The organism is Paracoccus sp. DMF (genome assembly GCF_004407025.1).
Taxonomy (GTDB): domain Bacteria; phylum Pseudomonadota; class Alphaproteobacteria; order Rhodobacterales; family Rhodobacteraceae; genus Paracoccus; species Paracoccus aminovorans_B.
Genome location: NZ_SOKV02000011.1, coordinates 1 through 56,750, shown reverse-complemented (window position 1 = coordinate 56,750; position 56,750 = coordinate 1). Strand labels below are relative to the sequence as shown.

49 protein-coding genes (1 of these 49 running past the window's edge) are annotated in these 56,750 nt (G+C 67.8%); 29 read left to right on the top strand and 20 right to left on the bottom strand.

Annotated elements, in window-relative coordinates; translation table 11 throughout:
* The 5 genes from E3D03_RS08680 to E3D03_RS08660 form a co-directional block, all read left to right on the top strand.
* Positions 1 to 849 carry the 3' portion of a tellurium resistance protein gene (locus E3D03_RS08680; RefSeq protein WP_263566636.1) on the top strand. 123 nt of this gene lie to the left of the window's left edge, so only the last 849 of its 972 coding nucleotides appear in the window; its start codon lies off the left edge, out of view; it ends in the stop codon at positions 847 to 849.
* Between the two features lie 69 nt (positions 850 to 918).
* Complete coding sequence (gene guaB, locus E3D03_RS08675; protein ID WP_263566635.1) at positions 919 to 2,367, top strand: IMP dehydrogenase; 1,449 nt, start codon at positions 919 to 921, stop codon at positions 2,365 to 2,367.
* A gap of 133 nt (positions 2,368 to 2,500) precedes the next feature.
* Entirely contained in the window at positions 2,501 to 3,274 is a 774-nt protein-coding gene (locus E3D03_RS08670; RefSeq protein WP_263566634.1) for a hypothetical protein, read from the top strand.
* Positions 3,275 to 3,338: 64 nt separating this feature from the next.
* Positions 3,339 to 4,490: an RsmB/NOP family class I SAM-dependent RNA methyltransferase gene (locus tag E3D03_RS08665; RefSeq protein WP_263566633.1), complete on the top strand. Its 1,152-nt coding sequence runs from the start codon at positions 3,339 to 3,341 to the stop codon at positions 4,488 to 4,490.
* A gap of 58 nt (positions 4,491 to 4,548) precedes the next feature.
* A complete protein-coding gene (locus E3D03_RS08660) occupies positions 4,549 to 6,585 on the top strand; it encodes an ATP-binding protein (RefSeq protein WP_263566632.1) in 2,037 nt (678 codons plus the stop codon).
* 10 nt (positions 6,586 to 6,595) lie between these two features.
* Here E3D03_RS08660 and E3D03_RS08655 read toward each other — a convergent pair whose 3' ends face one another.
* Positions 6,596 to 7,180, bottom strand: a complete 585-nt coding sequence (locus E3D03_RS08655) for a sulfotransferase family protein (protein WP_263566631.1) — start codon at positions 7,178 to 7,180, stop codon at positions 6,596 to 6,598.
* Between the two features lie 230 nt (positions 7,181 to 7,410).
* Between E3D03_RS08655 and recA the strand changes: the two genes are divergently transcribed.
* The 4 genes from recA to E3D03_RS08635 all read left to right on the top strand — a co-directional run bounded on the left by recA (position 7,411) and on the right by E3D03_RS08635 (position 12,523).
* Complete coding sequence (gene recA, locus E3D03_RS08650) at positions 7,411 to 8,481, top strand: recombinase RecA (RefSeq protein WP_026155163.1); 1,071 nt, start codon at positions 7,411 to 7,413, stop codon at positions 8,479 to 8,481.
* A 235-nt stretch (positions 8,482 to 8,716) separates the two neighbouring features.
* Complete coding sequence (gene alaS / locus E3D03_RS08645) at positions 8,717 to 11,374, top strand: alanine--tRNA ligase (RefSeq protein ID WP_263566630.1); 2,658 nt, start codon at positions 8,717 to 8,719, stop codon at positions 11,372 to 11,374.
* Entirely contained in the window at positions 11,371 to 11,661 is a 291-nt protein-coding gene (locus E3D03_RS08640; RefSeq protein WP_062561974.1) for a DUF1330 domain-containing protein, read from the top strand. Before alaS ends, E3D03_RS08640 begins: the two co-directional genes overlap by 4 nt.
* A gap of 67 nt (positions 11,662 to 11,728) precedes the next feature.
* Positions 11,729 to 12,523: a class II glutamine amidotransferase gene (locus E3D03_RS08635; RefSeq protein ID WP_263566629.1), complete on the top strand. Its 795-nt coding sequence runs from the start codon at positions 11,729 to 11,731 to the stop codon at positions 12,521 to 12,523.
* 329 nt (positions 12,524 to 12,852) lie between these two features.
* Here the strand turns inward: E3D03_RS08635 and E3D03_RS08630 are convergent, their stop codons facing one another.
* The 3 genes from E3D03_RS08630 to E3D03_RS08620 form a co-directional block, all read right to left on the bottom strand.
* Positions 12,853 to 13,071: a hypothetical protein gene (locus tag E3D03_RS08630; protein ID WP_263566628.1), complete on the bottom strand. Its 219-nt coding sequence runs from the start codon at positions 13,069 to 13,071 to the stop codon at positions 12,853 to 12,855.
* 614 nt (positions 13,072 to 13,685) lie between these two features.
* Positions 13,686 to 14,084: a carboxymuconolactone decarboxylase family protein gene (locus E3D03_RS08625; RefSeq protein ID WP_062561977.1), complete on the bottom strand. Its 399-nt coding sequence runs from the start codon at positions 14,082 to 14,084 to the stop codon at positions 13,686 to 13,688.
* Complete coding sequence (locus tag E3D03_RS08620; protein WP_263566627.1) at positions 14,084 to 14,899, bottom strand: cyclase family protein; 816 nt, start codon at positions 14,897 to 14,899, stop codon at positions 14,084 to 14,086. Before E3D03_RS08620 ends, E3D03_RS08625 begins: the two co-directional genes overlap by 1 nt.
* A gap of 195 nt (positions 14,900 to 15,094) precedes the next feature.
* On the opposite strand from E3D03_RS08620, the gene E3D03_RS08615 reads away from it, so the two are divergent.
* From E3D03_RS08615 to E3D03_RS08605, 3 genes are read left to right on the top strand one after another with little or no spacing between them, the layout of a single operon-like run.
* Positions 15,095 to 16,387, top strand: coding sequence for an adenylosuccinate synthase (locus E3D03_RS08615; RefSeq protein ID WP_062561979.1), 1,293 nt, complete (start codon positions 15,095 to 15,097; stop codon positions 16,385 to 16,387).
* A gap of 1 nt (position 16,388) precedes the next feature.
* On the top strand, positions 16,389 to 16,601 hold the full coding sequence (locus E3D03_RS08610) for a DUF2842 domain-containing protein (RefSeq protein ID WP_062561980.1): 213 nt from the start codon (positions 16,389 to 16,391) through the stop codon (positions 16,599 to 16,601).
* Positions 16,598 to 17,239, top strand: coding sequence for a thiamine diphosphokinase (locus tag E3D03_RS08605; RefSeq protein WP_263566626.1), 642 nt, complete (start codon positions 16,598 to 16,600; stop codon positions 17,237 to 17,239). The genes E3D03_RS08610 and E3D03_RS08605 overlap by 4 nt, the downstream gene beginning before the upstream one ends.
* Before the next feature lie 37 nt (positions 17,240 to 17,276).
* Here E3D03_RS08605 and E3D03_RS08600 read toward each other — a convergent pair whose 3' ends face one another.
* The 4 genes from E3D03_RS08600 to E3D03_RS08585 all read right to left on the bottom strand — a co-directional run bounded on the left by E3D03_RS08600 (position 17,277) and on the right by E3D03_RS08585 (position 22,727).
* On the bottom strand, positions 17,277 to 18,248 hold the full coding sequence (locus tag E3D03_RS08600) for an ABC transporter permease (RefSeq protein WP_263566625.1): 972 nt from the start codon (positions 18,246 to 18,248) through the stop codon (positions 17,277 to 17,279).
* Positions 18,241 to 19,248 (bottom strand): ABC transporter permease, encoded by a 1,008-nt coding sequence (locus tag E3D03_RS08595; protein ID WP_263566624.1) that lies wholly within the window; start codon positions 19,246 to 19,248, stop codon positions 18,241 to 18,243. The genes E3D03_RS08600 and E3D03_RS08595 overlap by 8 nt, the downstream gene beginning before the upstream one ends.
* Before the next feature lie 16 nt (positions 19,249 to 19,264).
* The gene (locus E3D03_RS08590; RefSeq protein WP_263566623.1) at positions 19,265 to 20,947 is read right to left on the bottom strand and encodes a peptide ABC transporter substrate-binding protein; all 1,683 of its coding nucleotides are present in this window, start codon (positions 20,945 to 20,947) and stop codon (positions 19,265 to 19,267) included.
* 76 nt (positions 20,948 to 21,023) lie between these two features.
* Positions 21,024 to 22,727, bottom strand: a complete 1,704-nt coding sequence (locus tag E3D03_RS08585) for a peptide ABC transporter substrate-binding protein (RefSeq protein ID WP_263566622.1) — start codon at positions 22,725 to 22,727, stop codon at positions 21,024 to 21,026.
* Positions 22,728 to 22,903: 176 nt separating this feature from the next.
* Here E3D03_RS08585 and E3D03_RS08580 point away from each other — a divergent pair, with 176 nt between their 5' ends.
* From E3D03_RS08580 to E3D03_RS08570, 3 genes are all read left to right on the top strand, one after another.
* Positions 22,904 to 24,727 (top strand): ABC transporter ATP-binding protein, encoded by a 1,824-nt coding sequence (locus tag E3D03_RS08580; RefSeq protein WP_263566621.1) that lies wholly within the window; start codon positions 22,904 to 22,906, stop codon positions 24,725 to 24,727.
* Between the two features lie 147 nt (positions 24,728 to 24,874).
* On the top strand, positions 24,875 to 27,067 hold the full coding sequence (locus E3D03_RS08575; RefSeq protein WP_263566620.1) for a TonB-dependent siderophore receptor: 2,193 nt from the start codon (positions 24,875 to 24,877) through the stop codon (positions 27,065 to 27,067).
* Positions 27,068 to 27,256: 189 nt separating this feature from the next.
* Positions 27,257 to 28,426: a M20 aminoacylase family protein gene (locus tag E3D03_RS08570; RefSeq protein WP_263566619.1), complete on the top strand. Its 1,170-nt coding sequence runs from the start codon at positions 27,257 to 27,259 to the stop codon at positions 28,424 to 28,426.
* An 87-nt stretch (positions 28,427 to 28,513) separates the two neighbouring features.
* Here the strand turns inward: E3D03_RS08570 and lpdA are convergent, their stop codons facing one another.
* The 4 genes from lpdA to queA are packed head-to-tail and all read right to left on the bottom strand — an operon-like array spanning position 28,514 to position 32,892.
* Positions 28,514 to 29,905 carry a dihydrolipoyl dehydrogenase gene (lpdA, locus tag E3D03_RS08565; protein ID WP_263566618.1) on the bottom strand — a complete coding sequence of 464 codons (1,392 nt, stop codon included), beginning with the start codon at positions 29,903 to 29,905 and terminating at the stop codon, positions 28,514 to 28,516.
* A 45-nt stretch (positions 29,906 to 29,950) separates the two neighbouring features.
* Positions 29,951 to 30,532 carry a DUF924 family protein gene (locus E3D03_RS08560; protein WP_263566617.1) on the bottom strand — a complete coding sequence of 194 codons (582 nt, stop codon included), beginning with the start codon at positions 30,530 to 30,532 and terminating at the stop codon, positions 29,951 to 29,953.
* 57 nt (positions 30,533 to 30,589) lie between these two features.
* A complete protein-coding gene (locus E3D03_RS08555; protein ID WP_263566616.1) occupies positions 30,590 to 31,837 on the bottom strand; it encodes an MFS transporter in 1,248 nt (415 codons plus the stop codon).
* Positions 31,837 to 32,892, bottom strand: a complete 1,056-nt coding sequence (queA, locus tag E3D03_RS08550) for a tRNA preQ1(34) S-adenosylmethionine ribosyltransferase-isomerase QueA (protein WP_263566615.1) — start codon at positions 32,890 to 32,892, stop codon at positions 31,837 to 31,839. The genes E3D03_RS08555 and queA overlap by 1 nt, the downstream gene beginning before the upstream one ends.
* Before the next feature lie 129 nt (positions 32,893 to 33,021).
* On the opposite strand from queA, the gene E3D03_RS08545 reads away from it, so the two are divergent.
* Both E3D03_RS08545 and bfr read left to right on the top strand, forming a co-directional pair.
* A complete protein-coding gene (locus E3D03_RS08545) occupies positions 33,022 to 33,312 on the top strand; it encodes a bacterioferritin-associated ferredoxin (RefSeq protein ID WP_081614927.1) in 291 nt (96 codons plus the stop codon).
* A complete protein-coding gene (gene bfr / locus E3D03_RS08540; protein WP_017998519.1) occupies positions 33,260 to 33,745 on the top strand; it encodes a bacterioferritin in 486 nt (161 codons plus the stop codon). The genes E3D03_RS08545 and bfr overlap by 53 nt, the downstream gene beginning before the upstream one ends.
* 51 nt (positions 33,746 to 33,796) lie before the next feature.
* Here bfr and E3D03_RS08535 read toward each other — a convergent pair whose 3' ends face one another.
* Positions 33,797 to 34,471 carry an HAD-IA family hydrolase gene (locus E3D03_RS08535; protein WP_263566614.1) on the bottom strand — a complete coding sequence of 225 codons (675 nt, stop codon included), beginning with the start codon at positions 34,469 to 34,471 and terminating at the stop codon, positions 33,797 to 33,799.
* A 103-nt stretch (positions 34,472 to 34,574) separates the two neighbouring features.
* Here E3D03_RS08535 and glmU point away from each other — a divergent pair, with 103 nt between their 5' ends.
* Both glmU and glmS read left to right on the top strand, forming a co-directional pair.
* The gene (gene glmU / locus E3D03_RS08530) at positions 34,575 to 35,915 is read left to right on the top strand and encodes a bifunctional UDP-N-acetylglucosamine diphosphorylase/glucosamine-1-phosphate N-acetyltransferase GlmU (protein WP_263566613.1); all 1,341 of its coding nucleotides are present in this window, start codon (positions 34,575 to 34,577) and stop codon (positions 35,913 to 35,915) included.
* Positions 35,916 to 35,918: 3 nt separating this feature from the next.
* On the top strand, positions 35,919 to 37,736 hold the full coding sequence (gene glmS, locus E3D03_RS08525; RefSeq protein WP_263566612.1) for a glutamine--fructose-6-phosphate transaminase (isomerizing): 1,818 nt from the start codon (positions 35,919 to 35,921) through the stop codon (positions 37,734 to 37,736).
* 41 nt (positions 37,737 to 37,777) lie between these two features.
* Here the strand turns inward: glmS and E3D03_RS08520 are convergent, their stop codons facing one another.
* The 7 genes from E3D03_RS08520 to E3D03_RS08490 form a co-directional block, all read right to left on the bottom strand.
* On the bottom strand, positions 37,778 to 38,230 hold the full coding sequence (locus E3D03_RS08520; protein ID WP_263566611.1) for a hypothetical protein: 453 nt from the start codon (positions 38,228 to 38,230) through the stop codon (positions 37,778 to 37,780).
* A gap of 80 nt (positions 38,231 to 38,310) precedes the next feature.
* Positions 38,311 to 39,327, bottom strand: coding sequence for a GlxA family transcriptional regulator (locus E3D03_RS08515; RefSeq protein ID WP_263566610.1), 1,017 nt, complete (start codon positions 39,325 to 39,327; stop codon positions 38,311 to 38,313).
* Positions 39,328 to 39,396: 69 nt separating this feature from the next.
* Positions 39,397 to 40,725, bottom strand: coding sequence for an AI-2E family transporter (locus E3D03_RS08510; protein ID WP_263566609.1), 1,329 nt, complete (start codon positions 40,723 to 40,725; stop codon positions 39,397 to 39,399).
* Between the two features lie 107 nt (positions 40,726 to 40,832).
* The gene (locus E3D03_RS08505; protein ID WP_263566608.1) at positions 40,833 to 42,056 is read right to left on the bottom strand and encodes a saccharopine dehydrogenase family protein; all 1,224 of its coding nucleotides are present in this window, start codon (positions 42,054 to 42,056) and stop codon (positions 40,833 to 40,835) included.
* Between the two features lie 44 nt (positions 42,057 to 42,100).
* Positions 42,101 to 43,207, bottom strand: coding sequence for a carboxynorspermidine decarboxylase (locus E3D03_RS08500; RefSeq protein ID WP_263566607.1), 1,107 nt, complete (start codon positions 43,205 to 43,207; stop codon positions 42,101 to 42,103).
* 102 nt (positions 43,208 to 43,309) lie between these two features.
* Positions 43,310 to 44,332: a Gfo/Idh/MocA family protein gene (locus E3D03_RS08495; protein WP_263566606.1), complete on the bottom strand. Its 1,023-nt coding sequence runs from the start codon at positions 44,330 to 44,332 to the stop codon at positions 43,310 to 43,312.
* 3 nt (positions 44,333 to 44,335) lie between these two features.
* Positions 44,336 to 44,794, bottom strand: a complete 459-nt coding sequence (locus E3D03_RS08490) for an Rrf2 family transcriptional regulator (protein WP_062562077.1) — start codon at positions 44,792 to 44,794, stop codon at positions 44,336 to 44,338.
* Between the two features lie 73 nt (positions 44,795 to 44,867).
* Here E3D03_RS08490 and E3D03_RS08485 point away from each other — a divergent pair, with 73 nt between their 5' ends.
* From E3D03_RS08485 to E3D03_RS08440, 10 genes are all read left to right on the top strand, one after another.
* A complete protein-coding gene (locus E3D03_RS08485; RefSeq protein ID WP_411969810.1) occupies positions 44,868 to 45,620 on the top strand; it encodes an alpha/beta hydrolase in 753 nt (250 codons plus the stop codon).
* A 17-nt stretch (positions 45,621 to 45,637) separates the two neighbouring features.
* Positions 45,638 to 46,060, top strand: coding sequence for a hypothetical protein (locus E3D03_RS08480; protein WP_263566605.1), 423 nt, complete (start codon positions 45,638 to 45,640; stop codon positions 46,058 to 46,060).
* Positions 46,057 to 47,181: an HD domain-containing protein gene (locus E3D03_RS08475; RefSeq protein WP_263566604.1), complete on the top strand. Its 1,125-nt coding sequence runs from the start codon at positions 46,057 to 46,059 to the stop codon at positions 47,179 to 47,181. The genes E3D03_RS08480 and E3D03_RS08475 overlap by 4 nt, the downstream gene beginning before the upstream one ends.
* A 189-nt stretch (positions 47,182 to 47,370) precedes the next feature.
* A complete protein-coding gene (locus E3D03_RS08470) occupies positions 47,371 to 48,582 on the top strand; it encodes an NADP-dependent isocitrate dehydrogenase (protein ID WP_263566603.1) in 1,212 nt (403 codons plus the stop codon).
* 208 nt (positions 48,583 to 48,790) lie between these two features.
* Positions 48,791 to 49,459, top strand: a complete 669-nt coding sequence (gene purQ, locus E3D03_RS08465; RefSeq protein ID WP_263566602.1) for a phosphoribosylformylglycinamidine synthase subunit PurQ — start codon at positions 48,791 to 48,793, stop codon at positions 49,457 to 49,459.
* Between the two features lie 135 nt (positions 49,460 to 49,594).
* Positions 49,595 to 51,322, top strand: a complete 1,728-nt coding sequence (locus tag E3D03_RS08460) for an ATP-binding protein (protein WP_263566674.1) — start codon at positions 49,595 to 49,597, stop codon at positions 51,320 to 51,322.
* A 19-nt stretch (positions 51,323 to 51,341) separates the two neighbouring features.
* On the top strand, positions 51,342 to 52,667 hold the full coding sequence (locus E3D03_RS08455; protein ID WP_017998502.1) for a sigma-54-dependent transcriptional regulator: 1,326 nt from the start codon (positions 51,342 to 51,344) through the stop codon (positions 52,665 to 52,667).
* Between the two features lie 12 nt (positions 52,668 to 52,679).
* Positions 52,680 to 52,892 (top strand): hypothetical protein, encoded by a 213-nt coding sequence (locus tag E3D03_RS08450; protein ID WP_263566601.1) that lies wholly within the window; start codon positions 52,680 to 52,682, stop codon positions 52,890 to 52,892.
* Between the two features lie 436 nt (positions 52,893 to 53,328).
* Positions 53,329 to 55,872, top strand: a complete 2,544-nt coding sequence (locus tag E3D03_RS08445; RefSeq protein WP_263566600.1) for a ribonuclease E/G — start codon at positions 53,329 to 53,331, stop codon at positions 55,870 to 55,872.
* A 105-nt stretch (positions 55,873 to 55,977) separates the two neighbouring features.
* Positions 55,978 to 56,721 (top strand): cytochrome c biogenesis CcdA family protein, encoded by a 744-nt coding sequence (locus E3D03_RS08440; RefSeq protein ID WP_263566599.1) that lies wholly within the window; start codon positions 55,978 to 55,980, stop codon positions 56,719 to 56,721.
* Positions 56,722 to 56,750 lie beyond the last annotated feature (29 nt).

Here is a 56,750-nt window from a genome sequence, read left to right as displayed (position 1 = left end):
TTCGCCCTGCCGCCGGGGCCCGCGGGGCTGCTGGCCGGCATGGTCATCGCCGCCGCCGGTTTTGCCGCGCTGGCCTATGGCGTCAAGCTGGCCCGCCGCCCCGCCGTCCTGGCCGAGGAGCTGCGCATCCTGCCCGGGCGGGCCGGCGTCGCCGCGGCCATCGTCGCGATCCATGCCGCCGCGCAACTGCTCGGGCTTTTTGCGCCCGGTCTCGCGCGGGGGGTGCTGGTGGCGGGCATGGCGGCGCAGCTGCTGTTCTGGGCGCTGGTGATCCCGGTCATGGCGCGGGTTCCGGGGCAGGGGCGGGTGAGCCCGGTCTGGCAGCTGACCTTTGTCGGTCCTATCGTCGCCGCGCAGACCGTGGCCGGTTTCGGCTGGACCGGCCTGGCCCAGGCGCTGTGGTGGGTCATGGCGGCACTGGCCGGGCTGATCTGGATCGCCAGCCTGCGCCAGGCCCTGACCGAACGCATGCCCGCGTCCCTGCGGCCGCTTCTGGCGATCCACTTGGCGCCCATCGCCCTGCTGGGCAATGTCGCGGCCAGCCTGGGCTGGCAGCAGGTGGCGCTGGGCTTTGCCGTGGCCTCGGCTGCGGCGCTGGCGCTCGCCGCGCTGCGCGTCCGCTGGCTGACCCAGGCCGGATTCTCGCCGCTCTGGGGGGCGTTCACCTTTCCGCTGGCGGCGACGGCGAGCCTGTGGGTCGCGGTCTCGGGCTTCGCGCCCGGCTGGACCCTGCCGGCGCAGATCCTGCTGGCGGCGGCCAGCCTGGTGGTGCCGCCGATCCTGCTGCGGGTCTGGCGCGCCTGGGCCGACGGCGGGCTGGCGGTCAAAACCAACGCCGCCATCGCCTGACGGTCTGGACATTCCGGCCGGCCCGTGAAATGGGAAACTGCCAAACGAACCCCGTGACAGGATGCTCCCATGCAGATTCGTGAGGCTTTGACCTTCGACGATGTTCTTCTGGTTCCTGCGGCCTCCTCGGTGATGCCCTCGACCGCCGACGTGACCACCCATGTCACCCAGCGGATCCGCATGAACATTCCGCTGCTGTCCTCGGCCATGGATACCGTCACCGAAAGCCGCATGGCCATCGCCATGGCCCAGGCCGGCGGCATCGGCGTGATCCACCGCAACCTGACCGCCGAACAGCAGGCCGACGAGGTGCGCCGGGTCAAGCGCTTCGAATCCGGCATCGTCTACGACCCCATCACGCTGACCCCGGATCAGACCATCGCCGACGCCCGCGCACTGCAGGAACGCTATAACGTCACCGGCTTCCCGGTCGTCGATGCCGAGGGCCGGGTGGTCGGCATCATCACCAACCGCGACATGCGCTTCGCCGCCAGCGACGACATGCCGGTCAAGGCGGTGATGACCGGCGACAACCTCGCCATCCTGCGCGAGCCCGCCGACCGGGCCGAGGCGATCAGCCTGATGAAGGCGCGCCGCATCGAGAAACTCCTGGTCACGAACTCCTCGGGCCGCCTGACCGGCCTCCTGACGCTGAAGGACACCGAGAAGGCCGTGCTGAACCCGCTGGCCTGCAAGGACGAGCTGGGCCGGCTGCGCGTCGCCGCCGCCTCGACCGTCGGCGAGGAGGGCTATGAACGCAGCCTGGCGCTGGTCGAGGCCGGGGTGGACCTGGTGGTCATCGACACCGCGCATGGCCATTCCGAAGGCGTGGCCAAGGCCGTCGCCCGCATCAAGGCGCATTCGAACGCGGTGCAGGTCGTCGCCGGCAACGTCGCCACCGCCGAGGCGGCGCGCGCGTTGGTCGATGCCGGCGCCGATGCGATCAAGGTCGGCATCGGTCCCGGCTCGATCTGCACCACCCGCATCGTCGCGGGCGTGGGCGTGCCGCAGCTGACCGCGATCATGGATGCGGTGCGCGGCGCCGGGGACGTGCCGGTCATCGCCGATGGCGGCATCAAGTTCTCGGGCGATTTCGCCAAGGCCATCGCGGCGGGGGCCAGCTGCGCCATGGTGGGTTCCGCCATCGCCGGCACCGACGAAAGCCCGGGCGAGGTGATCCTGTATCAGGGCCGCTCGTTCAAATCCTATCGCGGCATGGGCAGCCTGGGCGCCATGGCGCGCGGCTCGGCCGACCGCTACTTCCAGAAGGACGCGGCCTCGGACAAGCTGGTCCCCGAAGGGATCGAGGGCCAGGTGCCCTACAAGGGCTCGGCCGCCGCGGTGATCCACCAGCTGGTCGGAGGCCTGCGCGCCGCCATGGGCTATACCGGCAACGCCACCGTGGCCGAGATGCGCGGCGGCTGCGAATTCGTGCGCATCACCGGGGCAGGGCTGAAGGAAAGCCATGTCCATGACGTGCAGATCACCCGCGAAAGCCCGAACTACCGCCTGGGCTGAGGGCCGCTAACCCGATCTTAACCGGACTGCCGTAAAGGTCGCGAGGGAACCACCTTTGCGGCCTTTCATGCTTTTCCGGGCTTTCCTTTTCCTTCTGGCGCTCGGCGCGCTGGCCCTCGGACCGGGGCGGGGCATGGCGCTGCCCTCGGCCGATGTCTGCGAATGGGCGGCCGAGCAGGCGGCGCAGGAATATGGCGTGCCTGTGGACATCATGGGCGCGCTGACCCTGACCGAGACCGGGCGACGGCTGGACGGCCTCGTGCGCCCCTGGGCCTGGAGCGCCAATGCCGAGGGCGAGGGCACCTGGTTCGACGACCCCGCCAGCGCCGTGGCCTTTGCCGAGGATCGCGTGGCGCAGGGCCGCACCAATATCGACATCGGCTGCTTCCAGCTGAATTTCCGCTGGCATGGCGAGAATTTTTCCTCGGTCGCGCAGATGTTCGACCCGCTGGAGAATGCCCGCTATGCGGCGCGTTTCGTGCGCGGGCTCTACACCGAGACCGGGGACTGGCGCGCGGCGGCGGGGGCCTTTCATTCCCGCACCCAGGTCCATGCCCAGAAATATCTGGCGCGCTTCGACACGCTGCGGCAGATGCTGCGCGAGCGCGGCTTCCAGGGCCTGACCGACGGGCCCGAGACCTACAACAGCTTCGCCGCGATCACCTCGGGGCAGCGCAAGCAGGTGCGCGACAGGGTGATGCTGCTGGGCGCGCCCCTGGGCACCGGCGTCACCGGCACGCCCGGCTCGCTCGCCGCCATCGGCCAGGGACGCGGCGCCACGCTGACCCGGGCGCGGGGGCCGCTGCTTCTGGCCTCGCGCGGACCGCTGGCCGGGGGCGCGGGCGGGCAGGACCCGGAGGCGGCCGCCGGGCCAGATCCGCCCGAGCCGCCGCCCGGCTGGGATTGACAAACGCGCCGCAGCGGCCTTTCTGCCGCTTGTCCTTCCCATCCGCGCCGGGGGCGCAGGCCACATGACCCCAGCCGCCCGCATCGCCGCGGCCATCGAGATCCTCGACCGTATCCTGGCGGGCGATCCGGCCGAGCCGGCGCTGTTGCGCTGGTCCCGCGCCAGCCGCTTCGCCGGCTCGGGCGACCGCGCCGCGGTGCGCAACCTGGTCTTCGACAGCCTGCGCCGCCTGCGCTCGCGCGCGGCGCTGGGCGGGGCGATGACCGGGCGCGGGCTGATGCTGGGCCTGTGCCGTGACGAGGGCATCGACCCGGCCACGATCTTTACCGGCGAGGGCCACGCGCCCCCGCCGCTGTCGCCGGCCGAACAGGCTGCCGGAACGCCGGCCGGCTTGGGCGAGCGGCTGGACCTGCCCGACTGGCTGCTGCCGCTGTGGCGGCAGTCGCTGGGCGACGAGGCCGAGCCGGTGGCGCTGGCCCTGCGCGACCGCGCCCCGGTCTGGCTGCGCGTCAACCTGCGCCGCGCCACCCCCGAGGCTGCCGTGGCCGCCCTGGATCGCGACGGCATTACCGTGGCGCCGCATGCCGCGCTTGCCTCGGCCCTGCGCGTGACCCAGGGCGCACGCCGGCTTTCCGGCTCAGCCGCCTATCGCGACGGGCTGGTCGAGTTGCAGGATCTGTCGCCGCAGCTCGCCTGCGCGCTGCTGCCGGCGCAGGGCAGCCTGCTCGACCTTTGCGCCGGCGGCGGCGGCAAGGCGCTGGCCCTGGCCGCGCGCGGCGCGGCGCCGGTCGTGGCGCATGACATCGACCCCGGCCGGATGGCCGACCTGCCGGCCCGGGCCGAGCGCGCGGGCCTGCGTATCCGGCTGGCCGCGCCGGGCGGGGTCTCGGGCCGGTTCGATCTGGTCGTCGCGGACGTGCCCTGTTCCGGCAGCGGCACCTGGCGGCGCACGCCCGACGCGAAATGGCGCCTGACCGTCGCCGACCTTGCGCGCCTGCAGCAGACCCAGGCGCAGATCCTGGACCAGGCCGCGGAATTCGTCGCGCCGGGCGGGCACCTGGCCTATATGACCTGCTCGCTGCTCGACGGCGAAAATGCGGGTCAGGCCGGGGCTTTCCTGTCCCGCAACGCCGATTTCAGCCTGCTCGAGCAACGGCGGTATTCTCCGCTGACGGCCTCGGACGGATTTTTCCTGGCGCTGATGCGCCGGTGTTAACCGCCTGTTAACCCGCATGCGCTACTCCGAGCGGAAACGACTGGTGGCGAGGCGGCTGATGATTTCCGAACGGGCAGAGATCCTGCGCTCGGCGCAGATCCTGGTGCCTTTCCTGGTGCTGCCGGTCCTGGCCGGGGCGCTGTGGCTGGCGCTGTCGAACGGACCGGCGCCGGGCGGCACCACGCTGCTGGCGGCGGGGGCGGCGGCGCTGGCCTGGTACCTGCTGGGCGGCGCCATTTCGGCCCGGCACCTGCATCGCGGGCTGGCGGTGCGGCGCGAACTGGCGCGGGCCATGCCGGCCGTGCTGGCCCATGACCTGCCCGCCCTTGCCGTCGATCCGCAGGGGCTGATCCTGGCGCAGAACGCGCTGGCGCTGGACCGCCTGGGCGATCTGGTCGGCCGCCCCGTCACCGATCTTCTGCGCCGCCGGCACGCCGATCCGCAGGCGCAATGGCACGCCCTGGGCATCGGCCTGGCCCGCAGCGGGCGCGGGTGCAGCGACCTGGGCGAGTTCGGCCATTTCGCCATCGCGCGCGAAGCGGGCGGGCTGGTGCAGCTGTGGCTGGCAACAGAGCCCGAGCCGGCGGCGCTGATCCCGGCCGAGCCGCCCCGCGCGACGGATGACGATTTCGACCTGCTGCCGGTGGCGCTGCTGATGCTGGACCCCTCGGCCCGGATCCTGCGCGCCAATGCCGCCGCCTGCCAGCTGCTGGGCAGCGACATCGCCGGGCAGGGGCTGGCCGCGCTGCTGGACGGCCTGGGCCGCGAGCTGGGCGACTGGGTCGGCGACATCTGCGCCGGCCGCACGCTCGGCGGCTCCGAGGTGCTGCATGTCAAGGCCGAGGGCCCCGAGCGTTTCGTCCAGGTCACGGTGGCGCGCGGGCGGGGCGATCACGCCACGGCGGTGCTGTCGGATGCCAGCGCGCTGAAGACGCTCGAGGCGCAGTTCGTGCAAAGCCAGAAGATGCAGGCCATCGGCCAACTTGCCGGCGGAATCGCCCATGATTTCAACAACCTGCTGACGGCGATCACCGGCCATTGCGATCTGTTGATGCTGCGCCACGACAAGGCCGACCCGGATTATGCCGACCTGGACCAGATCAGCCAGAACGCCAATCGCGCAGCGGCGCTGGTGCGGCAGCTGCTGGCCTTTTCGCGCAAGCAGACGCTCAAGCCGCAGATCATGGACCTGCGCGACACGCTTTCGGACCTGACGCATCTCTTGAACCGGCTGGTGGGCGAGCGGATCGTGCTGACCTTCGACCACGATCCCTCGCTGCGCATGATCCGCGCCGACCGCCGGCAGCTGGAACAGGTCATCATGAACCTGGTGGTGAACGCCCGTGACGCCATGCCCGAGGGCGGCGACATCACCGTCAGCACCGACAATGTCCGGCTGGACAGCCCCTCGGGCGTCGGTCGGGCGACGTTGCCGGCGGGGGATTACGTGCGGGTGCAGGTGCGCGACCAGGGCTGCGGCATCGCGCCGGACGACCTGGCCAAGATCTTCGAGCCCTTCTTCACCACCAAGCGCCTGGGCGAGGGCACCGGGCTTGGCCTCTCGACCGCCTATGGCATCGTCAAGCAGACCGGCGGCTATATCTTCTGCGACAGCACGCCGGGCGAAGGCAGCTGCTTCTCGCTGTTCTTCCCGGCGCATGACCGCGCCGCCATCGATGAGCCGGCGCCCGAGCCCGCGGCGCCGATGCGCGCCCGACGCGAGGTCGAGGCCACGGTGCTGCTGGTCGAGGACGAGGCGCCGGTCCGCGCCTTTGCCAGCCGCGCCCTGAAGTTGCAGGGTTTCAACGTGCTGGAAGCCGCCTGCGCCGAGGATGCGCTGTCGCTGCTTTCCGACCAGCGGCTGCTGGTCGATGTCTTCGTGACCGACGTGGTGATGCCGGGCATGGACGGGCCGTCCTGGGTCAGAACCGCGCTGCGCGACCGGCCCGACACCAGGGTGATCTTCATGTCGGGCTATGCCGAGGACATCTTCTCGGAGGGCAGCCCGGTGCCGGACGCGGCCTTCCTGGCCAAGCCGTTCTCGCTGTCGGACCTGACCGCGCTGGTCACGCGCCAGCTGGAGGCGGCGCATTGAGCGCGGCGGTCTACAGCGACTGGTAAAGCTGGAAGTCGCGCTGCATCAGCCGGCGCAGCTCGGCCTCGTGCCCGGGGCTCAGGCTGACGTCGACGGCCGGTGGCACATTGACGCGCGGCAGGCTGATGGCGCAGTCGAGGCTATCCTCGAGGAAATGGGTGAAGCTATCGATGTCCTCGTAGCGAAAGATCCGGTCGACCCGGTCCTGGCCCGCGGTCAGGAAATCCGCCTGGTTGCCGATGCGCGCCACGGCGGCGCCCTGCGGATCGACATAGGCGCGGGCGAAATCGGCGAAATCCAGGCCGGTCATCGCATGTTCCGCGTCCTCGCTGTCGTCGCGCAGGCGAAAGCGATACCAGCTGCGCAGCCAGTCCAGCGGCTCGCGCATCAGCGCGATGGTGGTGAAGTGATCGCCGGTGACCGAATGCAGCCAGGGCGCAATATGGCTGCGGTAATGGCCAAGGTCGGTGTGCTTCAGCTCGGCGGGTCGGCGGACGGCGAGGCTGGCCAGCGGTTCGAGCGCAGTTTCGATCGCGGTCGAACCGGCCTTCGGCGTCGCGAGAAACACCAGGCGGCGTTCCCAGAAGATCAGCATGTCCACATCTTTCAGCCAGGGGCGGAACAGCGGCGGGATAGTGCTTCGCCCGGCGAGTGTAAACCGTTTCTTAACCTTTCCGGCGCAGGCTGGGGGTCGGCAGGGCTGATTCGTGACGCAGGACTTGCTTTCTCGCCCGGATGGGCACAAATAGGAACAACTCGTGAACAAATCACGGGCGGGCATCGATTGCCCCGGCGGTCGGGGTGTGAAATAAGCATGAGGACGGCATGGCAGGGGCAACACTTTTCGACATGAACGACAAGCGATCGGCAGACAAGCAGAAGGCTCTGGACAGCGCGCTGGCCCAGATCGAACGGCAGTTCGGCAAGGGCTCGATCATGAAGCTGGGCGCCGACAATCCGGTGGCCGAGATCGAGGCGACCTCGACCGGCTCGCTGGGGCTCGACATCGCGCTGGGTATCGGCGGGTTGCCCAAGGGCCGCATCATCGAGATCTTCGGCCCCGAAAGCTCGGGCAAGACCACGCTGACGCTGCATGTGGTCGCCGAAGAGCAGAAGAAGGGCGGCGTCTGCGCCTTTGTCGACGCGGAACACGCGCTGGATCCGCAATATGCCAAGAAGCTGGGCGTGAACCTGGACGAGCTCCTGATCAGCCAGCCCGATACCGGCGAGCAGGCGCTGGAGATCGTCGATACGCTGGTGCGCTCGGGCGCGGTGAACCTGGTGGTGGTCGACTCGGTCGCGGCGCTGACGCCCAAGTCCGAGATCGAGGGCGACATGGGCGACATGCAGATGGGCAGCCAGGCCCGGCTGATGAGCCAGGCTATGCGCAAGCTGACCGCCAGCATCGGGCGCAGCAATTGCATGGTGATCTTCATCAACCAGATCCGCATGAAGATCGGCGTGATGTTCGGCAACCCCGAGACCACGACCGGCGGCAATGCGCTGAAATTCTATGCCTCGGTGCGGCTCGACATCCGCCGCACCGGCTCGATCAAGGACCGCGACGAGGTGGTGGGCAACGCCACCCGCGTCAAGGTGGTCAAGAACAAGGTCGCGCCGCCCTTCCGCCAGGTCGAATTCGACATCATGTATGGCGAGGGCATTTCGAAGGTGGGCGAGCTGATCGACCTGGGCATCAAGGCCGGCGTGGTCGAGAAATCGGGCAGCTGGTATTCCTATGGCGACGAGCGCATCGGCCAGGGTCGCGAGAATGCCAAGCAATACCTGCGCGACAATCCCGAGGCGGCCTATGCCATCGAGGACAAGATCCGCGCCAGCCACGGCCTGGATTTCGGTGCGACCGACGAGGCGGACGACTCGCTGACCGAAGAGTGAACCCGGGCCGACAGGTCCGACGGGATGCGCGGCATGGCCGCTCTCCCCCGGGGGCTTTGCCCCCACGCCTCCCGTGCCCCTCGATGGGGCGCGGGAGGCGTCCCCCCAGGATATTTCTCCAAGAAAGAAGCCGCGCCGGCCCATGCGGGATTGCTGGACAGCCGCCATGGCTGGGGCTAGACCGGGCGGCAAACCGGCCCTGGCCGGGGGAACCGCATTGCGATGAAGGCCTGCCATGCCCAGCTTGAATGACATCCGTTCGACTTTCCTGAACTTCTTCGAACGCAACGGCCACCGGATCGTCGAGTCCAGTCCGCTGGTGCCGAGAAACGACCCCACCCTGATGTTCACCAACTCGGGCATGGTGCAGTTCAAGAACCTGTTCACCGGGGTCGAGACCCGCGACTACAATCGCGCGACCACGGCGCAGAAATGCGTGCGCGCCGGCGGCAAGCACAACGACCTCGACAATGTCGGCTATACCGCGCGACACCATACCTTCTTCGAAATGCTGGGGAATTTCAGCTTCGGCGACTATTTCAAGTCGGACGCCATCCCCTTTGCCTGGGAATTGCTGACCAAGGATTTCGGCATCCCGAAGGACAAGCTGCTGGTCACCGTCTATCACACCGACGACGAGGCCGCGACCATCTGGAAGAAGGTCGCGGGCCTCAGCGACGACCGCATCATCCGCATTCCGACCGACGACAATTTCTGGCGCATGGGCCCGACCGGCCCCTGCGGCCCCTGCACCGAGATCTTCTTCGACCACGGCGACCAGATCTGGGGCGGTCCGCCCGGTTCGGCCGATGAGGACGGCGACCGCTTCATCGAGATCTGGAACCTGGTCTTCATGCAGAACGAGCAGTTCGAGGACGGCTCGATGCGCGCGCTCGACATGCAGTCGATCGACACCGGCATGGGGCTGGAGCGGATCGCCGCGCTGCTGCAGGGCAAGCACGACAACTATGACACCGATCTGATGCGCAGCCTGATCGAGGCCAGCGCCCATGCGACCAGCGCCGACCCGGACGGCCCCGGCAAGGTGCATCACCGTGTCATCGCCGACCACCTGCGCTCGACCAGCTTCCTGATCGCGGACGGCGTGATGCCCTCGAACGAGGGTCGCGGCTATGTGCTGCGCCGGATCATGCGCCGCGCCATGCGCCACGCGCATATGCTGGGCGCCAAGGATCCGGTGATGCACCGCCTGGTGCCGGCGCTGGTGCGCCAGATGGGCACCGCCTACCCCGAACTCGGCCGTGCCCAGGCGCTGATCGAAGAGACGCTGCGGCTTGAGGAGACGCGCTTCAAGCAGACGCTGGATCGCGGGTTGCGCCTGCTCGACGACGAACTGTCGCGCCTGCCCGAGGGCGCGAACCTGCCCGGCGAGGCGGCCTTCAAGCTTTACGACACCTATGGCTTCCCGCTGGACCTGACCCAGGACGCGCTGCGCGAAAAGGGCCGCAGCGTCGATACCGCCGGCTTCGACGCCGCCATGGCCGAGCAGAAGGCCAAGGCGCGCGCCGCCTGGGCCGGCTCGGGCGAGACCAAGGACGCCGCGATCTGGTTCGACATCGCCGAAGAGCATGGCGCCACCGAATTCCTGGGCTATGACACCGAAATCAGCGAGGGCCAGATCCTGGCTCTGGTGCAGGACGGCGCCGCGGTCGAGCAGGCGGGCGAGGGCCAGCAGGTGCAGATCGTCGTCAACCAGACGCCCTTCTATGGCGAATCGGGCGGCCAGGTCGGCGACACCGGGCTGATCAAGACCGAGACCGGCGCCGCCCGTGTCACCGATACGAAAAAGGCCAATGGCGTTTTCATCCATGTCGCCGAGGTGACGCTGGGCACCATCGGCCGCGGCCAGGGTGCGCAGCTGTCGGTCGAGCACGACCGGCGCTCGGCCATCCGCGCCAACCACTCGGCCACCCACCTGTTGCACGAGGCGCTGCGCCGCGCCTTGGGCGAGCATGTCGCGCAGCGCGGCAGCCTGAACGCGCCCGACCGGCTGCGCTTCGACTTCAGCCACGGCAAGGCGCTGACCGCCGAGGAGATCGCCCAGGTCGAACGCGAGGTGAACGACTTCATTCGCCAGAACAGCCCGGTCGAAACCCGGATCATGACCCCCGACGATGCCCGCGCCCTGGGCGCCCAGGCGCTGTTTGGCGAGAAATACGGCGACGAGGTGCGCGTCGTGTCCATGGGCGAGCTGGCGGGCTCGGGCAAGGGCACCGGCGGCCAGACCTATTCGCTGGAATTGTGCGGTGGCACCCATGTCGGGCGCACCGGCGACATCGGCATGTTCGCCCTGACCAGCGAGACCGCCTCGGCCGCCGGCATCCGCCGGGTCGAGGCGCTGACCGGCCAGGCCGCGATGGACGAATTGCGCCGCGTGGACGCCGAGCTTTCCGAAATCGCCGGCATTCTCAAGGCGCAATCGGGCGATGTGGTGAACAAGGTCCGCGCGCTGGCCGAGGAACGCAAGACCTTGGCCAATGAGGTCGCGCAACTCAAGCGCCAGCTTGCCATGGGCGGGGGCGCCGAGGATAAACCCAAGGACATCAATGGCATCAAGCTGATCGCCCGCCGCGTCGACGGCGTTTCCGGCAAGGAACTCGGCCCGCTGGTCGACGAGATGAAGGCAAGGCTGGGCTCGGGCGCCGTGGTGGTGCTGGCCGAGGCGGATGGCAAGGCCACCGTCGCCGCCGGCGTCACCCCGGACCTGACCGACCGGCTCAGCGCGGTCGAGCTGGTGCAGGCGGCGACCGTCGCCTTGGGCGGCAAGGGTGGCGGCGGGCGCCCCGACCGCGCGCAGGGCGGCGCCCCCAGCCTCGCGGCTGCGGAGCAGGCCATCGCCGCCGTGGAAACCCTGATCGGAGAGAAAGCATGACCGCGCTCTGGATTGCCCATGTGACGGTGACCGACCCCGAAGCCTATGGCGAATATGCCCGGCTGGCCGGCCCGGCCATCGCCGCGCATGGCGGGGTCTTCCTGGCCCGCGGCTCGCGCTTCGTGCAGCTGGAGGGGACCGAGCGCGCGCGCAATGTCGTCGCCCGCTTTCCCAGCGTCGAGGCGGCGGTGGCCTGCTATCAGTCGGCGGAATACCAGGCGGCGCTGGACCATGCCCGCAATGCCGCCGAGCGCGAGCTTGTGATCGTCGAGGAAAATCCCGCCTGACGGTTTTTGGTGATTCGTTAGGATTTCCGTGCTAGGCCTTGGAAAAGCACGGAAACGGGGGCAGGGAATGTGTCGCTGGGCAGCCTATGTCGGCAGTCCGATCTATCTCGAGGATGTCATCTGCCGTCCCGGGCATTCGCTGGTGCGGCAAAGCCACGGCGCCATGCGCTGCCATACGCCGGTCAATGCCGACGGTTTCGGCCTGGCTTGGTATGGCGACCGGCCCGAGCCCGGCCTCTATCGCGACATCATGCCGGCCTGGTCGGACAGCAATCTGAAAAGCCTGACCGCGACGCTGAAATCGCATCTGTTCCTGGCGCATGTCCGCGCCTCGACCGGCACCGCGACCAGCCGCAACAATTGCCATCCCTTCGTCGTCGGCCGCTGGAGCTTCATGCACAACGGCCAGTTCGGCGGCTATGACGGCTATCGCCGCCATGCCGAGGCGCTGATCCCCGACGAATTCTATCCGCATCGCAAGGGCGCCACCGACAGCGAGGTGCTGTTCCTGATGGCCCTGGGCGAGGGGCTCGACAGCGATCCGGCCGGCGCCATGGCCCGCGCCACCGCGAAATTCGAGGCCCTGGCCCGCCAGCGCGGCGAGACCCCGCATGTGCGGCTGACGGCGGCGTTTTCGGACGGCGAGCGGCTCTATGCGCTGCGCTATGCCAGCGACGACCAGGCGCCGACGCTCTATCACCGCTGGTCGGACAGCCGCAACGGCCGCGCCGTGGTGTCCGAACCCTTGGAAAGCGACGAGGCCGAATGGCAGGAAATCCCGCAGAAAAGCTTCTGCGTCTTCCAGGGCGAGCAGGTGGCGATCACGCCTTTCCTGCCCAACCCGATCAGCGCCGCCGCCTGACGACGGCGGGTGTTTCACCGTTTTTCAAATACTCCAACCCGGCGCGCGCAAGCGGCCGGTGCCCCCGCGGCGCCTGGCCAGCGCAGGAAGCGGCGTTTGTCGTTCCAGCACCGCGGCGTCGGACGCGCCGGAATGCGGTCCATTGCCCTGGCCCGCAAAAGCAGGGGCGCCGGGCCGGCCCCGTGATCCAGGGCGCCCGGCGCCGACCGCTCCAACCGCAAGGCAGGGGCGCGGTCAGACCCCGTTATCCCGGGCGCCCGGTGCCGGGGCGCCCACCGCTCCGGCCCGCAGGGGCAGGGGCGCGGACTGGCCGATCCCGGCGGATCGGATCAGAACCAGATCCGGTCGGCAAAGACGTGATGCACGATCCGGTCGCGGGCCAGGCCCAGCTCGGCCAATTGCGCGTCGGATTTCGCTTGCAGTGCCTCGATCTCGGCACGGCGCGACAGCCGCGTGAAATCGGCCTCGCCGCCCCTGCGGAACGCGGCCAGCAGGCGGTCGAACAGCGCCGGCAGGCGGGGCGCGTGGAAGTCGGTCGTGATAGCCATGGGAAACCCCTTCGGTCTTGGCGAATGGTTTCCTCCCCTGCGGCGACAGATAGCGGTGCCGCGAACCCGTGACCATGTCCAGTTTTGCAAGGCTGCGTTGCGGTTGAGACCGGAAATGGTGCTGCGCCGCGCAATCTGCCATCCGCGCGCACCCCGCAGATCCGGGGACCGACGCCGACCCGCGTCGTTCGGCGCCATGCTGGCCCAGGCGCACCGGGATGGCACGCTTCGCACAGCCGGAAGCCGCCCCGGCCTGAAACGAAGGTCACGAGCTTGCCTGCATTGGTCTGCGCTGAGATCCAGGTTCGGAGCGCCCATCTGCGCCTCGGCAGTCATGCCGACCAGCACCATCACGCGAGGCGCCGAACGTGGCGGGACCCAGCAGATCCGCATGCTTGCCGAGCCGCTCTCATGCGCGGGCGATGGCCGGATCGACGGCGCATTTCGCGACTTGACGCCGGGGCGGAGCGCGTCGTTCGCCCCGGTTTCTTTGGCCAGCGGCCCGCGCTGCATCGCCCTCTTATGCGCGGTCCCCCGGGGGCGTGACCGTCGCCCTCTGGCGGGGCGGGCCATGCATCCGGGCACGGCCGGCGCGGGCCGATGGCCGGGGCCGCTCAATCCTCCAGGAAAAGCGGATCGGTCGGCACCTGCAGGGCGGTGGCAAGCGCGTTGGTCTGGCTGGCCATGGCGATCACGGCCAGCAGTTCGGAATGCATCTCGGGCGTCATGCCCTTGGCGCGGGCGGCAGCGCTGTGCGAATGCACGCAATAGCCGCAGCCGTTTGCGCTCGAGACGGCGACATAGATCAACTCCTTGACCAGCGGATCCAGCGCGCCGGGCGCCATGACGGCCTGGACCCGTTCCCAGGTGGTGCGCAGCGCGGCCGGGTCATGCGCCAGCGCGCGCCAGAAGTTGTTGACGTAATCGGTGCCGCGCGCGGCGCGGATGGCGTCGAAGACGGCCCGCGATTCCGCGGGCGCCTCCTCGTCGGTCAGCAGGGGAACCGTCGCCATCACAGCACCGCCATGACGCGGGCCGGGCCGCCGGTGCCGCGCGCGTGCTTGGGCGCGCCGACGAAAATGGTGGCGCCGGTCGCCGGCAGCTGGTCGACCTGGGCCAGGTTCTCGATGCCATAGCGCCCGCCCGGCAGCCATGAGTTGTGCACCGCGAAATCCGCCGAACTGCCGGGATCGAGCGACAGCGTGTCGCTGGCGATGGCGGCCACGTCCAGGCTGGCCAGAAGGTCGGTGGCCGATTTGCCGAAGCCCGGAAAGGCGAACTTGCCGTCCGGCGTGTTGCGAAACTCCGGCGTCGCCACCTTGGCGCCCCAGCCCGAGTTCATCGCCACGCAGGCGCCCTTCGGGATCTCGCCGTGCTGGCTGATCCAGGCCTCGACATCCTCGGCCTCGAGCGCGGCATTGGCATCCTCTCTGGCCTTGGCGGTGATGTCGATGACGCAAAGCGGGCAGATCAGGTTTTCCGGCGCCAGCTCCGCCACCGAGATGCCGTCTTTCGAGAAATGCAGCGGCGCGTCGATATGGGTGCCGGAATGTTCGAAGAAGGTGATCTTCCACAGCTGATAGCCCGACTTGTCGAAGTTCACCGCCTCTTCATAGGCGATGCCCGGCACGCCGTCGAAGGTCGGGAACCGCTCGTCGAAGACATAGGTCAGGTCCAGCACCTTGCCGCTGGCCCGGGCCAGTGCCGGTTGGGCGCTGAGCGGCCCGGCGGCGATGGCGGCCGCGCCGCTGGCCGCCAGGCCGGCGAACAGGCTGCGCCGGCTCATCATGGCGTGTTTGACGCTTTCGATCACGCAGGCATTGCACATGGTCCGTCTCTCCGAATGGCGCCGGGACTGCCCCGGTCGATGCGATGCTCCCACGTCTCGCGCGTCGAGGCCAAAGATTTTCCGCGCCGGGCCGGGCGCATTGCGCAAACCGGCCTCAGGACGGAATGCGCTTTCCCCGCGCGGCCGGGGCCATTATACATCCCGCGGCATTCATGACCGCGGAAGGGAACCAATATGGCCAATGTGGTGGTCGTCGGCGCGCAATGGGGCGACGAAGGCAAGGGCAAGATCGTCGACTGGCTGTCGGAACGCGCCGATGTGATCGCGCGCTTCCAGGGCGGCCACAACGCCGGCCATACGCTGGTCATCGGGAACACGGTCTACAAGCTGTCGCTCCTGCCCTCGGGCATCGTGCGCAAGGGCAAGATGGCGGTGATCGGCAATGGCGTGGTGTTGGACCCCTGGGCGCTGTTCGCCGAGATCGACAAGCTGACCGCCCAGGGCGTCGAGATCGGCCCGGACAACCTGATGATCGCGGAAAACACCCCGCTGATCCTGCCGCTGCACCAGGACCTGGACCAGCTGCGCGAGGAAGCCGCGGGCGCCAGCAAGATCGGCACCACCGGCCGCGGCATCGGCCCGGCCTATGAGGACAAGGTCGGCCGCCGCACCATCCGCGTTGCCGACCTCGGCGACGAGGAAACGCTGGATTCGCGCCTCGACCGCCTGCTGGCGCATCACGACGCGCTGCGCCAAGGCCTGGGCGCCACGCCCATCGACCGCGCCGAGCTGCGCGCGAAGCTCTTGGAGATCGCGCCGAAGCTGCTGCAATTCGCCCAGCCGGCCTGGAAGGTGATGAACGACTATCGCCGCGCCGGCAAACGCATCCTATTCGAGGGCGCGCAGGGCTCGCTGCTCGACATCGACTTCGGCACCTATCCCTATGTGACCTCCTCGACCACCATGTCGGGCATGGCCGCGACCGGCACCGGCATGGGCCCCTCGGCCATCGGCTTCGTCCTGGGCATCGTCAAGGCCTATACGACCCGCGTCGGCTCGGGCCCGTTCCCGACCGAGCTTGACGACGCCGACGGCCAGCGCCTGGGCGAGCGTGGCCACGAATTCGGCACCGTCACCGGCCGCAAGCGCCGCTGCGGCTGGTTCGACGCCGTGCTGGTGCGCCAGACTTGCGCGATCTCCGGCGTGAACGGCATCGCGCTGACCAAGCTCGACGTGCTCGACGGGTTCGAGACACTGAAGATCTGCACGGGCTACGAGATCGACGGCCAGCATTTCGACCACCTGCCGACCGCCGCCGCGCTGCAGGACAAGGTGCGCCCGGTCTACGAAGAGATGCCCGGCTGGCAGCAATCGACGCAAGGCGCGCGCAGCTGGGCCGACCTGCCGGCCGAGGCGATCAAATACGTCCGCCGCATCGAGGAGCTGATCCAATGCCCGGTGGCGCTGCTCTCGACCTCGCCCGAGCGCGACGACACCATCCTCGTCACCGATCCCTTCGCGGATTGAGATGGACCTGAAAGCCCGCAAACGCTGGTCCCTGCTGATCCTGCTGATCGGCCTGCCGCTTTACATCGTGGTGGCCGTGACGCTGGTGAACTGGATGGACCGGGCCTGGGGCCGGCAGCCGATCCTCGTCGAGGTGCTGGTCTATGTCGCCCTGGGCATCCTCTGGGCGCTGCCGTTCCGCCGCATCTTCAGCGGCATCGGCAAGGAAGAATGATCCTCGACAGCCCCCGGGCGGTCACGCTGATCGGCGGCGCCGCGGTCAGCCGCGCCGACCTCGACGCGGCGCTGGCGCTGGCCCCGACCGTCGCCGCCGCCGACCGCGGCGCCGATACCGCGCTGGGCTTCGGCCTGGTGCCGCGGGCGGTATGGGGCGATTTCGACTCGATCTCGGACCGCGCCCGGCAGGTGATCCCGGCCGGGAACCTGCACCGCATCGCCGAACAGGAGAGCACCGATTTCGAGAAATGCCTGACCCGCATCCGCGCGCCCCTGGTGATCGGCATCGGCTTTTCCGGCGCCCGGCACGACCATTTCCTGGCCACGCTCTCGACGCTGGCCCGCCGCATCGGCCCGCCCACGATCCTGATCGCCGGCGATGACGCGATCACCCTGGCGCCGCCGAAAATCAGCCTCGACCTGGCGCCCGGCACCCGGCTGTCGCTTTTCCCCATGGGTCCGGCGACCGGCCGCTCCACCGGGCTGCACTGGCCCATCGACGGCCTGGGCTTCGCCCCGCAGGGCCGCATCGGCACCTCGAACCGCGCCACCGGCCCGGTCACGCTCCAGCTCGACGGCCCGATGCTGCTGATCCTGCCGCGCGCGGAACTGCCGCGCCTGGCCGCGGCGCTCTAGGCTTCTTTGCTCCCCAAATACCCATGCACCCGCGCCGTCAGCGCCCGCGGATCCGCGGGTCCATCGCGTCGCGCAAGCCGTCGCCGATATAGTTCACCGACAGCACCGTCAGCGAGATGAAGGCCCCCGGCAGGATGACCCGCCAGGGATACATCTGCATCTGGTCCACCGCGTCGAACAGAAGCCGGCCCCAGGTCGGGAAATCCGGCGGGAATCCCAACCCCAGGAAGCTCAGCGCGCTTTCGGTGATGATCGCGGTGGCGATGCCCAGCGTCGCCGCCACCATGATGGGCGAGACCACGTTCGGCAGCACATGGCGCAGGATCATGCGCGGCGCCGGTGTGCCGATGGATTTCGCCGCCAGGATGAACTCGCGCTCCTTCAGCCCCAGCACGTCGCCGCGCACGATGCGCGCGGTCTGCATCCACGAGGTCGCGCCGATGGCACAGACGATCAGCAGGAAGGTGCCGCCCGCCGGCCCCAGCGCCTTGCCCAGGGGCTCGCGGAACAGGGTCACCATCAGCAGAAGCAGCGGCAGCAGCGGCAGGGCCAGGAACAGCTCGGTCAGCCGCATCAGGGGCGCGTCGAGCCGGCGGAAATAGCCCGACAGCACCCCGACCAGGCTGCCGAGACTCAGCGCGATCGCCATGGCCACCAGCCCGACCGCGATCGAGACCTGGCCGCCCGCCATCATCCGCGCCAGCAGGTCGCGGCCCAGCTGGTCGGTGCCGAAGGGATGGGCCAGCGTGAAGCCCTGGTTCCGGGCGCGGTAGTCAACGAAGGTCGGGTCGATCCGCCACAATACCGGTCCCAGGCTTACGAACAGCACGATGGCCGCGAAGATCACCAGCGCCAGCATGGCGCCGCGATGGCTGCGGAACTGGCGCCAGACGTCGCGTCCCTGGCTGCGCACCGGCGCGCCCTCGACCGGGGCGTCGGGCGGCAGCGCCTCGGCCCCGGGGACGGCGGCGGGCGCGGCCGCTTCCTCGACCAGCTTCGGGTCAGTCATAGCGGATCCTTGGGTCCAGAACGCCATAGAGCAGGTCGGCGACCAGGGTGAAGACCACGATCAGCGCCGCGAAGATGAAGGTCAGCGTCATCACCATCGGAATGTCATTGGCATTGATCGCCAGGATCAAGAGCTGCCCCAGCCCGTTCACCTTGAACACCTGCTCGGTGATGATGGCGCCGCCGAAGACCGCCGGCAGCCCCAGCGCGATCACCGTGACCACCGGGATCAGCGAATTGCGCAGCACATGCTTCAGCACGACGACCCGCTCGCTCAGGCCCTTGGCGCGGGCGGTGCGCACGTAATCCTGCCGCAGGTTGTCCAGCATGGAGGCGCGCATGAAACGGCTGATCTGCGCTGCGTTGTACAGCGCCAGCACCGTGACCGGCATCACCATCTGCCGCACCTGGGCCAGGAAACTGTCCCAATCCGTCACCCGCAAGGTGGTGTCATAGATCGAGGGAAACCATTGCAGCTTGATGCCGAAGACGATGATCAGCACCACCCCGGTAAAGAAGGTCGGCAGCGAAAACCCCACCATCGAGACGAAGGTGCCGATCTGGTCGAACCAGGAATATTGCCTGTAGGCCGAGACGATGCCGATCGGGACAGCGATCATCACCCCCAGCAGATAGGACAGCCCGACCACCGTCAGCGTCTGCGGCAGCCGCTGCGCGATGACGTCGAAGACCGGGCTGCGGCTCTGGAAGCTGATGATGCGCTGCATGCCGGCGCTGAACTCCGTGCCGAAGGCGCGGTCGAACCAGTAAAGCGGCTCGACCCAGAAGAACTGCTTCAGCCACAGCACGTAGCGGATATACCAGGCCTGCCCCAGCCCCAGCGCCTCGCGCATGCGCTCCTTGACCTCGGGCGGCACGGTCAGCGGCACGTCGCCCAGGGGATCGCCGGGCGAGGCTTCCAGCAGCAAAAAGATCACCAGCGAGATGAACAGCAGCGTCGGGATCGCCAGCATCAGCCGGCGCAGGGCGAAGTTCAGCATGGCGATCCCCCGATGCTCACTCGGCGCGGCTCCAGTCGGCCACGTTCCACAGCTGCCCCTCCCAGCCGTTCGGCGCGACGCCGGCAAGGCTGTTCGCATGGGCCGAAACCATGCCGCGATGGATCAGCGGCAGCAGGTAATGGCCGTCCGCCGTCAGCGCGTCCGTCAGCGTCCTGGCGATCTCCTGGCGCTTGCCGGGCTCGGCGCTGGCGTGCAGCGCGGCGATGCCGGCGTCATAGGCCTCGTCGCAGAAGCGCACGGAATTGTTGCCCTGCCACTGGTTCTCGGCCGACGGGATGCGCGAACAGACGAACTTGTTCAGGAAGGAGGCCGGGTCGGGGATATAAAAGGCATCGGTGAACATCTGCGCATCGGCGTTGAAACGCTGCTGCGAATCCGGGTTGCCGGGGTCGCCGCCGAAGAACGAGGCGCCGTCCACCGCCTTCAGCTCGGTCGCGACGCCGATCTCGGACCACCATTGCTTGACCAGCGCCTGCACGTCCTGCCGCACCGGGTTCACCGTGGTCTGGAACAGCAGCGCCAGCCGGCGCCCGTCCTTTTCCCGCACCCCATCCGCGCCCGGAACCCAGCCGGCCTGGTCCAGCAGCTTCTTGGCGCCCTCGATGTCCTGCGCCAGGCAGTCGTCGCGGCCCGAGGCATAGGCGGCGGGCACCGGCACGATGGTGCAAGTCGGCTTGCCGGCCGGCCCATAGGTCAGCTCGGCCAGCACCGGGCGGTCGATGGCCATGGACAGCGCCTTGCGCACCGCCGGATCGCCCAGGACCGGATGCGGATGCGCCCGGGTCGAGCGTTCCTCGGCCGGCAGCTCGGGGCTGGGATCGGTCTGGTTAAGCTCGATCCGCTCGACCATCGAGCCAAAGCTCGCGACCAGCTTGCCCTTGCCCTGCGCCTCCATCGCGGCCACCGCCTCGGGCGGCAGTTGCAGGTTCCAGGCGAAATCGTATTCGCCCGATTCCAGCACCGCGCGCGCCGCCGCCATGGCATCGCCGCCGCCCTTGACCGTCACCCGGTCGAAGGCGGGCTTGGACGCATCGCGATATTCCGGGTTGATCTCGAAGACCGCCACGTCGCCGGGCCGGAACTCGGTCACGCGATAGGGGCCGGTGCCGATGGGGCCGAAGTTCTGCGCCGTGCAGCTGGCGCCCGCCGCGCCGCGGCAAGCCTGAAACTGCGCCTTTTGCAGCACCGGCGTGCGCCCGCCGACGAAAGCCTGCAAGGGCGCATAGCGCGGTGCGTCGAAGTTCAGCCGCACCGTCTGCGCATCCAGCACCTCGGCCGAACGGATGCCCTCGAACTCGGCCAGCACCGCGCAGCCAAAAGCCGGATCCATGCAATATTCGGCGGTAAAGGCCACGTCCTCGGCCGTCACCGGCGAACCATCGGACCAGGTCAGCCCCGGTTTCAGTTTCCAGGTGACCGAGGTGAAATCCTTGGCGATGCCGCCATTCTCGACGCTGGGGATCTCGGCCGCCAGCACCGGCAGCAGGCTGCCGTCATCGGCGACCAGCGCCAGGGGCTCGACCACCATCGAGGCCGGGTCCACGTCCTTGGCGCCGGTCGAGAGATAAGGGTTCAGCACCGTGGCGGCCTGCCAGTACAGCACCTTCAATTCGCCGTCGCCGCCGCGTTCGGCCAGCGCGGGGGTGGCAAGGCTCAGCGCCAGGGGCAAGGCGATCATGCGGGAAATCATCGTTTTCTTCCAGTTGGTTGACGGGGCGGCCCGACCCACCCGGGGGCCGGGCCGCCAGCATGGCCTATTGCTTGACGCGATACCAGTCCGCGACATTCCACAGCTCGCTGTCCCAGGCGTTCAGCTTGACGCCGCCCAAGCTGTTCGACACGGCCGAGGCGGTGCCGCGATAGACCAGCGGGATCACCGCATTGCTGTCCCTGGTCAGCATCTCGTTCAGCTTCTTGCCCATGGCGCCGCGCTCGGCCGGATCGACGATCTGCGTCATCTCGCCGATCATCCTGTCGAACTCCGGGTCGCAGAAGCGGCTGGTGTTCTCGCCCTGCCACTGGTTTTCCGGGCCGGGGATCTTGTCGCAGGTCTGGCGCGCCAGATAGGGCTCGGGGTTGTTGCCCTCGAAGTTGTTGGCATACATCTCGACGTCGGCATAGAATTTCTGGAAGGTGTCGGGCGAGCCCGCGTCGCCGCCGAAGAACACCGACGGGTCCACCGTCTTCAGTTCCGTCTCGACGCCGATCTCGGACCACCATTGCTTGATCAGCGCCTGGAAATCCTGGCGCACCGCGTTGACCGAGGACTGGAACACCAGCTTCAGCCGCTTGCCGTCCTTTTCGCGGATGCCGTCGCCCCCCGCGACCCAGCCGGCCTGGTCCAGCAGCGCCTTGGCGCCCGCGATGTCCTGGGCCAGGCATTCGGTATTGTCCGAGGCCCAGGCCGCCGGCGCCGGCACCAGGTTGCAGGTGGGCCTGCCGGCCGGGCCATAGCCGATCTCGGTCAGCAGCTGGCGGTCGATGGCCATGGACAGCGCCTTGCGCACATTGGCATCGGTCAGGATCGGATGCGGGTGCCGGGCGGTCGAGCGTTCGCCCTCGGGCAGGTCGGAACTCGGGTCGGTCAGGTTGACATGGATGCGCTCGACCAGGGAACCGAAGGCCGCCACGTTCTTGCCCTTGCCGGCCGCCTCCATGCCGGCAATGACCTCGGGCGCCAGCTGGGTGTTCCAAGCATAGTCGAACTCGCCCGTCTCCAGCACCGCGCGCGCCGCCGCCGCCGAATCGCCGCCGCCCTTGACCACCAGCCGGGCGAAGGCGGGCTTCGCCGCATCGCGATATTCCGGGTTCGCCTCGAAGGTGATGGTGTCGTTGGTGCGGAACTCGGCCACCTTGAAGGCGCCGGTGCCCTGCGGGTTGAAGTTCTGCTCGGTGCAGGTCGGGGCCTTCTCGCCGGTGCAATTCTGGAACTGCGCCTTTTGCAGCACCGGCGATTGCGCGCCCACGAAGGCCGAGAACGGATCGGGCCGCGGCGAGACGAAGCTGATCTTCACCGTCAGCTCGTCCACGGCCTCGACCTTTTCGACGCCCTCGAACTTCGCCAGCTGCGCGCAGCCGCCGTTCGGGTCCAGGCAATAGGCGGCGGTAAAGGCCACGTCCGCGGCGGTGAACGGGCTGCCGTCGGCCCATTTCACCCCCGGCTTCAACTTCCAGGTGACGCTTTTCAGGTCCTTGGCGATGCCGCCGTTGTCCAGGCTGGGGATCTCGGCCGCCAGCCGCGGCTCGATGGTGCCCTCGGTGGTGAAGCTCGCCAGCGGCTCCAGCGCGATGGAACTGGCGATGATGTCCTTGGTCCCGGCCGACATATAGGGGTTCATCGTCGAGGGCGCCTGCCACATGATGACGTTCACCTGCCCGTCGGCGCCGCGTTCGGCCAGGGCGGCGGGGGCGGTCAGGGCCATGGCCGTCGCCCCCAGCATCAGGCATTTCAGTCGCATCGCACACTCCTTGCTCGCATGGATTGCCGGGCGGGCAGGGGGCGTCGCGCCATGCCTGCCAATGGGTTCGCCGATTTTCAGACGGGTTTCCCGGCAAAAGCAAGGCGCATCTTTTGCGGTTGCAATGCGGGTGCGCGGCATTAGCCTGATCGCCTGGGGCATCGACAGGGGAAACCATGCTGGACGCAAAGCCGCTCGTCTCGATCGAAGGCCTGCGCGTGGAGTTCCAGACCCGCGACGGCACGGTGACCGGCGTCAACGACCTGTCCTTCGACATCCGTCCCGGCGAATGCGTCTGCGTGGTGGGCGAATCCGGCTCGGGCAAGTCGGTCAGCGCGCTGTCGCTGATGCGCCTGGTGGAATTCGGCGGCGGCGAGATCGCCCGGGGCCGGCTGCTGTTCCAGCGCGAAAGCGGCGCCCTCGACCTTGCCCGCGCCGCGCCCGCCGCCATGCGCGACATCCGCGGCAACCAGATCGCGATGATCTTCCAGGAGCCGATGACCGCGCTGAACCCGGTCTTTACCATCGGCGACCAGCTTTCCGAGGGGCTGATCGCCCACCGCGGCCTGTCGCGCCGCGACGCCATGGCCCGCGCGCTGGACCTGCTGGCCGAGGTCCGCATCCCCGAGCCCGAGCGCCGCCTGACGCAATACCCGCACGAGCTGTCGGGCGGCATGCGCCAGCGCGTGGTCATCGCCATGGCCATGGCCTGCCGCCCGAAACTGCTGATCTGCGACGAGCCGACCACCGCGCTCGACGTCACCATCCAGGCCGAGATCCTGGCCCTGATCGACCGGCTGAAGCGCGAAACCGGCATGGCGGTGCTGTTCATCACCCATGACATGGCCGTGGTCGCGCAGATGGCCGATCGCGTCGTCGTCATGTTCCGCGGCAACAAGGTCGAGGAAGGCCCCGTCGCCCGGATCTTCGAGCAGCCGCGCGAACCCTATACCCAGGCGCTGCTCGCCGCCGTGCCGCGCCTGGGCGAGATGACCGGCCGCGACGCGCCCGAGCCGATGCGCCTGATGAGCGGCGCGGACGCCCCCGCCCCGGTCGTCCCCCGCGCGCCCGAGCCACTGCTCACCGTCGAGCACCTCTGCACCCGCTTCCCGGTCAAGGGCGGCATCCTGCGCCGCACCGTCGCCCAAGTCCATGCCGTCGAGGATGTCAGCTTCACCCTCAACGCCGGCGAAACCCTGGCGCTGGTCGGCGAATCCGGCTGCGGCAAGTCCACCACTGGCCGCTCGATCCTGCGGCTGGTCGAGCCGACATCGGGGCAGGTCACCCTGGGCGACCGCGACCTGCTGGCCCTGGGCGCCTCGGAGTTGCGCCAGGCGCGGCGCGACATGCAGATGATCTTCCAGGACCCCTTCGCCAGCCTCGACCCGCAGATGCGGCTGCTGGACCAGATCGAGGAGCCGATGCTGAATTACGGCATCGGCACCCGCGCCGAGCGCCGCGACCGCATCGCCCGGCTCTTCGACCGGGTCGAGCTGCCGCGCAGCTTCATGCGCCGCTATCCGCACGAGATGTCGGGCGGCCAGCGCCAGCGCATCGCCATCGCCCGCGCGCTGGCGCTGAACCCGAAACTGCTGGTCGCCGACGAGGCGGTCTCGGCCCTCGACGTCTCGGTCCAGGCGCAGGTGCTGAACCTGCTGATGGAGCTGCAGCGCGAACTCGGCATTGCCATGCTGTTCATCAGCCACGACATGGCGGTGGTCGAGCGCGTCAGCCACCGCGTCGCCGTCATGTATCTGGGCCGCATCGTCGAGATCGGCAGCCGCCGCCAGGTCTTCGAGAACCCGCAGCACAGCTATACCCGTCAGCTGATGGCGGCGGTCCCCATCGCCGACCCGCGCCGCAAGACCATCGGCGACGAGTTGCGCTTCCGCCCGATCCCCTCGCCGATCCACCCGATGGGCTATGTCCCGCCGCCCTCGACCTATGCCGAGGTGGCGCCGGGGCATCGGGTGCTGGTCGAGCCGGTGACGCATGGTTGAACCGCGCTGTTGCGGAATTGACACAACCCGCCGGGACGGAACGCCGTGGCGCGGCGGCGCTTGATTACGGCCGCTTGGAACTGGAAAAGCGGGCCATCAGCCAGCCTTGGGCCAGCGAGCATCCGAAATTCGACGGGATGGTCCGCCATGAGCTTTCGCCCCTCTCTTTCCCTGGCCGCGCGGGCGCGGCTGTCCACGGCGCTGGGCGCCAGCCTGCTGATCCTGGCCGCCCCGGCCATGGCGCAGGACGATGCCGCCGGCACCGACCAGACCGTCATCCTGGACGAGGTGACGATCACCGCCGCCCCTGGCACGCAGACCGAGGGCACCGACAGCTGGACCACCGAATGGATGCGTTCCGCGACCGGACTGGTGCTGAGCCAGAAGGAAACGCCGCAGTCCACCAGCGCCATCACCGACGCGCAGATGAAGGACCGCAACATCACCACCATCGCCGAGACGATGGATGCGGCGACCGGCATCACCGTGCAGGCCTATGAAAGCGACCGCATCAACTATTACTCGCGCGGCTTCGCCATAGACGCCTATCAATACGACGGCGTGCCGGTGCCCAAGGACGGTGCCTGGCAGTTCGGCGACAACAACACCGACATGGCGCTTTACGACCATGTCGAGATCGTGCGCGGCGCCACCGGGCTGATGCAGGGCGCGGGCGAACCCGGCGCCTCGATCAACTTCATCCGCAAGCGCCCGACCGAGGAATTCCAGAACGAGGCCGCCGTCTCGCTGGCCTATCCCGAAGGCGCGCGGATCGAATCGGATGTCTCCGGCCCGCTGAACGCCACGGGCAATGTGCGCGGCCGGCTGATCGGCGTCGTCGACAAGCGCGACGGCTCGCTCGACCGCTATCACAAGGACAAATACGTGCTGTTCGGCGGGCTCGACGTCGACCTGGGCGACAGCACGCTGCTGTCGACCGGCATCAGCTTCCAGAAGACCAAGGCCGACAACGTCACCTGGGGCGGGCTGCCGCCGTTCTATGCCGATGGCGGGCTGATCGACTGGGACTGGGGCACCAGCCTGGGCCAGGACTGGACCTATGTCGATACCGAGCGCACCGAGGCCTTCGCCTCGCTGGAACATGAGTTCCAGAACGGCTGGACCGGCCGCCTGGTGCTGACCCATATCCGCAACGACGTGGACATGGAGCTGCCCTGGATCAGCGGCGCGCCCGACCGGGAAACCGGGCTGGGCATGTCGCCCTGGGCCGCGAAATACAAGGGCGGCTCCAGGCTGACCTCGCTCAACGCCGCGCTGAACGGCGATTTCGATGCCTTCGGCCGCAGCCATCAATTCGTGCTGGGCGCCATGGCCTCGAATTTCGACAGCGATTACGACGGCTACGATGTCGATACCGCCACGCTGGGGCCGGTGGGCAATGTCTTCGATCTGGACGGCCGCTATCCGCGCCCGACCTTCTCGGACGAGGTCACGACCCGGTGGCACAGCGAGCAGCGCCAGTATGGGCTTTACGGCTCGGCGAAGATCGAGGCGACGGATGCGCTCTCGGTCATCGCCGGCGCCCGCGCGAACTGGTGGAAGGGCAAGGAGTCCAGCACCGGCTCGCCCGATTTCGAATACAGCTATGACGCCGAGATCACGCCCTATGTCGGCTTCACCTATGCGCTGAACCCGACCTATTCCGCCTATGGCAGCATCACCAGCATCTATAAGCCGCAGATCGCCCAGACCGAGGACGGGGACTATCTGGATCCGACCTATGGCTGGAACTACGAGCTGGGCGTAAAGGGCGACCTGATGAACGGGGCGCTGTTCGCCTCGGCCGCGATCTTCCAGACCGACCAGAAGGATGTGGCGAACTACCTGTATTTCGACGAGGTGCTGAACCGCAGCATCTATGAAAGCATCGACGGCACCACCACCCGCGGCTTCGAGGCCGAGGTGGCAGGCGCCATCAGCGACCGCTGGAATGTCTCGGCCGGCTATACCTTCCGCACCTCGAAGGACAAGGACGGCAACCGCTTCGCCGCCGACCAGCCCAAGCACACGCTGAAGTTGGCGACCGACTATCGGCTGGCGGCGTTGCAGGACAAGCTCACCGTGGGCGGCGCCATGCGCTGGCAAAGCGGCACCGACAGCATGGACTTCGCCTCCGAAGTCGAGCAGCCGAACGTGCATCAAGGCAGCTATGCGGTCTTCGACCTGAACGCCACATACGACCTCAACGACAAGACCGCGCTGTCGCTCAGCGTGAACAATATCTTCGACAAGAAATATTACGCCACGACCGGCTTCTACGACACCGTGGTCTATGGCGACGGACGTTCGGCCGAGCTGACCCTGCGCGCCAAGTTCTGATCCGGCGGTGCACGCCGGTGCACGCGCGGCGCACGCCTGCGGCACGCGGATCACCGCGAAAACCCCGGCAATTGCCGGGGTTTCTGCATTCCGGGCCCGGGGCGGTGCACCGCGCAACGCACGCCGCCGTTGCGCGGCCTTGCGGTGCGGAGCGAAAGGCGTAACCTTCGGCGCGAAGGAGAGTGTCCCATGCCCGTCAAGAACCGCTTTGCCGAACTGCTGCCCGAGATCACCGCCTGGCGCCGCGACTTTCACGAGAACCCCGAGCTGGACTATGACGTCCATCGCACCGCCGGCCGCGTCGCCGAGCTTCTGCGCGCCTTCGGCGTGGACGAGGTGACCGAGGGCATCGGCCGCACCGGCGTCGTGGGCGTGATCAAAGGCCGTTCGGACAGCCAGGGCAGGGTGATCGGGTTGCGCGCCGACATGGACGCGCTGCCGATCGCCGAAAAGACCGGCGTGGATTATGCCTCGAAAAATCCGGGGGTTATGCATGCCTGCGGCCATGACGGCCACACCGCCATGCTGCTGGGCGCGGCGAAATACCTGGCCGAGACGCGCAATTTCGACGGTCGTGCCGTGGTCATCTTCCAGCCCGCCGAAGAGGGCGGCGGCGGCGGGCGCGCCATGGTCGAGGACGGGCTGGTCGAGCGCTGGGGCATCCAGGAATTCTATGGCATGCACAACATGCCCGGCTATCCGGTCGGCAGCTTCGCCATCCGCGAGGGCGCGATGATGGCCGCCACCGACCAGTTCGACATCGTGGTGACCGGCAAGGGCGGCCATGCCGCCAAGCCGCATGAGGCGATCGACACCACGCTGGTCGCGGCGCAGATCATCGTGGCGCTGCAATCGGTGGTCTCGCGCAACGTCGACCCGCTGAAAAGCGGCGTGATCTCGGTCTGCGTGGTGCAGACCGACTCGACCGCCCATAACGTCATCCCTCAGGTGGTGACGCTGAAAGGCACCGCCCGCAGCCTCGCCCCCGAGGTGCGCGACCAGCTCGAGGACGGCATCGCCCGCATCGCGACCAACACCGCCGCAGCCTTTGGCGCCCGCGCGGAGGTGCAATATGAACGCGGCTATCCGGTGACGATGAACGATCCGCAAGCCACTGTTTACGCGGCGGAAGTCGCGCGATCCGTGGCGGGTGACGTGAATACCGAGATGGCGCCGCTGATGGCGGGCGAGGATTTCAGCTATATGCTGAATGCGCGGCCCGGCGCCTATATCTTCGTCGGCAATGGCGACACCGCGATGGTGCATCACCCGGCCTACGACTTCGACGACAATGCGATTCCGGCCGGGTCGAGCTGGTATGCCGGCATGGTCGAGGCGCGGATGCCGCTGCCGGCTTGAGCCTTGGCGCCGGGGGCTGTCTGCCCCCGGACCCCCGAGGATATTTCGGCAAGAAAGCAGCAAGGGGCCGCGCGGCCCCCTTGTCCGTCAGAAATGGATGGCGCGGCCATAGGCCGAGAGCACGGATTCGTGCATCATCTCCGACAGCGTCGGGTGCGGGAACACCGTCTCCATCAGCTCGGCCTCGGTGGTTTCCAGCGTGCGGCCGACGACATAGCCCTGGATCAGCTCGGTGACCTCGGCGCCGACCATGTGGGCGCCCAGAAGCTCGCCGGTCTTGGCGTCGAAGACGGTCTTGATCAGGCCTTCGGGCTCGCCCAGAGCGATGGCCTTGCCGTTGCCGATGAAGGGGAAGCGGCCGACCTTGATCTCGTAACCCGCTGCTTTCGCTTTCTCTTCGGTCAGACCGACCGAGGCGACCTGCGGGTTGCAATAGGTGCAGCCGGGGATCGAGTTCGGCTTGATCGGATGCGGGTGCTGGCCGGCGATCAGCTCCGCGACCATGACGCCTTCATGGCTGGCCTTGTGCGCCAGCCAGGGCGCGCCGGCCACGTCGCCGATGGCATAGAGCCCCTCGACACCGGTGCGGCAATATTCGTCGGTGACGACATGGGTGCGGTCGATCTTCACGCCCAGCTTTTCCAGCCCGAGGTTTTCGACATTGCCGACGATGCCGACGGCCGAGATCACCGTGTCGAAGTCCTGCGTCTCGGTCTTGCCGTCCTTCTCGATATGGGCGGTGACCTTGCCGGGGGCGCGGTCCAGCTTCTTGACCGTGGCCTTTTCCAGGATCTTCATGCCCTGCTTGACGAACTGCTTCTTGGCCAGGGCCGAGATCTCGGCATCCTCGACCGGCAGCACGCGATCCATGACCTCGACCACGGTGGTGTCGGCGCCCAGCGTGTTGAAGAAGCTGGCGAATTCGATGCCGATCGCACCCGAACCGATCACCAGCAGCTTTTTCGGCATCCGCGGCGGTTGCAGCGCGTGCTTGTAGTTCCAGACCAGGTCGCCGTCCGCTTCCAGCCCCGGCAGGTTGCGGGCGCGGGCGCCGGTGGCCAGCACGATGGCCTTGCCGGTGACCTCCTCGACCCCCTTGTCGGTCTTGACCGACAGCTTGCCGGGAGCGGTCAGCGTCGCCTCGCCCATGATGACGGTGACCTTGTTCTTTTTCAGCAGGTGGCCGACGCCGCCGGCGAGCTGTTTCGCCACGCCGCGCGAACGCTGCACCACGGCGCCGAGGTCAAAGCCGATCGTGCCGGCGGAGAGGCCGAATTCCTTGGCGCGGTGCATCAGGTGGAACACCTCGGCCGAGCGCAACAGCGCCTTGGTCGGGATGCAGCCCCAGTTCAGGCAGATGCCGCCCAGATGCTCGCGTTCGATCACCGCGACCTTCAGGCCCAGCTGCGCGCCGCGGATGGCGCAGACATAGCCGCCCGGGCCGGAACCGATCACCACCATGTCGAAGCCTTGCGCCATGGAATTCCCCCTCTGGAAAAAGATAGTTCAGCGTTAAACCATTTTTCAGACATCCACAAGCGACAGCTTGCCGGAGACCAGCGCGCCATAACCGCCGGCCTGCATCACGCGGGTTTCGGCCGCGGTCGGGCTGCGGCCCAGGGCCGCGTTGCGCCAAGGGAAGCGGCCGAATTTCGCGATCGTGTCGCGGTGGATCTGCGCATGGCGCAGGCTTTCGCCGGGCATGAATTCCTGGAACAGCGCCACGGCGCGGTCCTGGTCGGCCAGATCCTCGGAATGCTCGAAGGGCATGAAGAAGAACTGCCGCGCGGGCAGGCCGATGCGTTGGGGAAAGCCGCGGTCCAGCGCGGCGCGGGCCAGGTCGCGGGCCAGCGGATCGGTCGCGAAGGCGCGGGCGTCCTCGCGGAACAGGTTGCGCGGGAACTGGTCGGTCAGGATCAGCGCGGCCAGCGCGCCCTCGGGCGTTGCGGCCCAGGCGGGGGCCAATTCGGCCGCGCGTTCCCATGTCGGCAGGAAGCGCTGGCGGATGGTCTCGTCCAGCAGATCCGAGCGGACATACCAGCCGGTTTCGCCGACCTCATCGAGCCAGAAGCGGTTGATCGCCTGCGGGGTGACGGTTTCGGTCATGCTCGGCCCTCCGTTTCCGAAGGATGGTTGCAGAGCCGGCCGGCCGCCGCAACCCCGTCAGTCGGGGCGCGGCGGGCCGTCGTCGGGGCCGGCGGTCTCCAGCGCCGCCTCGACCGCGATGGGGGTGGCCGAGGGGGCGATGACCGCAAAGCTCTGGTCCAGCATCGGCGCCGGGCGGCGGGTGCGGCGATAGAAGGTATAAAGCGCCAGCAACGCCAGCAGCGCGGCGATATAGACCCAGAACCCGTCCGGGCCCAGCCAGGACATCAGCCAGCCGGTGATCAGCGGCCCGGCCATGGCGCCAAGCCCGTTGATGAACAGCAGCCCGGCCGAAGCGGCCGCCATGTCGCTGTTGTCGAGGAAGTCGTTGGTATAGGCCAGCAGCAGCGAATAGACCGGATTGGCGACGCCGCCGACCACGGCTGCCGCCAGCAGCAGGCCCCAGATGCCGGGTTGCAGCAGCACCGTCGCGCCCGCCACCGCCGTGCCCAGAATCGCCAGCCCCAGCACGATCAGCCGCCGGTCGCCGTGGTCGGAAAGCCAGCCCACCGGATATTGCAGCAAGAGGCCGCCCGCGTAGATCGCCGCGACAAACGCCGAGATCTCGCGCACCGACAGGCCCTTCATCGAGCCCCAGACCGAGGCCATGCCGAACAGCGCCGAGAACACCCCGCCCATCAGGAACATGCCGATGCAGCCCAGCGGCGAGGCGGCGAAGAGGTCGCGGAAGCTCATCCGCTTCAGCGCGGCGAATTGCGGCGCCGGCTGGCGCGACAGCAGGATCGGCAGGAAGGACAGGCTGACCAGCACCGAGGGGATGACGAACAGCAGGTAGCCCGCCGGGTCCGCCGTGTTCATCAGCAGCTGCGCCGTGATGATGCCCAGCATCTGCATGATCATATAGGCCGAGAGCGCCTGGCCGCGTGTCTCGTTGCTGGTCGAGGCGTTGAGCCAGCTTTCCGCGGTGATGTAGACGCCCGAGAAGCAGAAGCCGATCAGAAGCCGCATCGCCGCCCAGGCGATCCATTCGGGCGCCGCCGCATAAAGGATCAGCACCGAGGAGATCAGCGAGCCGAGCGCCGCGAAGACCCGGACGTGGCCGACGCTGCGGATCATCTGCGGCACCACGCGCGAACCCAGCAGGAAGCCGCCGAAATAGGCCGCCATCACCACCGACATCTGCGTGGTCGAGATGCCCTCGATCTTGCCGCGCACGCCCAGCAGGGTGCCCTGCATGCCATTGCCGACCATCAGCAGAAGGATGCCCAGCAAGAGCGGCCAGGTGGTGCGCAGAACGGTCAGCATCATTCCCTCGACGGTATCAGAAGCGAGGCATCGCCATAGCTGAAGAAGCGATAGCCCGATTCGACGGCATGGCGATAGATGGAGCGGATGCGGTCCTGGCCCATCAGGGCCGAGACCAGCATCAGCAGCGTCGATTTCGGCAGGTGGAAATTCGTCATCAGCGCATCCGTCACCCGGAAGCGATAGCCCGGATAGATGAAGATTTCGGTCACGTCTCGGAACGGCTTCACCAGTCCCTCGGGCGTGGCCGCCGATTCGATCAGCCGCAGCGCCGTGGTGCCGACCGGGATCACCCTGCCGCCGGCGGCGCGGGTGGCGTTGATCGCGGCGGCGGCCTCGGCCGTGACCTCGCCCCATTCGCCGTGCATCTTGTGGGTGGTCACGTCCTCGACCTTGACCGGCAGGAAGGTGCCGGCGCCGACATGCAGGGTGACATGGGCGAAGCGCACGCCGCGCGCGCGCAACGCCGCCAGCAGCGGCTCGTCGAAATGCAGGCTGGCGGTGGGGGCGGCGACGGCGCCGGAATGGCGGGCCCAGACGGTCTGGTAATCGGTCCGGTCGGCCTCGTCCGGCGCGCGCAGCGCGGCGATATAGGGCGGCAGCGGCATGGCGCCGACCTGGGCCAGCGCGGCGTCGAAGGCCTCGCCGGTTGCGTCGAAGCGCAGCCGCAGCCCGGCCTCGCCGATCTCGGCCACCTCGGCCGACAGCGCGTCCGAGAAGCGGATCACCTCGCCCTGCCTCAGCTTGCGCAGGGGCTTGGCCAGCGCGTTCCAGCCGTCGGCGGCGGGTTCCAGCAGCGTGATCTCGACCTTGGCCACCGCATCGCCCTGTGGCGTGGCGCGCCGGCGGGTGCCGGTCAGCCGCGCCGGGATGACCTTGGTGTCGTTCAGCACCAAGAGATCGCCCGGCCCCAGCAATTCGGCCAGGTCGGCCACATGCAGGTCGCGGATCGCGTCCCCCTGGGCCAGCAGCAGCCGCGCCGAGGAACGCGGCCGCGCAGGCCGCGTCGCGATCAGCCCCTCGGGCAGGTGGAAGTCGAAATCCTCAAGTCTCATGCCCCGGGTTCTGTCCCTGCCGCGCCGGGGCGTCAAGCCGGCCCGCGCGGCGATGAAGCCAAAGTGAAAAACTCGGGCTTTACTTCGCTGAGCGAATCTGTCAGTTATAGCCAAATCTCAGGTGAACCCATGATCGTCTGCCACTGCACCCAGATTTCCGACCACGACATCAAGGCGGCTGTCGACTGGATGCGGGCCTCGGACCCCGAGACGATCATCACCCCCGGCAAGATCTATCACGCGCTTGGCAAGCGCGCGGATTGTGGCGGCTGTATGCCCTTGTTTCTGGACACCATGCGCGGATGCGATAATCTGGCCGTGCCCCCCATCCTGCGGGGGCTGAAAGCCACGCGCAAAGGGGAAAGCCATGAAGGGCGACGCCAAGGTCATCGAGTATCTCAACGCAGCGCTTCGGTCTGAGCTTACCGCGGTCAGCCAGTATTGGCTGCATTATCGGCTGCAACAGGATTGGGGTTTCGGCAAGATCGCCGACAAGTCGCGCGCCGAATCCATCGAGGAAATGAACCACGCCGATCGCCTGATCGAGCGAATCATCTTCCTGGAAGGCCATCCCAACCTGCAGAAGCTGGACCCGCTGCGGATCGGCCAGAACCTCAAGGAGACCCTCGAGTCGGATCTGGCGGCCGAGCATGACGCCCGCACGCTCTATATCGAGGCGCGCGAATACTGCTCCAACGTCGGCGATTATGTCAGCAAGAACCTGTTCGATGATTTGCTGACCGACGAGGAAGGCCATATCGACTTCCTCGAGACCCAGCTGGATCTCTACGCCTCCATCGGCGAACAGAACTATGGCCTGCTGAACGCCAAGTCGGCCGACCAGGCCGAGTGACGGCACGCGAATCTCGCGCTTCAGGGGGCCCTTGCGGCCCCCTTTAATGTTTCAGCCCAGCCAATCCGTCGCCAGCGCCGGCAGCTCGTCGAAATGGCGCAGCATCGCCTCGGGCGCCAGCCGCGCCAGGCCTTCGCCCTCGGGGCCGAAGGCGACCAGCGCCACCCGCACCCCGGCAGCCGAGGCGGTCTTGCGGTCGGTCTCGGTATCGCCGACCAGGAAAGAACGCGCGACCTCGCCGCCCGCGCCCTCGACGGCGGCGCGATAGGGCCGGGGGTCGGGCTTGCGCACCGGCAGCGTGTCGGCGCCGATCATCGCGGCGAAACGCTCGCGGATGCCCAGCTCGCGCAGCAGCACCTCGGCCAGGGCAGAGGGCTTGTTGGTGCAGACCGCCAGCCGGTGGCCGGCGTCGGCCAGCCGGTCCAAGGCCGCCTCGGTGCCGGGGTAAAGCCGGGTATGGGTGGCGATGGCCGCGCCGTAATGGCCCAGCAGGCGCGGATAGTCCTCCTCCTCGGCGCCCGGGGGCAGCAGCGTATCGGCGGGAAGCCGCCCATAGCCGGCGCGCAGCATGGCCCTTCCGCCGTGAAAGGCGATCAGCGCATCCGCGACCGGGTCCAGCAGATCGCCCAGCCCGCGGCTTTGAAAACAGGCGTTTGCCGCCGCGATCAGGTCGGCCGAGGTATCGGCCAGCGTGCCGTCCAGGTCGAAGACCACCGTTCCCGCCATGTTGTAACCTTCCGTCAAGATGTTTGATCCGCCGGGGCCTTTCCCGATCCCCGTCCTCTAGGTAGAACGCCCGGCAAGGACAAGAAACAGGCAAGAGGGCAGTATGACCGAGAAACCCGTCGCGCTGATCGTGCTGGCCGCCGGACAGGGCAGCCGCATGCAGTCGGACTTGCCCAAGGTGCTGCACCGCCTGGGCGGCGTGCCGCTGGTCGGTCACGCCCTGGCTGCCGGCCGCAGCCTGGCGCCCGAAACCGTGGTGGTCGTCGCCGGCCATGGCGCCGCGCTGGTCCAGAAGGCGATCGCGACGCTGGACCCCGAGGCGCAGATCGCCCTGCAAGAGGAACAGCTGGGCACCGCCCATGCCGTGCGCCAGGCCCTGCCGCTGCTTGAAGGCTTCGAGGGCCGGGTGCTGGTGCTTTACGGCGACACGCCCTTCATCGCCGAGGAAACGCTCGGCATGCTCGCCAGCCACCCCTCGGACGTGATCGTGCTGGGCTTCGAGGCCGCCGACCCCGGCCGCTATGGCCGGCTGGTCACCGGCCCGGACGGTCTGGAGCGCATCGTCGAATACAAGGACGCCGACGAGGCCACGCGGGCGATCCGGCTGGTGAACTCGGGCGTGCTGGCCGCCGACGCCGCGACGCTGCGCGAGATCCTGCCGCAGATCGGCAACCGCAACGCGGCGGGCGAATATTACCTGACCGACCTGCCGGGTCTGGCGCGCGCCGCCGGGCTGCGGGTCGATGTCGTCACCTGCGACGAAGCCGAGACGCTGGGCATCAACACCCGCGCCGAGCTGGCCGCGGCCGAGGCCGCCTTCCAGGCCCGCGCCCGCGCGCAGGCGCTGGAGGACGGGGTGACGCTGACCGATCCGGCAACGGTCTGGTTCGCGCTGGACACCTGCATCGGCCGCGACGCGGTGATCGGGCAGAACGTGGTCTTCGGCCCCGGCGTGACCGTGGAAAGCGGCGCCGAGATCCTGCCCTTCTGCCATCTCGAGGGCTGCCATGTCAGCGCCGGCGCCACCGTCGGCCCCTTCGCCCGGCTGCGGCCCGGGGCGGAGCTGGGCGGCGACGTGCATGTCGGCAATTTCGTCGAGATCAAGAATTCGGTGCTGGACGAGGGCGTCAAGGTCGGCCACCTGACCTATCTGGGCGATGCCCATGTCGGTGAGGCCACCAATATCGGCGCCGGCACCGTGACCTGCAATTACGACGGCGTCGGCAAGCACCGGACCGAGATCGGCGCCCATGCCTTCATCGGCTCGGACACCATGCTGGTGGCGCCGGTGCGGGTGGGGGCGCGGGCGATGACCGGCTCGGGCTCGGTCATCACCGAGGACGTGCCGGACGACGCGCTGGCGCTGGGCCGCGCGAAACAGGTGACGAAGCCCGGCCTCGCCACCCGGCTGATGCAGGCGCTGCGCCAGAAAAAGGGGAGTTGAGCCATGTGCGGCATCATCGGAATCCTGGGACAGCACGAGGTCTCGCCGCAGCTGGTCGAGGCGCTGAAGCGGCTGGAATACCGCGGCTACGACAGCGCCGGGGTGGCGACGGTCGACGACGCCGGCCGGCTGGATCGGCGCCGGGCGGTGGGCAAGCTGGTCAACCTCTCGGACCGGCTGGTGCATGAGCCGCTGACGGGACACGCCGGCATCGGCCATACCCGCTGGGCCACCCACGGCGCCGCGACCGAGGTGAACGCCCATCCCCATCGCCGCGGCCCGGTCGCCGTGGTCCATAACGGCATCATCGAGAACTTTCGCGAGCTGCGCGACGAGGTGATCGCGCTGGGCCTACAGCCGGAATCGCAGACCGACACCGAAACCGTGGCGCTGCTGACCGCCTGGCACATGGCGCAGGGCCTGGATGCGGCCGAGGCGGCGCGCGCGACGCTGGCCCGCCTGCATGGCGCCTTTGCCCTGGCCTTCCTGTTCGAGGGTGAGCCCGACCTGATGATCGCCGCCCGCAAGGGCAGCCCGCTGGCCGTGGGCCATGGCGAGGGCGAGATGTTCCTGGGCTCGGACGCCATCGCACTGGCGCCCTTTACCGACCGCATTACCTATCTCGAGGACGGCGACCATGCCATCATCCGCCGCTTGGGTGCCGAGATCTTCGACGCCGAGGGTCGTCCCGCCAATCGCGAGATCCAGCAGATCGACGTCGGTGCCACCCAGATCGACAAGGGCGGCTATCGGCATTTCATGGCCAAGGAGATCGCGGAACAACCAGTTGTTTTGGGCGATGCGCTGAACCACTATATCAAGGGGGATCGCCTCGTCCTGCCCGAGGCGCTGGATTTCCGCGACGTGGACCGGCTGACGCTGGTCGGTTGCGGCACCGCCTTCTATGCCGCCCATGTCGCGCGCTACTGGTTCGAGTCCCTGGCCGGATTGCCCTGCGACCTGGATGTGGCCTCGGAGTTTCGTTACCGCGAGCCGCCGCTGTCGGCGCAGAGCTGGGCGCTGTTCGTCAGCCAGTCGGGCGAGACGGCGGACACGCTGGCGGCGCTGCATTATGCTCGGGACAAGGTGGCGCGCACGGTCGGCGTGGTGAACGTCGGCACCTCGGCCATCGCCCGCGATGCCGATATCGCCCTGCCGACGCTGGCCGGGATCGAGGTCGGCGTGGCTTCCTCCAAGGCCTTCACCTGCCAGCTTGCGGTGCTGGCGGTGCTGGCGCTGAAGGCGGCGCGCGACCGCGGGCGGCTGGACGAGGCGCAGCTTGCCGCGCATCTTGCCGATCTGCGCAGCCTGCCGGGGCTGCTGAACCAGGCGCTGGCGCTCAGCGACACCTGCCGCCGTCTGGCCGGCTGGCTGTCCGAGGCGCAGGACGTGCTGTATCTGGGGCGCGGCCCGCTTTACCCGGTGGCGCTGGAGGGCGCGCTGAAGCTGAAGGAACTCAGCTATATCCACGCCGAGGGCTATGCCTCGGGCGAGCTGAAGCACGGGCCGATCGCGCTGATCGACCGCAATGTGCCGGTGGTGGTGCTGGCGCCGCGCGACGGGCTGTTCGACAAGACCGTCTCGAACATGCAGGAGGTCATGGCGCGGCACGGGCAGGTGCTGCTGATTTCGGACCCCGAAGGGATCGAGGCGGCGGGGCAGGGTTTCAAGGCGGCCCTGGCGATGCCCACGGGCGGCGGGATGTTCCAGCCGATCCTCTATGCGCTGCCGATGCAGTATCTGGCCTATCACACGGCGGTCGCCAAGGGCACCGATGTGGACCAGCCGCGCAACCTGGCGAAATCGGTGACGGTGGAATAGGACGGAAACGGCAGTCGGGAGACCGGCTGCCGTGCGGCCGTTCAGGCGGCCTTGACCAGCACGATATCGCTGCTGCGGCGCTGCGCGGCCGGCAGCGCCTGATACAGCGCATGGTCGGGCACCACCAGCAGCCGGGCGGTGTTGCCCTCTTTCGCCGCTTTCAGGTTCTGGGCGCTGGTCTTTTCCAGATCCCCCAGCGCGATCGGCAGGGTCGAGGCGATGAACAGCGATTTCGCCTCGAACACCCGGGCGACATAGCGGTCGAAACCCTCGATGGTCCAGGTCGTGGCGGCGCCGTCGCCCTCGGCATTGACGATCAGCGCCAGCGACCAGGCGCCTTGCGCGTCGGTGGTCGCCTCGACCTTCTGGGTCACGACGCGCACGCCGTCGTCGAACACGTCCGATCCGTTCAGCGTCGCGACGATCTTGCCCCCGGCGATGGGGGCCAGGGTGGCATCGGTCAGGACGCCCCCGACAATGGCCTTGTTCGGCATCTCTTGCTCCTGTGCTCTCACGGCCCGGCATTATCCCGGCGATTCGCGCGGGTTGCGGGCCGGGGCGAAGCAACGCGCCGTCAGGCCGGCACGTCCTCGGCCAGCACGCCCCGGCTTTGCCGCCACAGGTCGGGCGTGGTGCCCTCGGTCTCGCGGAAGACGCGGATCAGGTGCGAGGCGTCGCAGAAGCCGGTCTCCTCGGCGATGCGGGTGACGGTGCGGTCGGTGCGCGCGAGCAGCATCCGCGCCTGCGCCAGCCGGATGCGGATCGAGGCATCGGCGGGCGGGATGCCCAGATCGGCGTTGAAATGCCGTTCCAGCTTGCGCCGGCCGACGCCCAGGTCGCGGGCGATGCGGGCGATGGGCAGGGGCGCATGCAGGTTCTGCTGCATCGCCAGCAGGGCCCGGCGCACCAGCGGGTCGCGGGCGTGCAGCTCCAGCGGCAGGCCGGGCTGCGGGCGGTCGCCCTCCATCGGCTCGTCGATCATCAGGATCGACAGCGCCTTGCGCGCCGCTGCCCGGCCCAGATGGCGGTCGATCAGGAAGGCCGCCAGATGCGCCGCGCTGACCCCGCCCGAGCAGGAAAGCCGGTCGCGGTCCACCACGAAGATCTGGTCCGAGACCGGGCGCATCTTTTCGAATTCGGCCAGGAAATCCTGGTGATGGAACCAGCTGACGCAGCAGCGATAGCCGTCCATCAGCCCGAAGCGCGCCATCGAGAACACCGCGGTGCAAAGCCCGGCCAGCGGCACCCGCGCCTGCGCCGCGCGTTTCAGGAAGGCGCCCTGGTCCGGCGACAGGCCCGGGCCGCCGTCGATCAGCCCGCCGACCGCGACGATATAGTCGAAGCGCGTCGGGTCGCCCAGCCGCTCGTCCGGCTCGATGCGGATGCCGCAGGAGCTTTGCACCGGCGCCATGTCGGCCGAGAGCACGCGCCAGCGGCAGCGGATCGGCCGTGAGCCGTCGCCGTCGTCGGCCGCCAGCCGCAGCACGTCGACGAAGGTGGCAAAGGCCGACAGCGTGAAGCGCGGCGCCAGCAGGAAGCCGATGCGCAGGCGGGTCGGGTTTTGGTCGGTGGCAGGGTCAGGCTCGGGCATCTGTCGCTATTCATCCATGGCATGCGTCGCGATCATGCCATGTTTTTCGCGCCGGTCCAGCGATTCCCTTCAGCCGCGCGTCGGCAGGACCGAGGTCGCATGCGCGGCCTGATCCGCGTCCTCGGCGCCGTCGCCGGCATCGACGATCTCGCGGGCTTCTTCCTCGTCCTCGTCCTCCAGCGCGGGCGGATCTTCGCCGGCCAGGAAATTGCCGAATTTCTCGAGCCCCGGAATGTGGTCCGCCAGCACCCGCATGACGACCAGGATCGGCACCGCAACGATCATGCCGATCACCGACCAGAGCCAGGCCCACAGCGCCACGGTCAGGAAGACGACGACCGTGTTCAGCTGCAGCTTGCGCGAGACGAAATAGGGCGTGATCAGCTGGCCCTCGACGGCCGAGATGCCGAAATAGGTCAGGCCGACCATGAAGGGCGTGAACAGGTCCTCATAGACGAAAAGCCCGACCAGCATGGTGATGATGATGCCGGTGATCGGCCCCAGATAGGGGATGTAGTTCAGCAGGAACACCGCCAGGCCAAAGAGCATCGGGCTGGGCATGCCCCAGGCCCACATCGCCAGCCCGACCGCGATGCCCAGGCAGGCGTTGATCAGCGTGATCGCGCCCAGATAGGCGCCGAGCGAATCCTCGATCTCGCGCAGCGCCAGATAGGCGGCGCGCTTTTCGCGCATGCTGTCGAAGCTCTGCACGATCTTGAGATACAGCAGGTCGCCCGAGGACAGCAGGAAGAACAGCAGGAACAGCGTCAGGATGATCTGGCCGACGAAGGCCGGGCCCAGGTTCAGCACGCTGACCAGGGTCGAGGTCTGCGGCGCGGCGTTCACCTCGACCTGGATCTTCTGGTCGGGGGTCTGCGGCGTGCCGGGCTGCGGGATCGGCGTCAGCGTCCCGGTCAGCGTCGCATCCGGCGCGGGGGCGCCGGGGGCGGGCTTGGTCTCGGGCTTGGCGCCGCCGCCGCCGGTCAGCTCGTCGATCTTTTCCGCCGCGCGCTCCAAGCCGCGGAAGTTGCTGCGCAATTCGGTGAAGCGTTGTTCCAGCCGGTCGCCGATCTGCGACGAGTTCTCGATCAGCCGGTTCACCGGGCCCGAGATCATGAAGCCGATCACCACCACCGAGACCACCAGGCCCAGCGAGACGATGGTGGCGGTGACGACGGCGCCGATGCCCAGCCGCTCCATCAGCCGGCGGAAGGGCACGAAGACGAAGAACAGCAGAAAGGCCAGCGTCACCGGCATCAGGAAGTCCCGCGCCTGGGCGAAGAAGGTGAAGAGCAGGAACAGGAAGATGCCGATCACCGCCCAGTTGGCGACGCGGGGCACGGCCTGCTTTTCGGTCCGGGGAAAGGTCGGGAACTTGTGATTGTCTGGCGGAACCATGAAGCTGCCCGATCCTTTTGCAACGCCTGGAAGCAAGCGGAAACGCCGACCCCGCCCGGAGGTTCCTGCGGGCGGGGGCGCGTATCGGAAATTCTGCCGGGCCGGCGTTACAGCGGATGGTCGCCCGAGGCGTCGATCACCCGGGTCGGCAGGCCCAGATCGCCCAGCAGTTCAAGGAAGGGCCGGGCGGGCAGATCCTCGACATTGACCATCTTCCTGACGTCCCAGGTGCCGCGCGCGACCAGGATCGCGGCCGCGACCGGCGGCACGCCGGCGGTGTAGCTGATGCCCTGGCTGCCGACCTCGGCAAAGGCCTCCTTGTGGTCGGCGACGTTGTAGATGAAGACCTCGCCCGGCTTGCCGTTCAGCGTGCCCTTCACCAGGTCGCCGATGCAGGTCTTGCCGGTATAGTCGGGGGCAAGGCTGGACGGGTCGGGCAGCACCGCCTTGACCAGTTTCAGCGGCACGACCTCCAGCCCCTCGGCGGTCTTGACCGGCTGCTCGCTGAGCAGGCCCAGGTTCTGCAAGACCGTGAAGACGTTGATGTAATGCGCGCCGAAACCCATCCAGAAGCGCACGTCGGCGTCCTTGTAGCGGGCCGAGAGGCTGTGCACCTCGTCATGCCCGGACAGATAGGCGGTCTGCTTGCCGACGACGGGCAGGTCCCATTCGCGGCCGACCTCGAACATCTTGTTCTGGCGCCATTCGCCGCCCTGCCAGGAATAGACCGTGCCGGTGAATTCGCGGAAGTTGATCTCGGGGTCGAAGTTCGTCGCGAACCAGCGGCCGTGCGAGCCGGCGTTGATGTCGACGATGTCGATCGAGTCGATCTTGTCGAAATATTCGTCCTCGGCCAGGCGCGCATAAGCGTTGACCACGCCCGGGTCGAAGCCCACGCCCAGGATCGCGGTGATGCCGGCCTTCTCGACATCCTCGCGGCGTTTCCATTCGTAATTGGCATACCACGGCGGGGTCTCGCAGACCTTGGCCGGGTCTTCGTGGATGGCGGTGTCCAGATAGGCGGCGCCGGTCTCGATGCAGCCCTGCAGCACGGTCATGTTGACGAAGGCGGAACCGACGTTGATGACGATGCCGGCGTCGATCTGGCGGATCAGCGCCGCCACCGCCGCGCTGTCCATCGCGTCCAGCGGATGGGCGGCGAATGCGACCGAATGGCCCTTGTCCCGAACGCTCGCGATGATCTTCTCGGCCTTCGAGACGGTCCTGCTGGCGATATGCAGGCTGCCGAACTCGTTAGCGTTCTGCGCCACCTTATGCGCGACCACCTGCGCGACGCCGCCGGCGCCGATGATGAGCACGTTCTTGGCCAATTCGATCTCCTTTTCGGGGCTGGGAAGGGGAATGGCGGGCCGGTTCAGGACAGGCTGGCTTTGTAATCGTCGTAAGAGAACCGGCGGACGGTGCGGATCGTTCCGTCCTCGGCCCGGATGGCGATGGCGGGCATGGCGACGCCGTTGAACCAGTTCTTCTTCACCATGGTATAGCCGCCGGCATCGGCGATGCTGATGCGGTCGCCGACCTTCAGCGGCCGCGGGAAGCGGCCTTCGCCGAAGATGTCGCCCGCAAGGCAGGTCTTGCCGGCGATCTGATAGGGATGCTCGCCCTCTTGCGGCAGCTTCGCCGTCTCGCGATAGATCAGCAGGTCCAGCATATGCGCCTCGATGCTGCTATCCACGATGGCCACGTCCTTGCCGTGATGGATCACGTCCAGCACCGTGACTTCCAGCGAGGTCGAGCGGGTGATGCTGGCCTCGCCCGGTTCCAGAAAGACCTGCACCCTGAAGCGGTCCGAGAACGCCTTCAGCCGGTCGGCCAGCCGGTCCAGCGGATAGCCGTCGCCGGTGAAATGGATGCCGCCGCCCAAGCTGACCCAGTCCAGCTTTTCAAGGAAGCCGCCGAATTCCGCCTCGATCCGGCCGAGCTGCGTGTCGAACAGGTCGAAATCGGCATTCTCGCAGTTGTAGTGGATCATCACGCCGCTGATGCGGTCCAGCGCCTGCTCCAGCCGCGGCAGATCCCATTCGCCCAGCCGCGAGAACGGCCGCGCCGGATCGGCCAGGTCGAAGCCCGAGGTCGAAAAGCGCGGGTTCAGGCGCAGCCCCATGGCGATGCCGCGCTCCTTGGCGCGGGCGCCGAAACGGTCCAGCTGGCCCAGCGAGTTGAAGATGATCTTGTCGGCGTAACCCAGTGCCTCGTCGATCTCGTGATCGGCCCAGGCCACGGAATAGGCATGGGTTTCCTTGCCGAATTCCTCATGCCCCAGCCGCAGCTCGAACAGCGAGGACGAGGTGGTGCCGTCCATGAACGGGCGCATGAAGTCGAAGGCGCCCCAGGTCGCGAAGCATTTCAGCGCCAGCAGGCATTTCGCCCCCGAGCGTTCCCGCAGAAAGGCGATCCGCTCCATGTTCACCCGCAGTTTCGCGAGGTCGATCAGGTAGAAGGGCGTCTGAAGGTCGGACATGGCGCGGGCTCCCGGTCGCGAAACCGTGCTAGGTCAAAAGGAAAGGCTCATTTAGGGCCACCCGGCCCGTTTCGCAAGGAAGCGTGACGGCCGCGTGACGGATCAGCGCAAACGCACCGGCTGGCCGGTCCGGACGGATTCATCGGCGGCAAGGCAGACCGCCAGCGAGGACACCGCATCCTGCATGTGCCGCGTCAGGTCGGCGTTCTCGGCGATGGCGCGGGCCATGAAGGCGGCCTCGGCATCGCAAAGCGCCTGGTGGCCCGGCTCTCCGGTCATCGACAGGTCCTGGTCCGGCTCTCCCACCTTGTGCAGGCGCAGCGTCGCGGTGCGGGTATGGGTGTCGATGTCGTCCGAGCGCGCGTCCTCGGCTATGCGGATGCTGACGGCGCCGTTCGGGCTGACCACGTCCTTCACGAAAAACGCGGTGTCCGACATCATCGGACCCCAGCCCGCTTCGTACCAGCCCAGCGAGCCGTCCTGGAACAGCACCTGGAAATGGCCGTAGTTATAGGCGTCGGCGGCGATTTCCCTGGACAGGCGCAGGCCCATGCCGCGCACCTCGACCGGGGCGGCATCGGTGATCTGGCACATGACGTCGACGTAATGCACGCCGCAATCGACGATGGGCGGCGTGGTGCGCATCAGCGCCTTGTGCACCTCCCAGGTCGGGCCGCTGCTTTGCTGGTTCAGGTTCAGGCGAAAGACATAGGGGCCGCCAAGCGCGCGGGCCTCGGCGATCAGGCGCTGCCAGCTGGGATGATGGCGCAGGATGTAACCCACGACCAGCTTGCGGCCGGTTTCCTGCGCGGTTTCGACCACGCGGCGGGCGTCCTGGACCGTGGTCGCCAGCGGCTTCTCGACGAAGACATGGGCGCCGGCCCGCATCGCGGCGATGGCATATTCGGCATGGCTGTCGGAATAGGTCGCGACCACGACCAGGTCCGGGCGCAGCCGGGCCAGCGCCTCGTGGAAATCCTGGCTCTGCGGAATCGCGGCCAGTTCCGGCGGCAGCGCGACCGGGCTGCGGTTGACCAGCCCGACCAGTTCCGCGCCGGGCTGCTTTGCCCAGGCCAGCGCGTGGCTGCGACCCATGTTGCCCAGACCGGCGACCAGAACCCGCATGGCCTAGTCGTCCACGATGGACAGCAGCTTCGGCAGCGCCGGGCAGGGCAGCAGCTGGTTGCGGGCCACGTCGGCCAGCGTGTGATTGTGCAGGAAGACATAGACATGCGCCGACAGGCTTTCCCACAGCCGGTTCGACAGCGTCTGCGCCCGCGAGCCCGAGACTCCGCCCGAGGCGCCGGCGCCGACATGCAGCGCGCTGACGGTTTCGTCCACCGCCTCCAGCACATCGGCGACGCGGATCGTCTCGGGCGCCTTGGCAAGCCGATAGCCGCCGCCCGGCCCGCGCACCGATTCGACCAGCCCGGCGCGGCGCAGCCGCACGAAGAGCTGCTCGAGATAGGGCAGCGAGATATCCTGCCGGGCCGAGATCTCGGCCAGCGAGGTCAGGTCGTCGCCCTTGGCGATGGCCAGGTCCACCAGCGCCACCATGGCATAGCGTCCCTTGGTTGACAGTTTCATCGTGCCTCTCCCCTTTGGCGGCAAAGCATTGACGAAACGTGCGGCGAGGGCTAATTCCCCCGCGCCGTCCTTGATGCGTCTTGCCTATTTCGGGCGCGCTTCCCAGATTGACGATCTAGAGCCGCGCCGTCACAGGGTCAAGAAACCCGACACCCGAAGGAAGCCCATGCCCGAACTGATTTTCCCCGGTCCCGAAGGTCGTCTGGAAGGCCGCTATCATGCGCAGTCCAATCCCGACGCCCCGATCGCCATCGTGCTGCACCCGCATCCGCAATATGGCGGCACGATGAACAACCGGGTCGTCTATAATTTGCATTACGCCTTCCACCGCATGGGCTTTACCGTCATGCGGTTCAATTTCCGCGGCGTCGGCCGCAGCCAGGGCGAGTTCGACCAGGGCATCGGCGAGCTTTCGGATGCCGCCTCGGCGCTGGACTATCTGCAGGCGATGAACCCCAACAGCAAGCATTGCTGGGTGGCGGGCTTTTCCTTCGGTGCCTGGATCGGCATGCAACTGCTGATGCGCCGGCCCGAGATCACCGGCTTCATCTCGGTCGCGCCGCCGGCGAACATGTATGATTTCTCGTTCCTGGCGCCGTGCCCGTCCTCGGGGCTGATCATCAACGGCACCGCCGACCGCGTGGCGCCGCCCAAGGACACCCATGCCCTGGTCGGCAAGCTGCGCGAGCAGAAGGGCATCACCATCACCCATGAGGAAATCGAGGGCGCGGACCATTTCTTCCGCGACGACGAGGTCCACATGAAGCCGATGATCGACACGGTGCAGGCCTATGTGCGCCGGCGGCTGACGGAAAGCACCCGGTGACGGCTGGTCGGCGCCGGTTGATCTGGGTCGGCGCCGGTCTGCTTCTGGCCTGTGTGGCCGTTTTGCTGACATTGCTTGCCGAGTTGCGTGCGGTCAATTTTCGCGCGGTCCAACAGGGGCTGTCTCCGGTTCCCTTCGGGTATTGGCTTGAACGCGGGCTTGATACCCTTGTCATCGTCGGTGGATTGGCTTCCTTCCTCTGGCATTTCGGGTTGGCGTCCATTTGGCCCCAAGGACTTCGTCCGGGCTTTGTCGTTCTGACGGCACTGTGGTGCCTTGCGGTGCTCCTGCCGCTGTGCGCCTGCATCATTTGGCCGGCTGACGATGGCAATTACAGCCATGCGATGGATTGGCTGCTCCTTTGCGGAGTTCTTGCTTTGCCGGCGTTCATTCTGTCCCTCCTGTTCAGCCGGCTCGCTTTCGACTGGAGGCCCCGATGACCGACCTGACCCGGCGCTTCGCCTTCTTGACCGAGGCCGACCGGCTGAAGTCGGTCAGCCGCGCGAATGTGCTGATGGACCTGTCGCGGCCGGAAAACAGCGCCGAGCACAGCTGGCATGTCGCGCTCTATGCGCTGGTCTTCGGCGCGTCGGATCGGGCCATCGCCATGATCCTGCTGCACGACCTGATCGAGATCGACACCGGCGACCATCCGATCCACCTGGCCCATGACGCGGCCGCCGTCGAGGCAGCCGAACTGGCGGCCGCGCGGCGGCTGTTCGCGATGCTGCCCGACGGCGCGCGGCTGCTGGCGCTGTGGCAGGAATTCGAGGCCGGCGAGACCGCCGACGCCCGCATCGCCAAGCGCATGGACCATATCCAGCCGCTGTTCCAGGTGTTGGGCGCGTCCGAGCCTTTGGCGGATCACGTGCAGATCGTCCGCGACAACATGACATCGGGCCGGGCCCGGCGACTGTGGGCGGAATGGCCCGAAGCCATGGAGGCGGCGCAGGCCCTGCTGGAGGGTCGTGCGCCGCAGGGCGATCTGGCCCGCTGCCTGGCCTTCCTGGCCGAGGCCGACCGGCTGAAGTCCGTCTGGCGTGCCAGCCTGCTTTGCGACGGCTCGCGCCGGGAAAACAGCGCCGAGCACAGCTGGCACCTGGCGCTTTACGCGCTGGTCATGGCGCCGCAGGCCGAGCCGGAGGTCGATATTGGCCGGGTGATCCGCATGCTGATCCTGCACGACCTGGTCGAGATCGACGCGGGCGACGTGCCGATCCACGCCCAGAACGGCGACGCGCATCACGGTGCGGCGCAGCTGGCGGCCGAGGAAGCCGCTGCCGACCGCCTGTTCGGCCTGCTGCCCGCGCCCTTGGGGGCGGAACTGCGCGCGCTCTGGTCCGAGTTCGAGGCCAATGAGACGCCCGACGCGGTCTTTGCCAAGTCGCTGGACCGGGCGCAGCCGGTGATGCAGAATATCGCCTGCGGCGGCGGCTCATGGGTGGAATACAGCGTCACCTATGAGCAGCTGGTCGAGCGCGTCGGCATCCGTATCCAGCGCGGTGCGCCGACGCTGTGGACCTGGCTCAGCGAAAGCGCCCGGGTGTATTTTCGAAGCTGACGGAAACGGACGGCCGGCGCCCTTGCGGCAGGCGTGATGGGTCACGGTTTGCGGCTGGCCTGTCCTGATCTCCGCAGCGGGTTTCGCCCTTTCCGCGACGAATGGTATGCGATTGCATACCACCCTTTCCCTCGCGGCGAATTGCGGCTATAGGGCGGGCAGCCGAATCCTAACCACAAGGGACCACCCATGTCGAAGATCAAGGTAGCGAACCCGGTCGTCGAGCTCGACGGCGACGAGATGACCCGGATCATCTGGGACTTCATCAAGCAGAAGCTGATCCTGCCCTATCTGGACGTGGACCTGAAATATTACGATCTGGGCATCGAGGAGCGTGACCGCACCAACGACCAGATCACCGTGGATGCCGCCAATGCGATCAAGCAATACGGCGTCGGCGTGAAATGCGCCACCATCACCCCCGACGAGGCCCGCGTCGAGGAATTCGGCCTGAAGAAGATGTGGAAGTCGCCCAACGGCACCATCCGCAACATCCTGGGCGGCGTGATCTTCCGCGAGCCGATCATCTGCAAGAACGTGCCGCGCCTGGTGCCGCACTGGACCCAGCCCATCGTCGTCGGCCGCCACGCCTTCGGCGACCAGTACAAGGCCACCGATTTCCGCTTCCCTGGCAAGGGCAAGCTGACGATCAAGTTCGTCGGCGAGGATGGCGAGACCATCGAGCACGAGGTCTATCAGTCGCCCGGCGCCGGCGTGGCCATGGCCATGTACAACCTGGACGATTCGATCCGCGATTTTGCCCGCGCCTCGATGAACTACGGGCTGCAGCGCGGCTATCCGGTGTATCTGTCGACCAAGAACACCATCCTGAAAGCCTATGACGGCCGCTTCAAGGACATCTTCGCCGAGGTCTATGCCGCCGAGTTCGAGGACAAGTTCAAGAAGGCCGGCATCACCTATGAGCACCGGCTGATCGACGACATGGTCGCCTCGGCGCTGAAATGGTCGGGCGGCTATGTCTGGGCCTGCAAGAACTACGACGGCGACGTCGAATCGGACATCGTGGCGCAGGGCTTCGGCTCGCTGGGGCTGATGACCTCGGTGCTGATGACGCCGGACGGCAAGATCGTCGAATCCGAGGCCGCGCATGGCACGGTGACGCGGCATTACCGCGAGCACCAGAAGGGCAACCAGACCTCGACCAACTCGATCGCCTCGATCTTTGCCTGGACCGGCGGTCTGAAGCACCGCGCCAAGCTGGACAGCAACGAGGCGCTGCTGAACTTCGCCAATACGCTGGAGCGCGTGACCGTGCAGGCGGTCGAGGACGGCTATATGACCAAGGACCTGGCGCTGCTGGTCGGGCCGGACCAGAAATGGCTGACCACCATCGGCTACCTGGAAAAGGTCGACGAATATCTGAACAAGGCGCTGGCCTGATCGGATCGCCTGAAGGGCTTGCCGGGCCGGGGGGAAACCCTCGGCCCTTTTCCTTCGTGGCGCGGCAGGCCTGTGGGTATTTGGGAAACGGAAAGCGGGTTTGGGCGCGGTTTCTTCGGGTATTTGTGAAACAGAGAAGGATCAAGGCGGCTTAACATAGGAGCGGGCTTGGAGTATGGCAGGCGCAAGCCCAGAGGGAGTCCCTGTCATGAAAGCCGCCGTCATCACCTTTCCCGGATCGAATTGCGACCGCGATCTGGCCGTCGCGCTGGAGCGGGCCGGAGCCGAGGTTGCCCGGGTCTGGCACAAGGACGCGGCGTTGCCCGAGGGCATCGACCTGGTTGCCGTGCCGGGCGGGTTTTCCTTTGGCGACTATCTGCGCTGTGGCGCGATTGCCGCGCATTCGCCGATTGCCGCCGCGGTCAGGGCGCATGCGGCGCGCGGCGGCTATGTGCTGGGCATCTGCAACGGCTTCCAGGTGCTGACCGAACTGGGGCTGCTGCCGGGCGCGCTGATGCGCAATGCCGGGCTGAAATTCATCTGCCGCGAGGTGGTGCTGCGGGTCGAGACCAGCGACAGCGCCTTCACCCGCGCCTATGCCGCCGGGCAGGAGATCCGGATTCCGGTCGCGCATCACGACGGCAATTACCAGATCGATGCCGAAGGCCTGGCGGCGCTGCGGGACCAGGACCGCATCGCCTTCAGCTATGCGCCGGGCATCAACGGCTCGGTCCGCGACATCGCCGGGGTGCTGTCCGAGAACCGCCGCGTGCTCGGCATGATGCCGCACCCCGAGCGGGCGGCCGATATCGGCCATGGCGGCACCGCCGGCGCCGGGCTTTTTGCCTCGTTGATGCAAGAGCTTGTCTCGGCCTGACTTGAGCGGCACCCGTTCGGGGATTAGACTTTCCCGATCACCGGGGGCGCGGGGTGATGCCGGAGGCGCATGCGAGACGACGGGAACTCCATCGGGCTGTCGGAGGGCAGGGCTGGCTTGACCGGCCGATGGGGCATGCGCGGCGCCATCGCCGCGCTGCTGGTCCTGGCGGCCGGCACGATCTGGTTCACCAACGCCTGGCTGACCGCGCGGTTCTCGGAGACGACGCGGGTGCGCACCGAGCTGCGCTCGGCGCTGTATACCGGGAACCTGCTGTCCGAGCTGCAGCGCACCTCGGTCGTGCCCTTGCTGCTGGCGCGCGACCCGGCGCTGATTTCGGCGCTGACCGGGAACGATTTCTCGGGCACCTCGGCGCGGCTGATCTCGGCCCAGAAAGAGATCGCGGCGGCCTCGATCAAGCTGCTCGACGCCTCGGGCCGGGTGGTGGGATCGACCGACCGCAACCTGATCGGCACGAATTACGTGCAGGAGCCGTTCTTCGTCGAGGCCTTGCGGTCGAAGGATACTGTTTTCACCGTCTCGCCCTCGCCGCAGGGGGCCTATGAATTCACCTATTCCCGCACCGTGGTCGCCGACGGGCGCACGCTGGGCGTGGTCGTGGTCGGGGCCGACCTGACCCGTCTGGTGCGGTCCTGGGCCGGGATCTCGGACGCCATCGCGGTGACGGACAGCGAGGGCGCGATCATCCTGGCGACCGAGCCGCGCTGGCGGGGCCTGACCCTGCCCGAGGCGCTGGCGGTGCGTTCGGCGCCGTCCTCGATCGCGCGGGCCTTCCAGGTCACCGCCGACTGGGCCGCGACCCCGGCCGATGCCTATGTCGAGGGCCGCGCGGTGATGCAATCCGAGACCCGGATTCCGTTCCGCGGCTGGAAGATGATCGCCTTCACCACCTACGAGTCGGTGCGCGAGCGGGTCAATGCCGTGCTGGCCATGGTCATCATGGGTTTCGCCATCCTGCTGGCGGCGGTGTTCTATCTGCTGTCGCGTCGGGCGCGGGTCGAATCGGCGGCCTGGATGCGCGAATCGGCCGATCTGCGGGCGCTGAACATGCGCCTGACCCGCGAGATCGCCGAGCGCGAGCGGGTGCAGAAGGAACTGCGCGTGGCCGAGCAGACCGTGCAGCAATCCAGCAAGCTGGCGGCGCTGGGCGAGATGTCGGCCGGCGTCAGCCATGAGCTGAACCAGCCGCTGGCGGCGATGAAGACCTATCTGGCCGGGGCGCGGCTCTTGCTGCAGCGCGGCCGGTCCGAGGAGGCGCTGTCGAGCTTCCAGCGCATCGACGACCTGATCGAGCGCATGGGCGCCATCACCCGGCAGCTGAAATCCTATGCCAGGAAGGGCGGCGAGGCCTTCGAGCCGGTCGATCTGCGCGCCGCGCTGTCGAGCGCGCTGGTGATGATGGAACCGCAGCTGCGCCAGCGGACGATCCGGTTGCAGCGCAATATCCCGCGCTATCCGGTCATGGTCTATTGCGACCGCATCCGGCTGGAGCAGATCATCATCAACCTGCTGCGCAATGCCGTCGACGCCATCAAGGGCCTGCGCGACCCGGCCATCGAGATCACCGTGGGCTCGGGCTCTCACGCATTCTTGTCCGTTCGCGACAACGGGCCGGGTGTATCGGACCTGGAAAACCTGTTTGAACCCTTCTTCACCACCAAGAAGCCCGGGGAGGGGACCGGACTGGGCCTGGCGATCTCATCAGGGATCGCCGCCGATTTCGGGGGCCGCCTGACCGCGCATAATGCGTCGGACGAGGGCGGCCGGGGCGCCGTATTCGAACTTGAGCTGCCGCTCCATGATCCCGGGCGCAAGTCGGGGACCGGGCTGGCGGCGGAATGACAGGAAAGGGTAAAGACCCATGAGCCGCACTTTGAAGATTGCAGTGGTGGATGACGAACCGGACATGCGGGAATCCATCAGCCAGTGGCTGGTGCTCTCGGGGTTCGAGACCGAGACCTTTCCGGGTGCTGAAGAGGCGCTGAAGGTGATCGGCGCCGACTGGCCGGGGGTGGTGATTTCCGACATCCGCATGCCGGGCATGGACGGGATGGCCTTCCTCAAGCGGCTGATGGGGCTCGATTCGGGCCTGCCGGTCATCATGATCACCGGCCATGGCGACGTGCCGATGGCGGTCGAGGCCATGCGGATCGGCGCCATGGACTTCATGGAAAAGCCCTTCAACCCGGAACGGCTGACCGAACTGGTCAAGAAGGCGACCCAGGCCCGGCGCATGACGCTGGACAACCGCGCCCTGCGCCGCGACCTTTCCGAAGGCCAGCAGGTCATGTCCAAGCTGATCGGCGCCAGCCCGGTCATGGACCGGCTGCGCGAGGATATCCTGGACCTGGGCCAGGCCGACGGCCATGTGCTGATCGACGGCGAGACCGGCACCGGCAAGACGCTGGTCGCCCATGCGCTGCACGCGGTCGGACCGCGCGCCAGCAAGAAATTCGTGCCGATTTCCTGTGCCGCCTATAACGACGAGGTGCTGGCGGCGAAGCTGTTCGGCCCGGTCGAGAACGGCCTGCCCGCCGTCGAGGAGGCGCGCGGCGGCACCCTGTGCCTCGAGGACATCGAGGCGCTGTCGGATGGGTTGCAGGCGCGGCTTCTGGCCTTCATCGCCGAGCAGGGCAGCCCGGCCGAGACCCGGATCATCGCCATTTCCAACGCGCGCGGCGAGGGCCGCCGGGCCGAGGATTCGCTGCGTCCCGACCTGTTCTATCGCCTGACCGCGCTGAAGATCACCCTGCCGCCGCTGCGGTCGCGCGGCGAGGATATCCTGTCGCTGTTCACCCGCATGACCGAGCAATTCGCCGAGGAATACGGCTGCGAGCCGCCGCAGGTCACCGCGCAAGAGGCGGCGCAGCTGTTGCAGGCACCCTGGCCGGGCAACGTGCGCCAGCTGATCAACGTGGCCGAGCGCGCGGTCTTGCAGAACCGCCGCGGTTCGGGCTCGATCGCCTCGCTGCTGATGGCCGACGGCGAGGAGACGCAGGAGGCGACGACCACCGAGGGCAAGCCGCTCAAGGAATATGTCGAGAGCTTCGAGAAGATGCTGATCGACAACACCATGCGCCGCCACAAGGGCAGCATCGCCGCCGTCATGGACGAGCTGTGCCTGCCGCGCCGGACCCTGAACGAGAAGATGGCGAAATACGGGCTGAGCCGCGGCGACTATCTGTGATCGGGGGGCCGCATGCGTCTGCGCAGCGAGGCGACGGGCGGTTATGACTTCGGCTGGCTCATCGTGCTGGGGCTGGCCTTGCTGGCCTCGTCGGTCGCGGGGCTGGTGCTGTTGGCCGTTGCCGGCTGGCGCCATTTCTCGGGCCGTCCGTCGCCGCGTCTGCTGATCGGCGGGCTGGTGCTGGCCCTGCCGCTGCTGGCCGTTTTGCTGGCCCTGATGGGCTGAGATCCGGGTCCGCAATGGGGCCCGGAATGGAGCCAGCGAAAAACTGATTGTAACGGCGCGCATTTCCCCGCTATCTTGCCGGTGCAAGGCTGGGTGATCTCAATTCCGGATTGTCTGCCTCGAAAGTTTCGCAGCGCGTGGCCAGCCGCGACACCCGAAAAGTGCCGGTGGTGCGACGCGCGGGAAAATCCAGCCCATGCCCGGTCCGGGCCTCTGGGCGAACATATCGCCGCCCGGACCCCTCGCGGGACGGGCCAAGAAAGGTAAACAGACGCGATGGATCGCGCAAGGCAGCTTGATCGGCAACGGCGGCAGGGGATGACCTCGGCCGCCGCGATTGCTGCCGTCCGCGCGGGCGTCGTCGTCCTCTCACATGACAGCCGAACCCTTCTCCCGCCCCTGGGCGGGCCGGTGCGGCTGCCCGAAAGACGGAAACATGTCCAAGAAAATGCTGATCGACGCCACGCATGCCGAGGAGACTCGGGTGGTCGTGGTCGATGGAACCAAAGTCGAGGAATTTGATTTCGAGACGGTCAACAAGCGGCAGCTTGCTGGCAATATCTACCTGGCCAAGGTGACGCGGGTCGAACCCTCGCTGCAGGCCGCCTTCGTGGATTACGGCGGCAACCGCCACGGCTTCCTGGCCTTTGCCGAGATCCATCCCGATTACTACCAGATCCCCGCCGCCGACCGGCAGGCGCTGATCGAGGAAGAACGCCAGGCCGCCGCGGCCGAGGCCGACGAGGGCGAAAAGACCAAGCGCAACCCGCGCCGCCGCAAGGGGCCGAAGCCCACCGCCGCCGAGACTGGCGATGCCGTGGTCAGTTCGGACGAGATCGCCGGCATGACCATCGTCGACCTGTCCGAGGAGGACGGCGCCGCACCCGAGGCCCTCGCCGCCGAGCCGCAGGAACCCGTCCCGGCCGAGGATGCGGCCGACACCCATGCCGAGGACGCGCATGAGGATGACGGCATCGAATCGGTCGCCGAAGAGGACGTGACCGAGGAAATCCGGCCGCCGAAGAAACCGCGCGCCCGCCGTTACAAGATCCAGGAAGTCATCAAGGTCCGGCAGATCATGCTGGTCCAGGTCGTCAAGGAAGAACGCGGCAACAAGGGTGCCGCCCTGACCACCTATCTGAGCCTCGCCGGCCGCTATTGCGTGCTGATGCCCAACACCGCACGCGGCGGCGGGATTTCCCGCAAGATCACCAATGCCGCCGACCGCAAGAAGCTCAAGGAAATCGCCAGCGAGTTGGAGGTGCCGGAAGGCGCCGGGCTGATCATCCGCACCGCCGGCAGCCAGCGGACCCGGACGGAAATCCGCCGCGACTATGAATACCTGATGCGGCTGTGGGAGCAGATCCGCGAGCTGACCTTCAAGTCCATCGCTCCGGCGCCGGTCTATGAGGAAGGCGACCTGATCAAGCGGACCATCCGCGACATCTACAGCAAGGAAATCGACGAGGTCCTGGTCGAGGGCGACCGGGGCTACCGGACGGCCAAGGACTTCATGAAGATGATCATGCCGTCCCATGCCAAGAACGTGAAGCATTACCAGGACCAGATGCCGCTGTTCGCCCGCTTCCAGGTCGAAAGCTATCTGGGCGGCATGTTCAACCCGGTCGTGCAGCTGAAATCCGGCGGCTATATCGTCATCGGCGTGACCGAGGCGCTGGTCGCCATCGACGTGAACTCGGGCCGGGCCACCAAGGAAGGCTCGATCGAGGACACCGCGCTGAAGACCAACCTGGAAGCCGCCGACGAGGTGGCCCGCCAGCTGCGCCTGCGCGACCTGGCCGGGCTGATCGTCATCGACTTCATCGACATGGAAGAGCGCAAGAACAACGCCGCCGTCGAGAAGCGATTCAAGGACAAGCTCAAGACCGACCGGGCGCGGATCCAGGTCGGCCGCATCTCGGGCTTCGGCCTGATGGAGATGTCGCGTCAGCGCCTGCGTCCGGGCATGCTGGAATCGACCACGCAGCCCTGCGCGCATTGCCACGGCACCGGGCTGATCCGTTCGGACGACAGCCTGGCGCTGACCATCCTGCGCGCCATCGAGGAGGAGGGCACCCGCAAGCGCTCGCGCGAGGTGCTGGTCAAGGCGCCGGTCGCCGTCGCCAACTTCCTGATGAACGCCAAGCGCGAGCATATCGCGAATATCGAGGCGCGCTACGGCATGTCGGTGCGGGTCGAGGCCGATCCGGTGCTGATCTCGCCCGATTACGCCATCGAGAAGTTCAAGACCGCCACCCGCAACGTGCCGGAAGTGGTCTCGCCGGTGGTTTCGGTCGATGCCAGCCTGATGGCGCAAATCGACGGTGAAGAGGCCGACGAGGTCGAAGATCTGGTCGAGGACAGCGTCGCCGAGGCTGCCGATGAGCCGCGCGGCGAGTCGCATGGCGAGGACGAGGGCGACAATGGCGGCAAGCGCCGCCGCCGCCGCCGCCGCCGTCGCGGTGGCCGCAATGGCGAGGGCGAGGATCATGCCGAAGAGGGCACCTCCGAGGCCGACCAGCCCGAGGAGGCCGAGCCCGTCGCAGAACCCGAGGCTGTCGCCGAGGTTACTGAAGCGGTGGCCGAGCCGGGCGAGGAGGCCGCGAAGCCGCGCCGCCGCACCCGCAGCCGTCGCCGCAAGGGCGAGGATGAGCCCGCCGCCGAAGCGGTCGCCGCAGAGGCGACGGCTGAGGTGATTCCGGTCGAGCCGGCGGTCGAAGCGCCTGCCGAGCCGGTTGCCGAAGCGGAAACAGTGGTGGAAGCCCCGGCCGAGCCGCAGCCCGCCGCCGCAGAGACCCAACCGGACGCCGAGCCGCAACGCGACGTCGAAGAAGCTGAGCCCGAGCCCGAAGCCCAAGCGGAAAGCCAGCCCGATGCCGCGGTCGAGCCGGAAAGCCTGCCCGAGCCCGAACCCGAGCCCGCCATGGCGGCCGAGGACGAGGCGGCGCGGCCCAAGCGGCGCGGCTGGTGGTCGGCCTGATCCCGGCCTGATCTCGGCCTGTTTCTGGGGCCGATGGTCGCAGCCACGGAATATTGACAGGCGCGGGGCTTTCCCGCGCCTTTCGCTTGGCGCAAGGTGCCGATCATGTTGGGAATCGAGCTTGCAGACGCCACCTTCCTGCCCGCCGCGACGGTCGCGCTGCTGGCCGGGATCCTGTCCTTTTTGTCGCCCTGCGTGCTGCCGGTGGTGCCGCCCTATCTGGCCTATATGACCGGCGTGGGCGTCGGCGGTCTGAAAGCGGGCGAGCGCAGCGCGGTGGTGCCGGCGCTGTTCTTCATCCTCGGCCTTTCGACGGTGTTCCTGCTGATGGGCATGGCGGCCTCGGCCTTCGGGCGGCTGTTCCTGCAATGGCAGGACTGGCTGGCGCGCGGCGCCGGGCTGGTGGTGATCGTGATGGGGCTGCATTTCCTGCGCGTCATCCGCATCCCCTTCCTGGACAGCGAGGCGCGGCTCGATGCCGGCGAGCAGGGCGGCACCTCCTTCGGGGCCTATATCCTGGGCCTCGCCTTCGCCTTCGGCTGGACGCCCTGTATCGGGCCGCAGCTGGGCATGATCCTGTCGCTGGCCGCGACCGGGGCCGAGACCTCGCGTGGGGCGGCGCTGCTGGCGGTCTATGCCCTGGGCCTGGGCATTCCTTTCCTGCTGTCGGCCATCTTCATCAACCGCGCCATCGGGCTGATGAACCGGATCAAGCCGCATCTGAAGCTGATCGAGCGCATCATGGGCGCGCTCCTGGTCGCGGTCGGGCTGGCGCTGCTGACCGGCGCCTTCCCGGTCTTTGCCTATTGGCTGCTCGAGACCTTTCCCTGGCTGGCGCGGCTGGGCTAGAGTGCGGACTCAATAGCGCGTAACCAGAT

Excerpts from the sequence above, each read along its gene's own strand:
- E3D03_RS08610 (WP_062561980.1), top strand. The coding sequence starts at position 16,389 with ATGGACCTGAAAGCCCGCAAACGCTGGTCCCTGCTGATCCTGCTGATC.
- bfr (WP_017998519.1), top strand. The coding sequence starts at position 33,260 with ATGAAGGGCGACGCCAAGGTCATCGAGTATCTCAACGCAGCGCTTCGG.
- E3D03_RS08515 (WP_263566610.1), bottom strand. The coding sequence starts at position 39,327 with ATGCCCGAGCCTGACCCTGCCACCGACCAAAACCCGACCCGCCTGCGC.
- E3D03_RS08660 (WP_263566632.1), top strand. The coding sequence starts at position 4,549 with ATGATTTCCGAACGGGCAGAGATCCTGCGCTCGGCGCAGATCCTGGTG.
- E3D03_RS08625 (WP_062561977.1), bottom strand. The coding sequence starts at position 14,084 with ATGGCGACGGTTCCCCTGCTGACCGACGAGGAGGCGCCCGCGGAATCG.
- E3D03_RS08590 (WP_263566623.1), bottom strand. The coding sequence starts at position 20,947 with ATGATCGCCTTGCCCCTGGCGCTGAGCCTTGCCACCCCCGCGCTGGCC.
- E3D03_RS08560 (WP_263566617.1), bottom strand. The coding sequence starts at position 30,532 with ATGACCGAAACCGTCACCCCGCAGGCGATCAACCGCTTCTGGCTCGAT.
- E3D03_RS08475 (WP_263566604.1), top strand. The coding sequence starts at position 46,057 with ATGACCGACCTGACCCGGCGCTTCGCCTTCTTGACCGAGGCCGACCGG.
- E3D03_RS08545 (WP_081614927.1), top strand. The coding sequence starts at position 33,022 with ATGATCGTCTGCCACTGCACCCAGATTTCCGACCACGACATCAAGGCG.
- E3D03_RS08580 (WP_263566621.1), top strand. The coding sequence starts at position 22,904 with ATGCTGGACGCAAAGCCGCTCGTCTCGATCGAAGGCCTGCGCGTGGAG.
- E3D03_RS08470 (WP_263566603.1), top strand. The coding sequence starts at position 47,371 with ATGTCGAAGATCAAGGTAGCGAACCCGGTCGTCGAGCTCGACGGCGAC.
- E3D03_RS08655 (WP_263566631.1), bottom strand. The coding sequence starts at position 7,180 with ATGCTGATCTTCTGGGAACGCCGCCTGGTGTTTCTCGCGACGCCGAAG.
- E3D03_RS08440 (WP_263566599.1), top strand. The coding sequence starts at position 55,978 with ATGTTGGGAATCGAGCTTGCAGACGCCACCTTCCTGCCCGCCGCGACG.
- E3D03_RS08630 (WP_263566628.1), bottom strand. The coding sequence starts at position 13,071 with ATGGCTATCACGACCGACTTCCACGCGCCCCGCCTGCCGGCGCTGTTC.
- E3D03_RS08455 (WP_017998502.1), top strand. The coding sequence starts at position 51,342 with ATGAGCCGCACTTTGAAGATTGCAGTGGTGGATGACGAACCGGACATG.
- E3D03_RS08635 (WP_263566629.1), top strand. The coding sequence starts at position 11,729 with ATGTGTCGCTGGGCAGCCTATGTCGGCAGTCCGATCTATCTCGAGGAT.
- E3D03_RS08605 (WP_263566626.1), top strand. The coding sequence starts at position 16,598 with ATGATCCTCGACAGCCCCCGGGCGGTCACGCTGATCGGCGGCGCCGCG.
- recA (WP_026155163.1), top strand. The coding sequence starts at position 7,411 with ATGGCAGGGGCAACACTTTTCGACATGAACGACAAGCGATCGGCAGAC.
- E3D03_RS08670 (WP_263566634.1), top strand. The coding sequence starts at position 2,501 with ATGGCGCTGCCCTCGGCCGATGTCTGCGAATGGGCGGCCGAGCAGGCG.
- glmS (WP_263566612.1), top strand. The coding sequence starts at position 35,919 with ATGTGCGGCATCATCGGAATCCTGGGACAGCACGAGGTCTCGCCGCAG.
- queA (WP_263566615.1), bottom strand. The coding sequence starts at position 32,892 with ATGAGACTTGAGGATTTCGACTTCCACCTGCCCGAGGGGCTGATCGCG.
- E3D03_RS08460 (WP_263566674.1), top strand. The coding sequence starts at position 49,595 with ATGCGCGGCGCCATCGCCGCGCTGCTGGTCCTGGCGGCCGGCACGATC.
- E3D03_RS08500 (WP_263566607.1), bottom strand. The coding sequence starts at position 43,207 with ATGTCCGACCTTCAGACGCCCTTCTACCTGATCGACCTCGCGAAACTG.
- E3D03_RS08620 (WP_263566627.1), bottom strand. The coding sequence starts at position 14,899 with ATGTGCAATGCCTGCGTGATCGAAAGCGTCAAACACGCCATGATGAGC.
- purQ (WP_263566602.1), top strand. The coding sequence starts at position 48,791 with ATGAAAGCCGCCGTCATCACCTTTCCCGGATCGAATTGCGACCGCGAT.
- alaS (WP_263566630.1), top strand. The coding sequence starts at position 8,717 with ATGCCCAGCTTGAATGACATCCGTTCGACTTTCCTGAACTTCTTCGAA.
- E3D03_RS08520 (WP_263566611.1), bottom strand. The coding sequence starts at position 38,230 with ATGCCGAACAAGGCCATTGTCGGGGGCGTCCTGACCGATGCCACCCTG.
- E3D03_RS08495 (WP_263566606.1), bottom strand. The coding sequence starts at position 44,332 with ATGCGGGTTCTGGTCGCCGGTCTGGGCAACATGGGTCGCAGCCACGCG.
- E3D03_RS08600 (WP_263566625.1), bottom strand. The coding sequence starts at position 18,248 with ATGACTGACCCGAAGCTGGTCGAGGAAGCGGCCGCGCCCGCCGCCGTC.
- E3D03_RS08665 (WP_263566633.1), top strand. The coding sequence starts at position 3,339 with ATGACCCCAGCCGCCCGCATCGCCGCGGCCATCGAGATCCTCGACCGT.
- E3D03_RS08640 (WP_062561974.1), top strand. The coding sequence starts at position 11,371 with ATGACCGCGCTCTGGATTGCCCATGTGACGGTGACCGACCCCGAAGCC.
- E3D03_RS08615 (WP_062561979.1), top strand. The coding sequence starts at position 15,095 with ATGGCCAATGTGGTGGTCGTCGGCGCGCAATGGGGCGACGAAGGCAAG.
- E3D03_RS08535 (WP_263566614.1), bottom strand. The coding sequence starts at position 34,471 with ATGGCGGGAACGGTGGTCTTCGACCTGGACGGCACGCTGGCCGATACC.
- E3D03_RS08510 (WP_263566609.1), bottom strand. The coding sequence starts at position 40,725 with ATGGTTCCGCCAGACAATCACAAGTTCCCGACCTTTCCCCGGACCGAA.
- E3D03_RS08485 (WP_411969810.1), top strand. The coding sequence starts at position 44,868 with ATGCGTCTTGCCTATTTCGGGCGCGCTTCCCAGATTGACGATCTAGAG.
- glmU (WP_263566613.1), top strand. The coding sequence starts at position 34,575 with ATGACCGAGAAACCCGTCGCGCTGATCGTGCTGGCCGCCGGACAGGGC.
- E3D03_RS08490 (WP_062562077.1), bottom strand. The coding sequence starts at position 44,794 with ATGAAACTGTCAACCAAGGGACGCTATGCCATGGTGGCGCTGGTGGAC.
- E3D03_RS08595 (WP_263566624.1), bottom strand. The coding sequence starts at position 19,248 with ATGCTGAACTTCGCCCTGCGCCGGCTGATGCTGGCGATCCCGACGCTG.
- E3D03_RS08570 (WP_263566619.1), top strand. The coding sequence starts at position 27,257 with ATGCCCGTCAAGAACCGCTTTGCCGAACTGCTGCCCGAGATCACCGCC.
- E3D03_RS08555 (WP_263566616.1), bottom strand. The coding sequence starts at position 31,837 with ATGCTGACCGTTCTGCGCACCACCTGGCCGCTCTTGCTGGGCATCCTT.
- E3D03_RS08450 (WP_263566601.1), top strand. The coding sequence starts at position 52,680 with ATGCGTCTGCGCAGCGAGGCGACGGGCGGTTATGACTTCGGCTGGCTC.
- lpdA (WP_263566618.1), bottom strand. The coding sequence starts at position 29,905 with ATGGCGCAAGGCTTCGACATGGTGGTGATCGGTTCCGGCCCGGGCGGC.
- E3D03_RS08445 (WP_263566600.1), top strand. The coding sequence starts at position 53,329 with ATGTCCAAGAAAATGCTGATCGACGCCACGCATGCCGAGGAGACTCGG.
- guaB (WP_263566635.1), top strand. The coding sequence starts at position 919 with ATGCAGATTCGTGAGGCTTTGACCTTCGACGATGTTCTTCTGGTTCCT.
- E3D03_RS08585 (WP_263566622.1), bottom strand. The coding sequence starts at position 22,727 with ATGCGACTGAAATGCCTGATGCTGGGGGCGACGGCCATGGCCCTGACC.
- E3D03_RS08575 (WP_263566620.1), top strand. The coding sequence starts at position 24,875 with ATGAGCTTTCGCCCCTCTCTTTCCCTGGCCGCGCGGGCGCGGCTGTCC.